The organism is Asprobacillus argus, from assembly GCF_032248395.1.
Lineage (GTDB): Bacteria > Bacteroidota > Bacteroidia > Flavobacteriales > Flavobacteriaceae > Polaribacter > Polaribacter argus.
Genome location: NZ_JAVTTO010000004.1, coordinates 115343 through 173013, shown reverse-complemented (window position 1 = coordinate 173013; position 57671 = coordinate 115343). Strand labels below are relative to the sequence as shown.

The following is a 57671-nucleotide window of genomic DNA, read 5'->3' as shown; positions in this document are numbered from 1 at the left end:
TAATGTTTCTATTCCTGACGGCGTTGAAGTAATTTCTATGCCACGATTAAGTGATACCATGGAAGAAGGAACCGTTGCTTCCTGGTTGAAAAAGGTAGGAGATGCAATTGAAGAGGGAGATATACTTGCCGAAATAGAAACTGACAAAGCTACTATGGAATTTGAATCTTTTTATGAAGGTACATTGCTACATATTGGTGTTGATGAAGGAGGTAGTGCTCCTGTAGATAGCTTGTTAGCTATTGTGGGACCAAAAGGAACAGATGTTTCTGGCCTTGTAGCCGCACATGAAAACGGAACACTATCCTCAGAAAGTAGTTCTGAAGCAATAGTTGAGGAAACTCCTAAAAAGGAAGTTACGGAAGCTCCTGCTTTCGAGAGTAGTTCGACTTCTAATGGAGGAAGAATTTTTGCTTCTCCATTAGCCAAAAAGATTGCCAAAGATAAAGGCATCAATTTAGCAGATTTAAAAGGTTCTGGAGAGAATGGAAGAATTGTAAAGAAGGATGTAGAAAGTTATACGCCAACTGTAATTCAACCGGCTCAAACAGCTTCGCCAACAACAGCCTCTAGTCCAGCTCCAGTTGCAACTTTTGCTCCTGCTGGTGAGGAAGGTTTTGAAGAAGTGAAAAATTCGCAAATGCGTAAAGTGATTGCGAAACGCTTAGGAGAATCTAAGTTTACTGCACCTCATTACTATTTGACTATAGAATTGGACATGAGCAATGCAATGGCTTCTCGTAAGACTATTAATGCCATCCCAGACACCAAGGTATCTTTTAATGATATGGTGGTAAAAGCATGTGCTATGGCGTTAAAAAAGCATCCGCAAGTGAATACGACCTGGAATGGAGATACTACCAGATATAATCAGCATATTCATGTTGGCGTAGCCGTTGCTGTAGAAGATGGATTATTAGTTCCTGTACTAAAGTTTACAGATCAAATGAGCTTAACGCAAATTGGAAGTACTGTAAGAGATTTGGCTGGAAAAGCTAGAAACAAAAAAATCGCTCCGAATGAGATGGAAGGTAGTACATTTACGATCTCTAACTTAGGTATGTTTGGTATTCAAGAGTTTACCTCTATTATCAATCAACCAAATTCTGCAATTTTATCTGTAGGCGCTATTGAAGAAAAACCTGTAGTTAAGGATGGGCAAATTGTGGTTGGAAATACTATGAAAGTCACCTTAGCATGCGACCACAGAACAGTAGATGGTGCTACAGGCGCTCAATTCTTACAAACATTAAGAACATACTTAGAGAATCCAGTTACGATGTTAGCCTAGTTTTTTAAGTTGATCATATAAAAAAAGCCTCGAGAATCTCGAGGCTTTTTTAGTATTGTGCTATACTATCTATATTTTCTTCATAATTGCCTTTGTCGAAATCTTAACTTCAGCTCCACCAGCATTTACATTAACATTAATCTCAGAACTACTAGGAATTCCACTCGCTCTTTCAACAACCACCTTACCTGTAATTTTTCCAGTTCCTAGACCCGAAACATTACCAGTAACATCTATTAATACTTTATCTTTTGTAATCTTACTCACCGTATAAATGGTTTTCATTTTCATTCCTTGATTCTCATTCTCATCAGACCAAGTTGACCCTACCTTTACCTTTTCTTCAGGATACTCTATACTATTGTTCTGATCCTTAAACTGATTTAATGCAGGTGTATTTGGCTTGATTTCAGTATTTGTTACTTTTCCTCTACTACTGGTTGTTGTGTAGATGGTAGCTTTAAAAAACGGTGCAAACTGAGCTTTCATTTGTTTCCCCATCATATCCAACTCGTCATCACTTTTTGTAGAATCGTAACTCATAACGTTACCCCCTTGCAACATATCCATACTTAGGGCTTTAACCTTTGTTTCCGACACATAAGAACCTTTATTTACCTCTCCAATACTTGAGTTAAACTTAAATTTCATATTCATTCCACCAGTCGCTCCCATATCTTGCTTCATGGTCATGGTCAATTGATATTTCTCGCCTTTCTTCATCTTATATCTAAGTAATACAGATTCTTGCGCTACACATATAACATTCGATACTGTCAGGAACGCTATGATCATTAATTTTTTCATTTTCTAGGTTTTATAATTAATTAGTTTACTTTTTTTATGGTAGCTGAGGTTCCCATGCTCATGGTCATACCTTGCATGCTAATACTTGTATCCATTTTCATAGAATCGGTATTTCCTGTTTTTCTACTAAAGGATGCATCTCCAGTAATTTTTCCTGCAACACCCATTACATTGATATTACCAGAAAGCGATGTCTCAACTGATTTAGCTGTAATCTTTGTTACCGTATAGATGATGGTAAGTTTCATTCCTTGGATATCTTGTTCATTGGTCCATGTAGAACCTACTTTTACCGCTTCCTTTGGAAACACACTATAGGTCATTAAACTTTGATTGGAAGCTTGATTTGCTCCTGGAATCTTAGGCTCAACCTTTACACTTAGTATTTTCCCTCGATTGTTAAAGGTAGTATATGAGATAGCCTTTAAAGCCGATGCAAATTGTGCTTTCATCTTTTTACCCTCATCATCTAACTCACTATCTTTCATATCAGAATCGTAGTGCATTGTTTTACCTCCCTGTGATACATCAGCACTTACTTTTTTAATCTTATTTGCTAACTTAAAAGTCTCTTTAGAACTCTCCACAACATTTATATTCGCTTTCATACTTAAATTCATTCCTCCAGCAATTCCCATATTTTGCTTAAAAGACATTTGCATAACATATTTATCTCCTTTCTTATAATTGTACTTTAATACAACCGATTCTTGTCCTGTACACACTACATTCGAGATTACCAAGAATGCTATCATCAATAATTTCTTCATTTTACTCTTTATATTTATTTATACTTTGCGAATATACGCATACATTTTGTCGATACCTTTCTTTAGAAGAAGCCTCTTCTATTATTTGTGGATAAATTAACACGTTCTCTCCCTTTTAATCTTATTTTTTCCACATTAATATCCAATACCTCTTCAATTGGTTTTGTTTCATCTAGTTCTTCACTCGCCGCTTTGTGATAGTAATCCACTAAGATCTCATCACCGTTCTTTTTAAAGCAGATATATGCCAGCTTCCAATCTTTATTGTAACTATTTGAATTTGCATGCGGCTTTGTTTTAAAGAAAAACACCTCAAAGGTTTCTTCTCCTTTTTTAAATTCCTTTCTCTGAAGAAATACCAGGCTATCTTTTAATTTTTTAGTCTCCTTATCCTTAAATAGGATCGCCTTATATATTTCATCTTTGGTTCGATACTTCTTCGGAAATATATCAGTTCTCCCAATCTTATGCAGCTTTTTATAAAGTACACCTCTACTATTTATCTCTGAACAAAGATCTTCGACTATCTTTTTATCATATTTCTCTTTATTCTCTAGTTTAAGCGTTATATATGTACTTTTAACATAGTAGTTATCTGTTAATTTAAGGTTCGATAAAAAGTTTTGTACGTTTTTATCTTTTCTAAACGGGAATAGCAATTTCAAATAGATATTCAGCAAATTACCTTCTGAATAACCATTGTTATTATATCTACTATATCTCGCGGCACTCGCTGTACCGTTCTTTATTTTTTTACTCAATTGTCTTTTTAATTCAATCTTTGCTTCCGTCAAGATTTGTTTTTTAAACCCTGTATATTCTACGGGTTTGATAAGACCTTTCTTTAAAACATCCGACAGCATTTCATAAATCGGCTCTTTGTACTCATCAATCGTTGCATAGGTTAATAGATCCGGAAAAAGGTTTTTAGATAACTCTAAGGAATCTCCTAATTTATTTATCAAGCTAGACACGTCATAATTACTCGAGGTTAGCGGTATATCCGATTCCAATAGACTAAGTAATTTTTGATATGAACTTAGCGTGCGTTTATCTCCTAAGCTTTTTAAAATTGCTAGTTGATTATAAGGATTCTCGAAGGACTTTGTATATAGGTTTTCCAAGAAACTTTGTGCTTTTCTATTCTTAAAACTTCCTAACTTCTTAATCAAATGCTCCTTGATCTTTAACTGGTCATCTTCAAACTCATAGTTACGAATCACTTTCATAATGTCTTTCGCATCATGTTTATCAAAATTCACATAACTGTATCCATCAAGAGCAATACTATCTTTATTTTTTAAAGCTTTAAAAAACGCATCTGTTTTATCCTCAAACAATGAAGTCCCTATTACTGTATCTTTAGGCGTAAAGGTTTCGTAAAAACGCTCTACAAAACTACTCAGGCTCTGTGTTGTGTCAATTAATGTTTTGAGTTCATATATGGCACCGTTAGAGAGTATGTTCTTTACCATCACTGCCTTACTACTCAATGTATCTTTAAGTAAATACGAATAATACTGGAAGCCATTCTTATCTTTCCCTTTCTCTTTGTTGAAGACTTTAAATCCTCTTTTTCCCAAAAAGCTGTATAAACGACTTGGCAATTTTACTTGACTCGATCGATATCTATTATACCATTTTTTATAGGTTACATCACTCCAAAGTGAATCTATATTTGCATAACTCGTGAAATCGTGTTTTTTATTCAGTTTAACAAAAATCTCTTCATTTGCCTTACTTATGTATGATGCTCTTCGCGTAAAAGATTTGTATTTTTTATGCTTTTTCTTGTCATACTTCGTGTAGTAATTTCGAAAAGTAGGTTTTGCCGTAGATCGCACAGAAAAGTACAAGGATGTGTCTTTTTGAATTTGAAAATCCGCTTCTCTATATGTAAACCCTTTTGACTTGAACGAATTGAAGAAACGCATATTCGGTTCTTCATCCATGCTAAGATATCCTAGCAAATAATAATGTCCAGCTTTTGTGTATGTTTTTAGATGTAAATACTGAGCCTCTTTTGTTTTAAGCTTGGCTCTACTCATAAAACTTTTCTTATGGTCACCAAATTTCCCTCCATCATAATCTAGCTCTAAATTCTTGTAAAACCGTTCCTGTATTCTCTCCAATTCAAAACTATCCTCTTCTATATAACTAACATCATTCAGAATAACTTCCTTAACAAAGTAATAGTTCCCGTCCTTGTCTACAGATTGTAGTAATCTGCTCCCATAATTTTCCTTGTTTGTGAACGTATGATATTTCGGAACTTCCACTTCGAATCCTTCATGAGTTGGGCGTACTTTTATCAATTCATAACCAATATTGTTGAATGTTATTGAATCAAAAAACTGAGCACCAAAATCCTTTACAAACTCTTTTTTACCCCCCATTTTAAATATAAGCATTTCTATAGGCGTAAAGAATATTTGATATCTCTGAAAATTTCCGGTCTTCGTTTTGTTTAAAATATCAAGGCCCTTAAAACCTTGCTTTTCTATAGTTTCTTTCGAGATGATTTCTCCGGGAATCGATTCTATCAATATCTTATCAAAATCTATGGCATTCTCTTTTCCTTGATGTAGATGATCAAATGTATTGATCCGGGTTATACTAACAAAAGAACCATTTGCGAGATCAGGACACAAATAAGAGGTATTATTTAAGATCGTAAGCTCATATAGTTTATTAGGCACATTTGCGGTAAAAAAACCGTCTGAAGATGTTTGAGGTAAATATTTTGTATCAATTATTTTTTCTTCAATAGATGTCTTAATAGCTTTCCCTTTTTCCGTTTCTTCAGATAAAAGAGGAGTCACCGTGTATCCTCTTTCTCGTAGCATATTAATCACGCCTTTCTCGCCAGCCAGATGTGCAGCTCCTATGGCAGAGAACAAACTTCCTTTACGAACGATCTTGTCAATATTATCAGCCATTTCTTCATTTCTGATATACAACATGTTCTCTAAGTAGCTTTTGTTGTACATACCAGAGTTCAGGGAATCTAATAAGACGATGTTTCTATCTCGATAGGCATTGTTCATCATCTGATAAAAATTCTCTTCTTTGAACCTTTTTTGTAACCATAAGTCTGGCTTCTCTTTCATCGGGTCACCAGATGCCTTTTTTACTAAATAAGAAGACCTTTTTATATCCTCAAGACTATAGATCTTTTTTCCAAATTTTCTTCCAGTTTGATATATAAACATATCCAAATAGGTCTCTTCTTGAAAATTCTGTTTCATCTGCGTCGTACGATACAAGACTCCGTTCAAAAGTAAGTCATCCCGAGATATAAAAAACATGACCTCTTGTTGCTTCGGTTCCTTCAATTCGAAAGGCGCATTGTAAAAATTATTACCCCTTGTAGAATTGAACATACTAAACTGTCCATAGATTTCATTCTCATCAAAAATATTATCCAACCACAGATCTGGGTCCGATTCTAAGGCAACGAAGTCAGATTTCATTATAGACTCGAAGAAGATATCATCAAGATGAAAGGCTATTTTTTCGCTCACGTGCATGGTTCCAAACAAGTAGGAATCTTTCTGAAGGCCATTTCCAGAAATTTTCCAGAGCAGGCTATTTTTTTCTTGAGCTACAGTAATGCTAATCGCACTTAAAAGTGCAAGTGTAAAAAGTTTCTTAATCATATTAATTTTTTTGGAAAATAAAGATAAGAATTTGAAAAGTAATAATACAAAAAACGCTCGGAAATACCGAGCGCTCTTGTTAATATATGTGTAAAAATTCTAAAAATCCTGGTTTACATCCCAAGCTTCTAATGTTTCTTTCAACGTTTTAATAAACATCCCTCCTAAAGCTCCATTCACTACTCTATGATCATAAGAATGAGAGACAAACATTTTTTGTCTGATACCGATGAAATCTCCTTCAGAAGTTTCAATAACGGCTGGTACTTTTCTAATCGCTCCTAATGCTAAAATAGCCACCTGAGGTTGGTTAATAATTGGAGTTCCCATTACTGAGCCAAAACTTCCTACATTCGTTACCGTGTAGGTACCATCTTGAATCTCGTCTGGCTTTAATTGATTTCCTCTAGCTCTAGTAGCTAAATCATTTACTTGTTTGGTCATCCCCACCAAATTCAATTGATCAGCGTTCTTTATAACAGGAACAATTAAATTTCCATCTGGTAAGGCAGCAGCCATCCCAAGGTTAATGTTCTTTCTCTTTACGATACTATCACCCTGCAACGCAATATTGATCATTGGGAATTTCTTAATGGTCGATGCAACTGCTTGCATAAGAATAGGCGTAAATGTTAATTTCTCACCTTCTCTTGCAAAAAATGCATCCTTTACTTTACCTCTCCATTTTACAATATTCGTAACATCAATTTCTATAAATGATTGAACGTGTGCAGATGTTTGAACAGAATCTACCATATGCTTGGCAATCAATTTACCCATTCTAGACATTTCAATAATCTCGTCTCCTCCATTTACAGATACAGGTGTTGCTTTTGAAACAGGTGCCTTTGGTGCAGGAGCGGCCTTCGGAGTTTCTACTTTGGCAGGTGCTGGAGCTGTACCTCTATTTTCTATGTATGTTAAAATATCGTTCTTTGTAACTCTACCATCTTTTCCTGTTCCTGCAAGAGCGTCTAACTCCTCCATAGAAATTCCTTCTGTTTGCGCTATATTTCTAACTAGAGGCGAAAAGAACTTTCCGGATTCAGAAGTCTTACTTATTGGTGTAGCAACTGTTTCTTTTGCTTCCTCTACTGTTTTTTCAACTGCTATAATTTCTTTTGCAACTTCTTGTTTAGGTGCAGCAGCGCTCGTTGCGACTTCTCCGCCTTCAGTTTCTATTACGGCAATTGTTTGTCCAACTTCAACAACAGCGTCTTTATCGAACAAGATTTCAACAAGTGTTCCCTCTACTTCACTTGGTACTTCAGAGTCAACTTTATCTGTTGCAATTTCTACAACTGCTTCATCCATCTCAATTGTTTCTCCTACTTCCTTTAACCAACTAGTAATGGTTGCTTCTGCAACACTCTCGCCCATTTTAGGCAATTTAAGTTCAAATCTAGCCATTGATTGTATTTTTTATGGACTGCGAAAATACGAAAATATCGCGACTATTCCTGATTTTTTTCATCAGATTTACCTTTGATGAAATCAAATTTTATTGAAGTATTCGTAATAAATCAGGTAATTATTAGATTTACAATTAATTTACACGCGTAATTCGATCTTTTTTTAGCAATTCAACAATTAACTACACCCACTGTCTAGGATTAGCAAGTATGTCTAAAAGCTTCGCTTCCTCCGAGTTTTTTTTAGGATGATGATCATACTTCCACTGAACCGTTGGAGGCAGACTCATTAAGATACTTTCTATCCTGCCATTTGTTTTTAACCCAAATAAGGTTCCTCTATCATGTACTAAATTGAACTCTACATAGCGACCTCTTCGTACTTCCTGCCAATCTTTATGTACTTGCTCATATTCGATGTTTCTTCTCCTTTCAACAATCGGCACATAGCTGTCTAAAAAACTACCTCCAACTTGAGTTACAAAATCATATCGATCTTGTATAGAGAAGCTATTCGTTTCTTTTAAATAATCAAAAAACAAACCTCCCACCCCTCTTGCCTCATTTCTATGTGCATTCCAAAAGTATTGATCGCAGGTTTCTTTAAATGTTGGATAAAATGACGCATTATGTGCGTCACAAGCTTTTTTACATACTTTATGAAAATGAACGGCATCTTCTTCAAACAAATAATAAGGCGTCAAATCCTGACCTCCGCCAAACCATTGTGTAACAATTTCGCCTGCTGTATTATACATTTCAAAGTAGCGCCAGTTTGCATGTACCGTAGGAATAAATGGATTTTTAGGGTGTAAGACCAAACTTAATCCGCAAGCGAAAAAATTGCCTTCTTCCACTCCAAATTGCTTTCGTAAAAGTTCAGGTAGCTCTCCATGTACCGCCGAGATATTAACACCTCCTTTTTCAAAAATAGCGCCATTTTCAATCACTCTGGTCCTTCCACCTCCACCTTCTTTTCGTTTCCAAAGATCCTCTTGAAATTTGGCCACACCATCTACTTCTTCAAGCTTCGTTGTGATAGTATCTTGTAGGTTTAAAATATATTGATAAAACTGCTCTTTCATACCTTTCTATATCATTGTTTTATTACAATAGGAACTCTTTTCAAAATCTCTAATGTTGATCGAAATTATGGGTACATTAGGAAATAACTCGTTTAGCTTTGACACAATCCTTTTTGAAAGTTCAGCCTTTTGTTCTTTGGTTCTTCCTTCCATAATATTGCCAAAGACATGGACAAAATCTGAATCTCCTCCTTGTACGAGTGAATATTTAAAAGGATTTAATCGTACCTTAATATCATTTCGCTCAAAAAGCCCTGTTGAAAAAGCGGTTTCAAAAACTTCTTGGATAACCTTCTTAGGTTCTTGTATTTTTAAGATTGACTCTGTACAATCTAAAATAAAATGTGGCATATTTACTTATATAATTCATACAACTCCATATCTAGAGGTGATTCTCCTGGAGGTGTATATTCGTTCTTTAATGTTCGTTGCCATATAAAATTACATTTCTCTGCAACTCGAACACTTCCTGTATTCTCCTTATGTACAATAATTTGGAGCACTTCCAAATCTAACTGTTGGAATGCATAATTTGACAATGCTCGAACCATTTGAGTTGTAATCCCCTTTCCTTCCCAATTATAATCTACGCAATAGGCAAACTCCCCTTGTTTTTTATCCCAATCTAATTCTTTAATATATACCAACGCTACAATAGATTTACCATCCTTTGGTTTTGCTACAAACAGGTATTCTTCATTATTGGCAAACTCTTTTGATTTTAGCGTTGTAAAACGTCTGGATAGATCTGGCGTTAGGTTTTGCTCTAATGTAATCGGAAAATATCGCTTCATTCGATGTTCATTCGCTACGGCAAAATTACATACTTTCCATGCATCTTCTACTTCCACTGGCAGTATGTCTATCGTTTTTAAGCTAATCATTTTTGCTAACCATATTAGGGTCCAACACTTCTACTGTACTGATCGTAGAAGCCGTTACGGATAAAGGTAACACTAAAATTATTCCTATCACAGGAATCAATAAGAGTAGTAAAAACCCGATTCCATTTCCTATGGCTACACCTCTATTTTTCTGTACAAAACGAACACTATCATTAAACATATAATAGCGTTCTAAGGTATAGTCCATATTACCAAAACCTGCATAATACGCCTGTAATAAAAACAGCAATGCCGCAGAAAAAATGTTAACGCCTGGGATAAATTTTAGGAGCAGCAAAGGTAGTGTCAATAGCAGTTCTTTAATTAGGTTTCTCAAATTAATTCTAATCCCTCGCCAAAGCAATGTTTGAAAAGAGGCTTCGCTTTTTCTCACTGTGGTGGCCCCTCGTAAATGTGCTTCTATTTTTTCTGAAACTGGACTCATAAATGGCGCTGATAAAGCCATAATAATATGTTTATAGAGAATCAAGCCTATTACAAGAATAATCAATCCACCTAAAAACGTTCCAATCGTGATAAATGTTTCTTTACCCCATTCCCATATCCAAATTTTAGCTATGATGGCTCCTACATTATCAGACCATCCATAAGCGGCAAAGGCTACTGCAATTGCTACTACTACACTTATCACAATTGGAATCACAAAATATTTCCAAAGCTTTAATGTTGACAATAAGGTCAATGCTCTTGGGTACGCTTGTAATCCTTTTATGATATTGTTAAACATGGTATTCTTTCACAGCATCAATAAATGCTTTCGCATTATCGGTGGGTATGTTTGGTAAAATTCCGTGACCTAAATTTACAATATATCTATCTTTTCCAAACTCATTGATCATTTGATGCACCATCTTTTTAATCTCTGCTGGCGGAGAAAATAGTCTTGTAGGGTCAAAGTTCCCTTGTAACGTAATATTTCCACCCGATAAATATCTAGCGTTTCGTGGGGAGCATGTCCAATCCACACCTAAAGCAGCAGCATTAGATTTTGACATTTCGTTTAAGGCAAACCAACACCCTTTTCCAAAAGCTATTACAGGGGCATCGTCTTTTAAAGCCTCAATGATCTGATTGATATATTGCCATGAAAACTCCTGATAATCGGTTGGAGACAACATTCCTCCCCAAGAATCAAATACCTGAACGGCATTCACTCCCGCTGCAACTTTTGCTTTTAAATATGCAATTGTTGTATCTGTAATCTTTTGTAATAATTGATGTGCAGCAACCGGATTTGTAAAACAAAACTGTTTCGCTTTGTCGAAGTTTTTTGATCCCTGACCTTGCACACAATAACATAAGATCGTCCAAGGAGAACCCGCAAAGCCAATCAAAGGTATTTCATCATTCAATTTTTCTTTGGTCGCTTTAATAGCTTGATACACATAATCCAATTCTACATGAACATCAGGAACAATTACATTGTCTACTCCTTTTTGATCACGAACAGGATTTGGCAAATAAGGTCCAAAATCTGGTTTCATTTCCACTTCTATATTCATCGCTTGTGGAATGACTAAAATATCTGAGAATAAGATTGCAGCATCCATTCCATATCTACGAATTGGTTGCACCGTAATCTCCGAAGCAAGCTCTGGAGTTCTGCAGCGCGTAAAGAAATCGTACTTCTTTTTAATCTCCATAAATTCAGGCAAATATCTTCCAGCCTGACGCATCATCCACACAGGTGGTCTATCTACTGTTTCCCCTTTTAGGGCTCTTAAAAATAAATCGTTTTTTATCATATCGTTTGTTGTCATTGTAAGGAGCGTTAGTGACGTGACAATCTCATTTAACAGATTCCTTCACTTCGTTCGGAATGACGGTTTTAATTTTTTATTTCTGCAACTTTTTCCATTGCTTTATTCACGGCTTTCTCGATCTTAGCAAGATCTTCCTCTGTGATAGCAGATGACAAGAACCACGCCTCAAACTGAGACGGTGGTAAGAACACCCCGTTTTTTATCATCTCCCAGAAAAACACTCCGAACTTCTCTGTATCAGAACTTTGTGCTTCTTCAAAATTGGTAACCTTTACATTAGTAAAGAATGGATTCAACATGGAACCAAATCTATTTACTGTCAGATCCACATTATATTTTTCAGCTGCTGCTAAAAGTATGGTTTCTATTTGTTTCCCAACTTCTTCAAATTGCTGATAGGGATCTTGCCTCTTTAATTCGGTTAAAGTTGAAATTCCTCCTGCCATGGCAATAGGGTTCCCACTTAACGTTCCCGCTTGATACATTCCTCCTAAAGGTGCCACCATTTCCATAATCTCATTTCTTGCACCATAGGCTCCCACAGGAAAACCACCTCCAATTACTTTACCTAGACACGTAATATCAGCTTCAACATCAAATAACTCTTGAGCTCCTCCAAACTTGGAACGGAACCCGGTCATTACCTCATCCGCAATTAACAATGCGTCTTTCGACTCTAGAAATACCTTTAGCTCTTTTAAGAAATTATTTTGCGGAATAACCACCCCCATATTTCCTCCTACAGGTTCTATAATCACACCCGCAATATCATCGTGCTCTTCAAAATGTCTCTTTACACTATCTAGATCGTTATATGTAGCGATCAATGTATTTTTTACTGCTCCCTCTGGAACTCCCTTACTTCCTGGTAAACTCAAAGTAGCTAGGCCTGAACCTGCAGCCACCAATAAGGCATCTTGATGCCCATGATAACATCCTGAAAACTTAATAATCTTGTCTTTTCCAGTAAATGCACGTGCTAATCGAATTCCGCTTAACACCGCTTCTGTACCAGAATTCACAAATCGTACTTTATCCATACTAGGAAAAGCATCACACACTATTTTAGCCAATTTGATCTCATTCTGAGTAGATGCTCCAAAAGAATAACCATTCTTCAATGCTTTATTAATAGCACGTTGCACTTTTTTATGCCGATGTCCTAAGATCATTGGTCCGTAGGATAATACTAGATCAACATATCTATTATTATCTACATCAATAATTGTTGACCCCTTTGCTCTCTTAATAAACAAAGGATTTCCTCCCACGGAGGCGAACGCTCTTACTGGAGAATTTACTGCTCCTACTAAGTTTTTTAGTCCTTTTGTATATAGCTTTTGAGATTTTTTAAAATTCATTTTTGTATAACAATTAGTTGTTTCTTTTTGATATTGGGTGATCTGATCTTAATTGTAACAGATCCCAAAGATTTCCATATAAGTCTTTAAAAACGGCTACTGTTCCATATTCAGCTTCTTTAGGTGCTCTAACAAATTCAATGTTATTTGCGACCATATTATTATAATCCCTCCAGAAGTCATCGGTATTTAAAAATAGAAATACTCTTCCTCCGGCTTGATTTCCAATGAAGTTCTTTTGCTCTTCTTTTGATGCTTTAGCTAATAAAATAGTCGTCCCAGTTGAATTGGGCGGAGCCACCACCACCCATCTTTTATCTTGTTCTGGTTGATAGGTATCTTCAACTACATCGAAGTTTAATTTTTTAGTATAAAATTCAATAGCCTCATCATAATCTTTCACTACTAATGCGATATGTACGATGGACTGCTTCATTAGTTCGTGTTATTCGATAAGATTCTTGCAACCTCTTTTGCAAAATACGTAATGATGATATCTGCCCCTGCTCTTTTCATAGATAACAAGCTTTCCATCATTACACGTTCTCCATCAATCCAACCTTTCTCTGCTGCTGCTTTGATCATGGCATATTCGCCACTAACATTATAGCAAGCTATCGGTCTATCAAAGCCATTTTTTAGATCGCGAATAATATCTAAATAAGATAATGCTGGTTTTACCATCAATATATCTGCGCCTTCTTGATCATCAAAAGTTGCTTCTCTCATTCCCTCATCTCGGTTTGCTGGATCCATTTGATAAGTTCTTCTATCCCCAAATGTCGGAGCTGAATCAGCCGCATCTCTAAATGGTCCATAAAATGCTGATGCATACTTTACTGAATACGCCATGACGGGTAAATTAACAAACCCTGTATTATCGAGTGCTTCTCTAATTACCTGTATAGTTCCATCCATCATTCCTGATGGCGCCACCATATCTACTCCTGCTTTGGCATGAGATACAACTTGCTTGGCTATATTCATTAATGTAGCATCATTATCTACATCATTGTCATGAATGATTCCACAATGACCGTGAGATGTATATTCACAAAAGCAAACATCAGTAATCACGTATAGATCTGGGTAGTTCTTCTTAATGAATCGAATAGCTTGTTGCATGATCCCTTGATCATTCCAGGTCTCAGTACCTTCATCATCTTTTTTAGATGGTATTCCAAATAGTAATACTGCTGGGATATTTAATTCAACAACCTCATCTAGCTCCTTTGAAATGGTATCTAATGAGTATCTTTTGATTCCAGGCATCGACGGAATTTCAGTTTCAATCTGCGTTCCTTCTTCTATAAACAAAGGGTAGATCAGATCGTCTACAGAAAGCTTTGTTTCCTGCACCAGTCTTCGAATCCCCTGCGATGCTCTTAGTCTTCTTGTTCTATTGTACATAATGAAGATTTACTAATTCTATAACACTTTCCACAGTGGGCACTTGTGCCACTTCAACTTTTTCAAAGTGTTTTCTAGCTTCTCTCGCGGTAGATTCTCCAATACAAAACGCAATCTTATCGGATACATTCTCCTGAATATAACTTTCTACCGTAGACGGACTGTAAAACAGCACTCCATCTACTTTATCAGCAACCGTTGCTGGACTATACATGGTCTTATACGCTTCAATTTCCTTCACTTCTATACCATTTTCTGTTAAAACTGTTGGCAAGGTATCTAACCTTAGATCACTACAAAAATAAGTAACGGATTGCCCCTTAATTTGACCTGACAAGTATTCCGCAAGTTTCTGAGCGTTCTTTTCTGAGTGCTTTACCGTTCCAATTCTTTTCTCTATCAGTTTCTTGGTTCTTCTTCCTACACAATAGATATTTTTAAAATGCAATTCATCTTTCGTAAAACTGTTTAGTATAGATTCTACACCATTTTTACTAGTAATAATTACATTTTCAATCTCATTCTTTACGACTTTCGGGGCGATTCTATTAAAGCGTATTTTAATAAAATCACTGCTCTCAGATGCTATATCTTCATGAAACAGTTTGGTTTGACTTTCTGAAAGTGACTTCGTAGAATACACAGCTGTTTTCTTTTCGACATCACCATCCATATCGTCTAACATCAATTGCTTTCCTCCTCTATTAATAATATAATCAGCACAATCTTTTGCTAAGTATCTGTGTCGGTTTACAGGAGCATTTTTCGCTACTTGAATCTTCTTTGAACCATCTTTACTTAATAAAATTCCCTTGAAATTGATTTCCTCCGTCTTTTCATCGATATAGGCCAGTGCTCCAATTGGTGCTGTACATCCGCCCTCTAAGCGATTTAAAAATTCCCGCTCGATCTTGGTACAAATATCTGTCTCTTTATGATTTAATTGTTCGCATGCATCTTTTACATAATCATCCTCATCTAAAGAAGTTACCATGATAGCACCTTGAGCAGGCGCAGGAATCATCCAAGAAAGATTTACAGCTCCCTTTGGTCGCTTCCCCAATCTTTCTAAGCCAGCAGCTGCAAACACGGCGCCATTCCACTCATTATCTTCTAGTTTTTGCAAACGCGTGTTTACATTACCTCTTAAATCTACAACAGTATGTGTTGGATATCTGTCTAACCACTGTGCTTTTCTGCGTAAACTACCTGTAGCAATGGTCGCTTCTTTTTGCGCAAAAAACTCTTCGGTATCCTTTAACACAAGAATATCGCTGTAATTGGCCCTTCTTAAAACAGCCGCTTGTATAATTCCTTCCGGCAACACTGTGGGCACATCCTTCATAGAGTGCACCGCTATATCAATTTCGTTGTTTAATAAGGCTATGTCTAAATTCCTAGTAAAAACACCTGTGATTCCTATTTCATAAATAGGTTTATTAAGTACTAAATCTCCTGTAGATTTAATAGGTATAATTTCACTCTGGTATTCTAATTCTTCTAATAGCTTTTGAACTTTTCTAGCCTGCCACATCGCTAACTGGCTGTCGCGAGTTCCTATTTTGATGATTTTTTGCATCGATTATTTAGTTAGATCCAAAGACTTTGGACATCACCTGTATACTTTGATTTACAGCTGTTTCTTCTTCCTTTAGATGCTTTACAAATTGTGTAGTTATTTTTTGAATAAACCTCGAAGTTAACAATTCTGCTTGATCTTCATCAAATCCATCGATTTTCTTTTTGTGAAAATTGATTTCATCTTTTTTAATTGCTTCCAAAGATTCTTTTAATGCATTAATTGCTGGAGTTAATTTCCGGTGATTTAACCACTCGTTAAACTCTTGTTTATGCATTTCTATTATGGCTTCAGCCAGTGGAATCTCTTTTTGACGAAGTGCTAAGGTCTCATCAGTGATTTTTGAGAGTTGATCTACATTCACTAGTGTAACACCCTGAAACTCCTTAATGGAAGTATCTACATTTTCTGGCATAGACAAATCCAAAATCAATAATTCTTGATCAGTACTTACATGATCTTTGGTAATGGTTGGTTTATCAGATCCTGTAGAAACGATCAGCACATCCGCTTTTTGAACTTCTTCTTTTAGGTTTTCAATAGTAGATTTACAGATAGATGGGTGCTCTTTTACAAAAGCAGTCGCTTTTTCCTCTGTCCTATTGATCAATGTTACTGATTTGTTCCTGGTATATTCAGCCAAATTCTTGCAGGTATGTTTCCCCATCTTACCCAAACCAAAAACCAAAATGTTTTTGGAATTATAATCTGGCAGATTGTTTACCATATACTGAACTGCAGCATAAGAAACTGACGTTGTACCCGAGCTCAATTTCGTTTGATTCTTTACTTTTTTACTTGCTTGAAAGACCAAGTTCATTAGTCTTTCCAAATATGCATTGGAAGTTTCGACAAGCTTTGCTTGTTTAAATGCTAATTTCAATTGTCCTACAATCTCGTAATCTCCTAAGATCTGGCTTTCTAACCCTGAACTTATTCTAAAAAGATGGTTTACTGCATCTTTATTCTTGTACACATTAGATATTCTGGCAAATTCTTCGACATCTCCATCTGAATATTTACATAACAACTCAATCAACTGATACGGGTGTTGTGCAAAACCAGTAATCTCTGTTCTATTACAAGTAGATAAGACCAATACTCCTTCCAAACCTAAAGACTTTGCTTCTTGTAATAAAGCTACTTGACTATCTTTGGTAAGACTATACTTTCCTCTGGTATGTGCATCAGCTTTTTTATAGCTAACACCTATATTGTATAAATTGAAATGAAAATCTTCTAATGGCATATATTTCCTAAAAGCATGTCAAAAGTAATAACTTAAGCAAGATAAAAATGTCGCTCAAAGTACTTTTTATATCGTTATATGTTTTTTAGATGCATTTTGTTTAAAAAACTTGTAAAAAGCCTTATTTTTGTAGTAGAATCAGGTGTTAAGCTATTTCTTATGTAGAATGATTCTAAATAAAATGTGTTTAAAATAAATTTTGATCTATGTCAAAAAATGTCGCTCAAAGTACTTTTGAAGAAACCAATTTAGAGAATGGCTTCCATGTGCTTCATTTTCAAAATGAAAGCAGTGAAAATCAATTATTTGAAAGAGATATAGATAGCACCTATATTCAACTTCATTTCTGTTTAAAAGGTGCTTCGAAATTTTTATTTAACAATGGTTCCTACACTTTTGACGTTTTAGACAAGCGTTCTATTTTGTTATACAACCCTCAAAGAAAACTACCCATTAATTTAGTCATCAACCCAAAAACAACTTTGGTCTCATTATTAATATCTATAGAGAAGTTTCATTCTCTTTTCTCGAAAGAGGCAGGGTATATTCATTTTTTGAGTGACGATAATATTAATAAAAAGTATTATGACGATCAGGATATTAAACCAACTGTAATGATCGTACTACAACAGATTATCAATGCAAACGTAAACAGTGCCATAAAAGATTTATACATAAAAGGAAAGATCTATGAGCTATTAAGCTTGCACTTTCAAAAGGATGATGCAGGTGTAGGTGAATATTGTCCCTTCTTAGTTGATGAGCAAAACGTATTGAAAATTAGAAAGGCAAAAGATATTATTATTGCACATATGGCCGAGCCTCCAAGTTTGCAGGAATTAGCTAACGAGATTGGCTTAAACATTAAGAAATTAAAGGAAGGGTTCAAGCAAATTTATGGAGACACTGTATACAGCTTTCTATTCGATTACAAAATGGAGCACGCTAGAAGGTTGCTCGAGAGTAATCAGCACAATGTAAATGAGGTGGGGTTAAAGGTTGGATATAGTACCGCAAGTCATTTTATAGCTGCTTTTAAAAAGAAATTCGGCACGACTCCTAAAAAATATGTAATGTCTTTACAATCCAATACATGAAACAATTAAGTCATTCTGAAATAGCAAATAATCGACAGAAATTTCCAATTACTATTGTTTGTGATGCGATAAGGACGCCAGAGAACATTGGTATGTGCTTCCGTATTGCCGAAAGTTTTGGAGTGTCTAAAATCTATTTACATGAGAGTTCTCCATCTATGGAAAATAGAATTGTGAAAAAGACCGCTAGAAATACCATTGATCAAATTTCTTGGGAAAATTATGTAAATTTTCAAACGCTAGTGCAGCAACTAAAATCGGAAGGAAATACTATTATTGGAATAGAGATTACGGATAGAAGCATTGACATTAAAGATTTTGATTTCACAAATTCAAAGAAGATCGTACTACTTTTAGGCAGTGAACGACATGGTATACAAAACATTAATCTGCTAGATGCTTCCGTGAATATTCCCATGTACGGAAGAAATTCTTCCATGAATGTAATTCATAGTTTGGCAATTACCTTGTATGAAACAACAAAACAACTAACAAAATAGAAACACTAAACTGAAATAAACTCAGTATATATAATTAAAAGAATGAAAGGAATTTTACTAGTAAACTTAGGATCTCCAGATAGCACAAGCACTAAGGATGTTCGCAAATATTTAGATGAGTTTTTAATGGACGAACGTGTCATTGATATTCCTTACTGGAAACGATTCTTGTTAATCAAAGGAATCATTTTGAATGTACGCCCTAAAAAATCTGCAGCAGCATATAAAAAGATCTGGTGGGACGAAGGCTCTCCCTTAGTAGTGATCTCTGAACGGTTTGCAAAAAAAGTAGCTACCAAAGTAGACATTCCTGTAGCTTTGGCCATGAGATATGGGTCTATGAGTATAGAAAATGGAATCAAAGAGCTCGCCGATCAAGGTGTCGATGAAGTGCTTTTAGTCCCTTTATATCCACATTATGCTATGTCTTCGTATGAAACTGTAGTGGTAAAAGCGGAGCAGGTCATTGCTAAAAAACACGCACAGATGTCGATGGATGTACTTCCCGTTTTTTATAATGAGAAGAACTATATAAAAGCAATGAGCACTAACATTCAGAATCATTTAAATGGTTTTGAGTATGATCATATCTTATTTTCATACCATGGTATTCCTGAAAGACATATCTTAAAATCTGACACTACGCAAAGTCATTGTAAGATTGACGGTAGTTGTTGTGAAGTTGCTTCAGAAGCTCATAAAACATGTTATAGACATCAGTGTTTTGAGACTACCAAGGAGATTGTAAAAGAACTCGATCTTAAAGAAGGCTCCTATAGTAATTCATTTCAATCACGTTTATTGAAAGATCCATGGCTTAAGCCTTATACAGATTTCGAATTAGAAAAATTCCCAGAAGAGGGAAAGAAAAAAATAGCGGTTATTACTCCAGCCTTTGTTTCAGATTGTCTAGAAACGTTGGAGGAAATTGCTATGGAAGGAAAAGAAGACTTTCTGGAAGCAGGTGGAACTGATTATAAACATGTACCTTGCATGAACGATAATGACGATTGGGTGGACGTAATGGTCACTTGGATCAACAACTGGAATCAAAAAATAAAATAATATGGGTTTCTTATATGTAAAAGCTTTGCACATCATTTTTGTGGTTACCTGGTTTGCTGGACTCTTTTATATTGTACGACTTTTTATCTATCAAACAGAAGCTGAGGGTAAAGACGAGCCCGCTAAAGAAATACTACAAACACAATATAAATTAATGAGTAAGCGCCTTTGGTATATTATTACCTGGCCCTCAGGAATCCTTGCAACTATTTTTGGTCTTTGGATGTTATTCTCTACACCCAGCTATCTCACTTTTGGATGGATGCATGTAAAACTGTCCTTTGTTTTTGCATTGTTTTTCTATCACGGTGCTTGTCATAGGATTTTTCTCCAACTTCAAAACGATGAAGTAAAATATACTTCTTTTAAATTGAGAATATGGAATGAGGTAGCAACCATTATTCTTTTTGCCATCGTCTTTTTAGTGGTTCTTAAAAGTGCAATCTCCTGGGTATGGGGAGTTATCGGAATCATCCTTTTTGGGATACTCTTAATGCTCTCAATTAAATTGTACAAAAATATTCGAGCAAAAAAGGATTGGGAGTCTTCTGAAGGTGAAGAAGGTCATGAAAATGAAGAGGGAGATGAAAACGTCGAAATTTAATTTATATTTGAGAAAATAATTACTAACTATGAAAAAGCTAATGGCAGTTCCTATAAAAAAGAAAACTTCCATGAACGCATATTAAGCTCTAAAGATAGCGGATTTAGCACTAACTTTTTAACGATTGTTCAAACGGAATTCTATTGACAATACTTCTTCCTAAGGTAATTTCATCTGCATACTCTAATTCATCCCCTACAGAAATTCCTCTCGCGATAGTAGAAGTGATCACTTCAAAATTTTCGATCTGCTTGAAAATGTAAAAATTGGTAGTATCACCTTCCATGGTAGAACTTAAGGCAAAAATCAATTCCTTTACTTCTCCTGACTTCACTTTTTCAACCAACGATTCTATTTGTAAATCCTGCGGACCGATTCCTTCTATTGGAGATATCTTACCTCCCAACACATGATATAACCCTTTAAATTGGGCAGTACTCTCGATTGCCATTACATCACGAATGTCTTCTACAACGCAAACAATTTCTTCATTTCTGCTAGGGTTATTGCAAATATCGCACAGTATGGTATCAGAAATATTATGACATTTTTGGCAAGACTTCACATCATTTCGCAAATTCTGTAAAGCTTCAGTCAAGTAGCCTGTGTTTTCGGAGGGTTGCTTTAATAAATGTAACACCAAACGTAAGGCTGTTCTCTTACCTATCCCTGGTAATCTTGAGACTTCATTAACAGCATTTTCTAATAATTTTGATGAAAAATCCATAGCTGCGAAATTACGTAAATAAACTCTATATTAGTAGCTCATTAGACCCAAATATTCATGCAACCCATCCACATTATAGTATTAATTCTCGGTTATTTCGGAGTTCTGATTCTGATATCATATCTCACAGGAAAAAAAGCAAATAATACTACTTTTTTTAAGGCAAATAATTCTTCTCCCTGGTACCTAGTGGCTTTTGGTATGATTGGAGCTTCCTTATCTGGTGTAACCTTTATTTCAGTCCCCGGTTGGGTAGAGGGCAGTAGTATGAGTTATATGCAAATGGTGTTAGGATATGTAGTTGGGTATGCTGTAATTGGGCTAGTACTATTACCATTGTATTACCGATTAACCCTGACCTCTATTTATACATATTTAGGAGATCGCTTCGGCAGATACTCATATAAAACAGGAGCTTCTTTCTTCTTATTGTCCAGAACCATTGGGGCTGCATTTAGACTTTTTCTGGTCGCCAACGTGCTACAATTATTATTGTTTGATGAATTAGGCGTACCTTTTTGGGTAACAGTAACTATTACCATTTTATTGATCTGGCTGTACACTTTTAAAGGTGGAATCAAAACTATTGTTTGGACCGATACACTTCAAACACTCTTTATGCTCGTTGCAGTAGGCGTTTGTATCTATACCATTTCCGATGAAATGCAGATCTCAAACTTATTCAGTTATGTTGCAGATAGTGAGCTTTCTAAAACGTTCTTTTTTGATGATTATAAGGCTGGAAATTATTTCTGGAAACAATTCTTTTCGGGCGCTTTCATTGCGATAGTAATGACAGGACTAGATCAGGATATGATGCAAAAGAATTTAACCTGTAGAAATTTAAAAGATGCACAAAAGAACATGTTTTGGTTTACCATTGTTTTGGTTATTGTAAACTTCTTCTTCTTAGCTTTAGGCGTATTATTAACGGATTATGCGCAACGCAAAGGTATAGATGCACACAAAGACGACCTATTTCCAATTATTGCTATAAAAGGTACTTTAGGTTTAGCAACGGCTATTTTCTTTTTATTAGGGTTAATCGCGGCGGCTTATTCGAGTGCCGATTCTGCACTAACATCTTTAACCACTTCCTTTAGCATCGATATTTTGGAGATTGAAAAGAAAGAGAAGAGTGATCAGGAAAAAATACGAAAGAAAGTACACATTCTTTTCTCACTGGTCTTAATTGCAACCATCTTAATTTTTAGATATCTTATCAAAGATAGCAGTGTTATCGCAGACATTTTTAAGGCTGCGGGATATACCTATGGCCCCCTATTGGGTTTATATGCCTTTGGATTGTTTACCAAATTAAATGTAAAGGACAAAGCTGTACCTTATATATGTATTGTTGCTCCTATCTTGACTTTCCTAACGAACTATGTGACGATCGAATCTTTTGGTTTTGATTTTGGGTTCTTTGTACTGGTAGTGAATGGGACATATACATTTATTGGGTTACTTCTTTTAAAAAGGAAGAAAAAAATGCAATAAAATGAAAAAGACCCGTCTTTATACTTGAAGGCCTCATAAAAAGGCAATTGAATGGCTTCAGAAACAGAAAAGGACAAACAATTAAAAACATTCTTTAATCAAGAATACCATAACCTTAAGGCTTATGTGCACTCGAAAATTGAAGATAGCGCGGATCGAGATGCTGAGGATATAATTCAGGATGTCGCCTTAAAAGTCCTTTCCAGAAAACAAGTATTGCCCGTTAACAATATTGCAGGATTCTTCTATCACTCCATAAAGAATAAAATTATCGACATTATGAGACAGCAAAAGCGAAGTACTCATACAGAAGATGATTTTGAAAGTCAGTTTAGTGATTTTGTAGAACTGTTTTATGGTACATCAGACAACACCTATTCAGAAGAGATGAAAATAGCCTTGAAAAAAGCCATTTTCGCCCTTAAACCACTCTATAGAGATATTATTGTCGCAGTAGATATAGAAGGTTATAGTTACCGAGAAATCTCTGAAGAGACCGGCATTCCCGAAGGAACACTGTTATCGAGACGGCATAGGGCCATTTCAATTTTATTAAAAAAACTAGAACAAAAAAAAGATATTATCAATTAAAAAATATATACCATGAAAAATTATTTTAAACATAAACTACGAAGTAAGAATCCTGCCGTGATTGTTGGAACGGTCATCTTCATCGCCATTTTAGCCGTGCTATTTATTACATTGTTTGGATATGTCCTAATGTATCTATGGAACTGGTTGATGCCATTGATCTTTGGCTTACCGATTATTACTTTTTGGCAAGCGCTAGGATTATGCCTTCTATCAAAGATCCTGTTTGGAGGCTTTGGAAATGACAAGGGCAGTAAAAAAGATCACAAATGTGATTCTAAATCATCAAAGAGGAAATCGTCTTCATCAGATTTTTCCAAATGGAAACATTATGATTCTTTTTGGCAAGAAGAAGGCGAAAAGGCATATGCGAATTATATTCATAAGAAAAATGGACCGGACCTAAGTGAAGATCAGGGTGCTTTGGAATCGCAAAACGATTAGTTATGGAATTGCTCATTTTGAAAACAGATATTAGCTCCAACGAAAAAATAAAACGGTTACTTCCAATTTTTAATAGTCATCCAATTATAAGAAGATGGTCCGTCGACACAGAAGACATAGATAATGTGCTGCGAATAGAAGTTGCTGAAAAACGAAATGACATGGAGATCATTAAAATTGTCAAAGATCAGGGGTTCTATTGCGAATCTTTACCAGACTACTAGTAAGCTCTTCGCATAAAATTAGTACATTGAAGGCTCAATTAAAAAATCAATGAATATGAAATTAGGAGCTTTTTCAATAAGTTTAGCTGTGAAGGATTTGCAAGCCTCTAAAACGTTTTATCAGAATTTAGGTTTTGAGGTGTTTGCAGGTGATGAAGCCAGAAATTACCTGATCTTAAAAAACGGCAATGCCTTGATCGGTATTTTTCAAGGAATGTTTGAAAACAATATACTCACCTTTAATCCTGGCTGGGATGAAAGCGCGAATGCACTATCGGAATATGATGATGTGCGTGACATTCAAAAACACTTAAAGAGCAAGGGAGTATCCTTTTCTTCAGAAGCGGATGAAAGCACTTCTGGCCCAGGAAGTTTTGTTGTATTAGATCCTGATGGGAATGCTGTATTGGTAGATCAACATATCTAAAGACATTAAATTTATGGATGTAAAAGGTAAATGGACCGGTTATTATCAATATGGTGTTGGGTATAATCTTCCTTTTTTTGCTGAACGAGTAAAAATTGATGTTACTTTAGTTACGGATTCATTAGGTAACATTCAAGGAACTATGACTGAAAGACATGATTCATATGCAGTTCCTTTAGAATCTTCAATAAAAGGCTTTATCGATTTCGAATTAATTTCCTTTATTAAATCTTATGATGCTTCTCCTGAAATTAAGGAAGACTACTCTGGGATTGAAATAGGAAAAGGTTCTCTAAATGTTGATTATAGTGGATTAGTAGATCAGAAAAATGGAGCCCTATATGGTGAATGGGTAATTGAAGAAAAATTTGTCAATAATGATGGTCAGAATGATATCGAATTCTTTACCGGAATATGGATGTTAAAGAGACCATAAGTTTATGGTATCATTTTGTTTTTTTATTAATTTTGTTATCTAAATTCTTTAAATGTCCAACGATCTAAGTAATCACCGAAAATCCTACGAAAAGCAAGCACTTTTAGAAAGTAATTGCCCAAAAAATCCTATTGAGTTATTTAGAGATTGGTTTCTAAACGCCGATGAATCGGATATGATCTCAGAAGCCAATGCTATGAATATTGCTTCAATTGGTCTGGACGGTTTTCCGAAGAATAGAATTGTATTATTAAAAAAATACACTTGGGAAGGCTTTATCTTTTACACGAATTATACTTCTGAAAAAGGAAAGGCTATGTTAGCGAATAATCATGTTTGTCTTTCGTTTTTCTGGCCAGCATTGGAACAGCAAATCATTATAAAGGGAAACGCTGAAAAGATTGCCGAAAATTTATCAGATGGTTATTTTGAGTCAAGGCCCGATGGAAGTAAATTAGGAGCCTGGGCATCAGATCAAAGTTCGGTAGTTTCTTCGAGAAATGAACTGGATGAAAAACTAAAAACTTATCAACAAGAATTCGAAGGAAAAGAAATTCCCAGACCATCGCATTGGGGAGGTTTTATCGTAAAGCCTATATCCATTGAGTTTTGGCAAGGGCGACCTAATAGGATGCACGATAGGATCCGCTATACATTGTTAGAAGATTTTTCATGGAAGTTAGAAAGATTAGCGCCTTAATTTTTATATTTACATCAAAACATTAATACCTAATCTGTGAAAACAATTTACATTGTTAGGCATGCTAAATCCTCCTGGAAATACGAAGGTGTTAGCGACATTGACAGACCGTTAAAGCAACGTGGAATTCACGATGCACATCTCATGTCAAAATACTTGGCTAAGAAAATGGATAGACCGGATGTTTTTATCTCGAGTGTAGCCAATAGAGCCTTGCACACTAGCGTCATTTTTTGTCAAAACTTCAATTACCCTTTTTCTAACCTACAAATTAAGAAAGAGCTGTATAGTTTTAGTGATGGCTATCTGGTAAAAACGGTAAAAGCCTTGGACGATAGTTTTAATTCAGCTATTATTTTCAGTCACGATCATGGTATCAATACTTTCGTAAATAAATTTGGAAGTAAGCCTATTGCTCATGTAACTACTTGTGGAGTTATCGGTATTCGTTTTGATGAAAAACACTGGAAAAACATTAAAAAAGGAAAAACCATTTTGGCTGAGTTTCCGAAAAATTTAAAATAGTTCGTACTTGTTAGAAATTAAGAAATATGGAGCGATCGATATTGGTTCAAATGCCATTCGACTACTTGTCTCTAATGTTATCACAAAAGAAGATAAAGAGCCTCAGTTTAAAAAGTCATCATTGGTTCGTGTCCCTATCCGTCTAGGTGCAGACGCCTTTGTCTCTGGGAATATTAGTGAAGACAACATTCTTAGAATGAAAAACGCCATGGAAGCTTTCAAGCTTCTAATGGACGTCCATGGAGTAGAAAAATACAAAGCTTGTGCAACATCGGCCATGCGAGAAGCGGATAACGGTGCTGCTGTGGCTGATCATATTTTAAAAGAAACGGGGATTAAAATTGATATTATTGGCGGCAAAGAAGAAGCTTCTATTATTTCATCGACGGACCTCAACGAGCTGATAAAAAGCCATAGCACCTATTTATATGTTGATGTAGGTGGAGGGAGCACGGAGTTCACCATTTTTTCCGAAGGTAAGATCATTGCCTCAAAATCATTTAGAATGGGTACGGTACGTTTAATAAATAATACGAAAGCTGGAAACAAGGAAGCTTTTAAGAAAGTGGAATCTTGGATCAAGGAAAACACGAAGCAATATAAAAAGATATCTCTTATTGGATCTGGAGGTAACATCAATAAGTTGTTTAAAATGTCTGGAAGATCTGAAGGAAACCCTATTTCTTATATCTACCTAAATGCTCAATATCAATTCTTAAAGAAGATGAGTTACAGCCAACGTATTACGGAGTTAGGCTTAAATCCAGATAGAGCGGATGTGATTATACCTGCTACAAAAATTTATTTATCTGCTATGAAATGGAGTGGTGCCAGAAAGATCTATGTACCAAAGATTGGTCTAGCGGATGGTATTATTAAGAGTTTATACTTCAACAAATTTTAAGATCTCTTTGTCAAATTTGTCGCTATCATTCAAAAATTGAGTTTCAATTTCAATATAGCTCAAACCCTTAATTTGATCTGATAATCGCACGTAGTCTTTTTCAGTAGTCACCATTATTTTTTGAGGGGCCGAAATTGCCTCAAACTTTTTCTGTATAGTATCGATATCTGATGGCGAAAACTGATGATGATCCGGAAATTTCAAGTGCTGATACTTAATTTTCCTAGTACTCAAAAAATCTAACAGTGGTTGCGGAATCGCTATTCCAGTTATAAGTAACACTGTATAATCGGACAGTTCGTCAACAGCTATAGGCATACTTCCTTTGAGCACCTGTCCGTAAGAAATTGCCGTGAAATAAACGTGCTGTCCATGCAAAGGTTTAAGCTTCTTTTTAATACGCTCTTTCTCTTTTAATCCGAGTGTTTCAGGGCACTTTGTAACTAGTATTAGATCCGCTCGCTTAGCTCCTCTCCTACTTTCTCTTAAATTTCCTGTAGGTAAGATAAAATCATCTGAATATAGCTCTCCGTATTTCGTTAAGAGCACATAAAATCCTGCTTTCACCTTTCGATGTTGATATGCGTCATCCAGCAATATAATTTCTGGGTTTACCTCTTTCTTCAACCTTTGAATACCAGCAACTCTGTTAGCATCTACAGCCACAGCTATATTCGGGAATTTCCTAAAAAACTGCAACGGTTCATCTCCAACATCTTCAGAAGAGTGGTTACTATTTAACAATACAAAACCTGAGGTTTTCCTTTTATAACCTCTACTCAACACGGCTACACTCCTTTCTCGTAAAAGTCGGATCAAATACTCAATTTGTGGAGTTTTACCAGTACCTCCAACACTTAAATTACCCACTGCGATAATCGGGATAGTAAAAGAAGTGGATCTAAAATTTCCTTTATCATATAGAAGATTTCGAATTGACGTAATCAAGTCGTAAAGAATGGTAAATGGAAATAGTAAAAAGCGGACTAATTTCATTAGTACGAAAGTACATTAAAAATCTTAACTTTGATTTTTAAATTTTGACATATGACTATTAGAGAAGTTGCCAATTATATTGAAGAAATCGCTCCATTAGCCTATGCTGAAGACTTTGATAATGTAGGCTTATTGGTTGGAAACTATAGCACAAAAGTGAACGGTATACTGGTGACTCTTGACACTTTAGAAGAGACCATTGATGAAGCTATAGCAAAAGATTGTAATCTTATTGTTAGTTTTCATCCTATTATTTTTAGCGGGCTGAAAAAACTAAATGGAAGCAATTATGTAGAAAGAATCATTTTAAAAGCTATTCAAAATAACATTGCAATTTATGCTACGCACACGGCTCTAGATAATAGTAAACAAGGTGTTAGTGCTAAAATGTGTGAAGTTCTAGGATTGCAGAATCCACAAATCTTGGTTCCTAAAAAAAGGATTATACATAAATTAACCGTGCAAGTCCCTGGAGGAAATGTTGAAGAGCTTAAACGTAATTTATTTGCTGTTGGTGCTGGTAATATTGGAAATTATGATAGTTGTAGTTTTTCTAGTGAAGGAATAAGTACACACAGAGGGAATGAAGATTCTAACCCTGCCGTTGGGGAAAAAGGTCGTTTATTTACTGGAAAAGAGGTTGAACTTAGTATCACTTATGATAGTAAGAACGAGCAAGCCATCTTAAAGACATTGCAAGAATCTCATCCTTATGAAGAAATCGCTTATGATGTTGTTATTACAGAAAACGTACATCAAAATATTGGGATGGGGATGGTTGGAGAATTATCTGTTCCTATGGCTGAAAAAGACTTCTTACTCTTTGTAAAAGAAACTATGAAAACGGATTGTATTCGTCATTCTGATTCTATAGGCAGAAACATTAAAAAAGTAGCAGTTCTTGGAGGCTCAGGAAGCTTTGCTATTTCAAATGCAATTAGTTGTGGTGCAGACGCATACATCAGTGCAGATTTTAAATATCACGATTTCTTTAAAGCAGAAGGGAAGATTTTGTTAACCGATGTTGGCCATTATGAAAGCGAACAGTTTACAAAAAACCTTTTGGTTGAGTATCTTACAAAAAAAATCACTAATTTTGCACCTGCCTTACCAGCAGGTAAGGTTATTTTATCAGAAAAAAGTACAAATCCAATTTATTATTTATAAACATGGCAAAGAAGAAAGAAGTAAGTGTAGAAGTTAAGTTAAGAGCTTTATATGATTTACAATTAATCGATTCTAGAATTGATGAAATTAAGAACATGAGAGGGGAATTGCCTTTAGAAGTGGAAGACTTAGAAGATGAAGTTGCGGGATTAAACACTAGACTTTCTAACTTAGGCGAAGATGTTTCTAACTTAGAAACAGACATTAGCAATAAGAAAATTGCAATTGATGAATCGAAATCATTAATGAAAAAATACGACGAACAACAAAAGAAAGTTCGTAACAATAGAGAGTTTGATTCTTTAGCTAAAGAGATCGAATTTCAAGAGTTAGAAATTGAATTGGCTGAAAAAAGAATAAAAGAGTATAAAGCAAAGATTGAGCAAAAAAATGAAGTTATAGCTGCTACGAAAGAGAAGCTTACAAAACAAGAACAACATTTAGATCACAAGAAAGGTGAATTAGATGCTATCTTAAAAGAAACTGAAAAAGAAGAAAAGCTATTACAGAAAAAATCTATAGAGTTTGCTGGTTCAATTGATGATCATTTGTTACAAGCTTATAGCAGAATCAGAAATAAAGTAAAAAATGGATTGGCTGTTGTTTCTATAGAAAGAGGTGCTTCAGGTGGTTCTTTCTTTACAATTCCACCACAGGTGCAATTAGAAATCGCTAACCGTAAAAGAATCACTATCGATGAGCATAGTGGAAGGATCCTGGTAGATGCAGGATTAGCTGCAGAAGAAAAAGAAAAAATAGATCAATTATTTTCTTAATTGATTCTTTATTATAGAAAAAAACTCGGATGATATCATCCGAGTTTTTTGTTTTAATACTCTAGCTTTTTAAGATATGCTAGTTTTTGTTTCCAGACAACAAGATCATTTTTAAATCCTTCTACCCTAGTTCTCACGTTTTGAACTAATGGATTATCGTCTTTTGCATTAGAAAAAAAGCTTAAATTATTCTCTAGTTGCTGTATTTCTCTAACACTCTCGTCTATTTTCTTCCGAACAAAAATTAACTCTGAGTCTAATTTTTTGAAATTATTATTCGCTAGATAACCATCTACTATATTTCTAAATTTCAACATTACTAACTCACTTTTATCAATAGCTAGTGTGCCTAATGCCTTATCTATAATTTTACTGAACTTAGAATCTAGATGCCTTGCACTTCTTGGTAATCTTCCCAAAGCGTTCCATGCATTCATTAATTCCTTAACAGACTCTTTTGTATGTTTGTCAGAGTCTTTCAAATTCTCCATAAAGGATTTCTTAGCATCTACAATCGCTTGTTGTTCCGGGTTTAATGCATTTTTCTGCTCGTGAAATCTATCAAAATAATAATTACATGCGCCTTTAAATTTTTTCCATAAATCATCTGAAAACTTTCTTGGAACATGTCCAATCTTCTTCCAATCAGACTGAATTTTTTTAAACGTTTCAGTCGTTGCTTCCCAATCCTTGCTATCCTTTAGAGATTCAGCTGTTTCTATTAAAGCTAACTTCTTCTGTAAATTTTCTTGTTGATTTGATTTTTCTCCTTTGTAAAATTCATTCTTAACTTGATTGAATTTCTTCGTTGCTGCTTTAAACTGCAGCCAAATATTTTCACTTTTTGAATATGGGAGTTTACCCGCTTCAAAATATTGTTTACGTAAAGCCTCTATCTCCCTTATGCTTTGTTGCCAGTCTTTATGCGTCTTATTCTTAGAAACGTCATATTGATCTATAGTCTCAATCACTTTAAGTTTCTTCTCGATTACATCCTTATGTTTCGACTTTAAAACTCTGTAGTGATCATGTCGTTTATCATGAATTGTTTTGGTAGCAGCACTAAACTTTTTCCAAACTTCTTCTCTCATTTCTTTAGCAACCGGACCTACTTCTTCCTTCCATTGTTTGTGAAGTTTCTGAAGCTCTCTGAAAGCATAACCGCTATCATCGGAGTCAGCTAACTCCTGTGCTTTCTGGATTAAAATAAGTTTTTGCTCTAAATTATTCTTAAAATCTATATCTCTAAAATCATTGCTCAGATGGAGTAGATCGTAAAATCTCTCTACATGATGCTGATACGTTCTCCAGGTATCATTATATTTTGTTTTTGGTACACCGCCAATACCTCTCCAAGTATTTTGCAGTTCTCTAAACTGCTTATACATGGTCTTCGTATCAGCTTCCTGAATTAACGCTTTCAAGTCTTCTATGACTTGTAATCTTTTCGCCAAATTCTCTTTAAGTTGCTTCTCTAGATCACCGTAATACCTATCTCTTTTTTTCCGATAGTCAGAAAGTAGTCCATTATATTTTTGTTTAACGGGGCTACTAAATTGAAAATCTATTGCATTACCTCCTTCAGCCAAAAAAGCCTCTTTCTTTTCTGCTAAAAGAGTTCCAAATTTTTTATTAAATGCATTTTTGATTGCCTCAGCTTGTGTTCTAATTTGCTGAATAGGATAATTATTAATAAGCTTTTCTAACTCCGAATTAAGCGCCCCAAGATCCAACACCTCGTAGTCTATCTCTGGTATTTGCTCTTTTCTCTCGTCTTTTTCTGAGTCTTTTGCTACTTCTTTTTCCACCTCAACAACAGCTTCTTCTGTCGATATTTCCTCGTTAGAAGGCTCTTTCTTTTCGGTAGGAATTTCCTCAGATTCATCTACTGCATTGACTTCTTCTTCTTTTTCGCTAGGCGGTTTTTCCTGATTTTCATTTTTATCTTTCAATACAGAAGAATCTAAGATCTCTTTTTCTTCGTTTGGCTCTAACATATATACAATGTTTACGGTTCCCTAATTTAGTCTATAAATATACGCACTACTTACATGAAAGAAAAAAGAATCTTACATAAGTTGGCAAAATTAAGAGTTAAATCTATCCTGTTTATGTGTTCGAATCAAGAATTCCAGATTTCCCAAGAAGCTTCAGCTTGTATTTCTAGCATCTCATACCCATTTTTAATGGACGCTCCTTGTAACTTTCCTTTTGTGAGAAAAAGTGTTTCCTTTGGATTGTATACGAGATCATAAAACAAATGTTTCTCTGTTATATGCTGATACGGTATTTTCGGACATTTATCCGTTTCTGGAAAAGTTCCCACAGGGCTGCAATTAACAATAATACCGTACTCATTCAAGACCTCTTCGTTAATATCGGCATAGGAAATTTGCTTTTTCTTTTTTGGTTTTCTAGAAACAAATTTAAAATCGATGTTCATTTTTTTGAAGACATACGCTACAGCCTTAGACGCTCCCCCCGATCCCAAAATCAATGCTTTGGTATGATGTTCTTTAAGCATGGGCGCAATAGAATTTCTAAAACCAATAACATCTGTATTATATCCTTTTAATTTTCCCTTCTTAGTGATCTTAATAGTATTAACCGCTCCAACCTTTCTTGCTACTTTATGCACTTTGTCCAGATATAAAAAAACATCTTGCTTGTATGGTATAGTTACATTCATTCCTTTTAGCTTAAACTTATTTGAATGAATTACCTCGGGAAAAAAAGTTATTTTTTCAATATCAAAGTTGACATATTTATGATGCGTAAGATTCAGCTCTGCAAACTTCTTAGAAAAATATTCTTTTGAAAAAGAATACGAAATTCTCTTGCCTACAAGCCCAAACAACACATCTTTATCTTGACTTTCTCTTTCTTCCATAAAAATCAATAATTAAAATAAGTGCAATTCCTAATACGGTATAAAAAATAGAAATCCATGTTTCACTATCCGATACGTCAGGTAAATAACGTCGATAGTTCTCTATAATACCGTCACCATTTTGATCGACCAGTACCTGACCATTTTCCTTTCTAAAAACCTTTTCTTTCCAAGGCCAAACAATTCCCAAAGATCCTGTTATAAAACCAATAATTACAGCAGTTACTATTTGATGATATCGTTTGAGCACATATCCCAAAACATGTGAAATGGATACTAGTCCAAATGCCGAACCTGCTGTAAATACTCCAATAATCTTAAGGTATCTAACCTTAGCCGCATCCTTAAAAGCAGAGAAATCTCCAGAAAACATGTTCGTAATTACATCGAACAATACATTTACCGAATCTACTAATAGTAATACATAATTACCTAACAAAATTAAGATGAACGACCCCGATAAACCAGGTAATGTCATTCCAGAAACCCCTATGATTCCACATAAAAAGACAAACCATAAATTATCGTTCTCTCCTGCGGGAGTTAAAAAACTAATCCCAATTCCTACTGTAGCTCCAATAAAAAGTGACACGCCATTTTTTAAATTCCAATCTCCAAAATCCTTTCCTATATAGTAGATGGAACCTATGATCATTCCAAAAAACCAGCTCCAAACGTAGTTTTCATAATGTACTAAAAAGTAGTCTAAAACCAGAGATACACTAAAATAGCTGAAGATACTCCCGGCCATAATTAAAGCGAGAAACTGGGCATTTATATATCTAAAAAAACTTCTAAAACGTCCATTCAAAAGCAATTTCAAAGACTTCAGGTTTATTCTTCTAAACGAGAATATCAATTCTTCATAAAAGCCTAATACAAAAGAAACAGTTCCTCCGGAAACACCCGGTACTTTATTCGCAGCACCCATAGCCAAACCTTTTATAAAAAGGTTTACTTTTTGGAAGAATGTTCTTTCTTGGCTCATTTAATCCTTGTTTACGGCTAGTTTTTCCAGTAACATGATCAACCCAAAACCTACTATTGCTAAAATAATTGCCAGTATTAGTTGATGCTCCCCTGAATAGGAAAATGGAGAAACGCTTTCCTGTTTTAAAGGAACTTCTATTCCATGGGAATTCAGCCTAAAAGAAAGTGTATGTTTCCATGGCCAAATCTTATTTAAAGATCCAATAATAAATCCAGTAAGTGCAGCAAGTGTATAATTTTTGTAGTGCTTAAATAACCATTTTAACACTCTTGAAAACGATAACAATCCAACAATTGCTCCCAGTCCTATTAACGCGATTATTTTATAATCCCTATCATTAACTGCTGCCAAAACTGGTTGATACGCACCCAATAAAACTAAAATGAATGCTCCTGAAATTCCAGGTAGAATCATTGCACAAATGGCAATAGCACCTGCTAAAAACAAAAACCAAGATGATGAATTCCCAGAAACAAGGGGGTCTAAAGTTGTAATATAATACGCCAAAACAGCTCCAATAATCAAAATGAGGAAAGTAACTACACTCCATTTTGTAAGTTGCTTTGCAATATAAATAACACTTGCTAAGACTAAGCCAAAGAAAAAAGACCACAACAAGATAGGTTCATTTTCTAATAAATACTTGAGCACTTTTGCCAATGATAAGACACTCACAAAAATCCCTATCAAAAGTGCTAGCAAGAAATTCCCATTTAGTTGTGCCCAGGCTTTTTTAAAACCTTCATTTTTCAATGTTTTAAAAAGGTCGAGATTTATATTGCTTATCGAGTTTAACAGTTCTTCGTAAATTCCTGATATAAAAGCAATGGTTCCACCAGAAACACCAGGAACAACATCTGCAGCTCCCATAGCCACTCCTTTGAGAGAAATAACTAAATAATCTTTTAACGTTCTTTTCATGTAGTGATTTCGTTAGTTTTGGAGTTACGAATATAACGCAATTTGACGAGGTCTATTGAATTATTTAATCTTGGTCTTATTATATTTGCCCGACAGCTTGTGTTGCAATGCTTAAGCAGGATTTTAAATTTCTAACCTACTTTATTATGAATACATCTCTTCTAGAATTAAAACTAAAAAGGTTAAAAATCTCCTTTAAAAAAGAAGGTAATAAAATAATTATTGGGAAGGCTAAAACAGACGTGTCTCAACTATTTTTTTTGATACTAACGCCTCTTATTTTATCAATATTCATTGTTTCATATTCACTAATCAAGGGATGGACATTAGGTAAAGCTTATATTTTTGCCTTGCTGTTGTTTCTTTTCGCCATATTTAATTTAAAAAGAATAGGCATTAAAAAAGAAGCCAACAACCATGTCAAAACACTTGTAAATAACACTTTAAAGCTTGTGATTGGAAAGGATGTAAAAACATTTGACTCCCATTCTATAAACAGGTTTACCTTTACAGTAAAAGAAATTCATAATGACATGTATGAAGGGAAACTTTTTTTACTCGATAAAGACGACAATTCCCATCTAATACTTGGCTTTGATGATGATAGTGAACAACTTGTCCAAAACGACCTTGTTTGGTTCATGGATTTCTTGAAACTATACTTAAAAATGAAGTAACATTTATTCCATCGCCTTTTTAAAGGCAGCAAGTAATTTTTGAACTCTTGGGTGTTCAAAAACAGCTGGATAGAGTTCTTTTATAATAGAGTGATACTCAAAGTCTATTGCCAGCCCATTTTTTAAATGAGCAATTCCATGATTCTCTTTATTTAGTACAAAGAATAGCCCTGCCAATCTATATTCAATTTCAGCAAAGTTTTTATAAATTTTTTGTGAGGTAAAAAGAATCGATAATGCATCATTATATTCTCCTATAAAAGACAAAACATCGGCAAGCGCTATAAAAACTTCTATATCTTCATCTTTGAGCATTATGCATTTTTGGAATGCATTGACTGCCTCTTCAAAAAAATCTAGCCTAACGTTAATCTCTGCATATTTTCTCCAGTACAACGCATTATCTTCATCAATCTTCAAGGCCTTATTTATATAGTATAATGCCTTTTGATAGTCTTCTTGAATATAATAAGATTGCGTAAGCAATACCCATCCTTTATCTAGCAAAGGGTCTTCATGTACGGCTTTTTTATAATAACCTATCGCAGTATCAAGTGCATCCAATTTATCGTAGCACTCTCCTATTCTTACGTAGGCAAATGCTGTAGGGTCATCTAACTCAAGCGTAATTAGGTAATTTTCAATAGCTTCATCATAACGCTCCAATTGTTCCAACGTCTTTGCTTTCTCAAGATATCCGCCTATAAAAGACTCGTCAATCAAAACAGCATAATCAAAAGAAGTAAGTGCCTCTTTAAACATATTTAAAATAAAATACTGTCTACCTAGCTGATGCCAAGCTACTTCGCAATAAGGATTCTTATTAATGTATGCATTCAGATATTTTATGGCTTGTTCATGATCTTTCTCCATATCGAAACAATACACCACATTATATAATGCCGAATAATCTTCAAAGTCCACATCTATACATTTGGCAAAATTCAACCGTGCATTTTCAAAATCATCCAAGTATAGATATTCCATTCCCATCAATGACCAAACATCTACTTTATCATTTGTATGAGTCAATGCTATTTTTAAATTTTCTATAGCTTCTTTATGAGCACCTCCTTTAGACAATATGGTTGCTTTTTGAATATAAACCTCATCGTTATTTGGGTCTATTGCTTCTATTTTTTTAACCAGCTTCGCTGCTAATTCTAACTTATTGTCAAAAATGAGAATCTCTACCTCCAACAATTTAAGGTCTACAGATGTAGGGTGCTGTTCCAAACCTAGCTTCACAGCTTTCTTAGCTAAGGAGTGCTTTCCGGTATCTAAATAATGGAGGATAATCTCTTCAAACTCAACCAAATCGAAAAAATAAACGCTATTGGTTTTTAACATGGATTCAAACTTTGTCAAAGGCATAGGCAACATATTTTGAATTACTTATTAAATGTACTACAACTCTTATACCACTTTTACATCTCCTTTTTTTGTTTTCAACAATTTAATTAACAACATCGTTCTTTCTTTTGGTCTCTAAATTTTGCTTGTATTCTTTTTTACACTAGCTTTGCTCAACTTTTAGTGTTATGCTAAACTGATAACATTTCTCATGAGCAAAAAAGTACTGTTAAACTCAAAAGAAATTGAAATTATCTTACATCGATTGGCTTGCCAGTTAATCGAAAATCACAATGATTTTTCCGATACAGTTTTAATTGGTTTACAACCAAGAGGTATTTTTTTAGCTAAAAGGTTAGCTGCACTTTTAGAAACTGAATATAAGGTAACCAACCTTTCGCTTGGTTTTTTGGATATCACTTTTTATAGAGACGACTTCAGAAGACGCGATGCGCCTCTAGAAGCAGCAAATACCAATATCGATTTTTTAATTGAAGGAAAGAAAGTTGTCATTATAGATGATGTATTATATTCCGGAAGAAGTGTTAGAGCAGCTTTAACCGCTTTACAGTCTTATGGACGACCTGAAAATATTGAGTTATTGGTACTTATTGATAGACGCTTTAGTCGTCATTTACCTATTCAACCTAATTATAAAGGGAGACAAGTAGATGCCATTAATGAAGAAAAAGTGCTGGTACACTGGAAAGAATCTCATAAAAAAGATGCAGTATATATAGATATTAAATAACATGAAGCAGTTAAGTGTAGAACATTTATTAGGAATAAAATATCTGAACAGAAATGATATTGATCTCATTTTTGAAACTGCCAATCATTTTAAGGAAGTTATCAATAGACCTATAAAAAAGGTTCCATCTTTAAGAGATATTACGATTGCCAATTTATTTTTTGAGAATAGTACGAGAACTAAATTATCCTTTGAACTGGCCGAAAAAAGGCTTTCTGCTGACGTAATTAATTTTTCTGCGAGTCAATCTTCGGTAAAAAAAGGAGAAACCTTAATAGATACCGTTAACAATATCCTATCTATGAAGGTAGATATTGTAGTAATGCGCCACCCAAATGTCGGTGCGGGTGTTTTTCTCTCAAAACATGTAGACGCTAAGATCATTAACGCCGGCGATGGCACGCATGAACATCCTACGCAAGCATTATTAGATTCTTATTCAATAAAAGAAACACTGGGAACAGTAAAAGGGAAAAAAGTCGTTATCGTTGGAGATATTTTACATTCCCGAGTAGCGCTCTCAAATATTTTTGCCTTAAAACTTCAAGGCGCTGAGGTAAAAGTATGCGGTCCTACGACCCTTATTCCAAAATATATTTCTAGTCTGGGAGTTACTGTTGAAACAGATATTAAAAAGGCACTGGAATGGTGTGATGTGGCGAATGTTTTGCGCGTTCAGCACGAACGCATGGATATCAAATACTTTCCTTCAACTAGAGAATACACACAGTTATTTGGAATTAACAAACATATACTAGATAATTTAGGAAAGAAAATTGTCATTATGCATCCCGGCCCTATTAATAGAGGTGTTGAAATAACTAGTGATGTAGCAGATGCCGATCAGTCCATTATCTTAAATCAGGTTGAAAATGGTGTGGCAGTAAGAATGGCTGTAATTTACTTATTGGCGCAACAAATAAAAAGGTAGTCATGATCATTACTCAAAAAGAAAACTATACATCAGTAGTTTCAGATGAAGCTGCTTTTCAAGAATTTTATACGTCCTTCTCTTCAAAACTTGAAACATTAAAAGAGCATCATTTAATTGTACAAGTTTCTGAAAATCTTAACACTTCAGAACAAGATATCTCCTTATTTTTGAACGTGGCTGAAGCACAAAAAGAAAATGGCATGTCATTTGTGGTGGTTTGTGCAGCGATTGACAATGATATTTTTCCGGAACATTTCAATATTGTTCCTACCTTTGTAGAAGCGGAAGATATCATTCAGATGGAAGCCATTGAAAGAGATTTAGGTTTTTAACGACCAAATTATAGTAAGAACGAGAGGTATATGATAAAAAAACTACTTTTTTTCATTTTATTGGTGTGTAGCGTAGCGGTTTATTCTCAGAAGAAAATAACTAAGCTTACGGCTTCACCAAACCCTTTTGTGAATTCTACAACCATTACGTTTCATTCCGAAGCTGATCAAAATATAACATTTAGTGTTAGGAATGTCATCGGAAAAACCGTTTTAACCAGGAAAATTAAAGTAAAAAAAGGTAATAACAAGATTCCTTTTTCTAAAAATAATTTAAAATCAGGAATGTATCTATATTCCATCCGTTCCGAAGTTAAAGTAACTTCCAAAAGATTTGTTATTCGATGAATCTTAAGCTAACCATTTTAGGTTGTCATTCTGCTACACCTAGAGTTAACGCTCATCCCACTGCACAATATTTAGAAATAAATAATCGTCATTTTTTAATTGATTGTGGAGAAGGAACGCAGCGTCAAATGCGTAAACACAAGGTTGGATTCTCCAAAATAAACCATATTTTTATTTCACATTTACACGGAGATCATTTCTTTGGATTGATTGGACTTATCAGCACTTTGGGTATTCTAAATAGAGAAAGAGATCTACACATTTATGGCCCAGAAGGAATAGAAGAGGTTACGAATCTTCAATTGAAAGTTTCCAAAACCTATTCTAACTTCAGTCTTGTTTTCCACGAGCTTTCTTCTAAAGAGAGTGAACTGATCTATGAAGACGAGAAAGTTTTTGTACGAACAATTCCTCTAAACCACAGGGTATATACCAACGGTTTTTTATTCACTGAAAAAGAAAATCAACGAAACTTAAATATGAAGGCTATTGCAAAATTGGATGAGATTGAAACTTGTGATTATCGTTCTCTAAAAATTGGCAAAGATTTTGTTTTATCAAATGGAAAAACTATTCCTAATTCAGAGCTTACGTTTGATCCTCCTAAACCCAAAACATACGCATTTTGTAGCGATACGTCTTACAAACCAGATATCGTTCCTATTATTGAAAATGCCGATCTATTATATCATGAAGCTACATTTTTATCCGATCGAGAAGATTTGGCAAAGAAAACAAAACATTCTACGGCCAGACAAGCTGCTGAAATAGCAAAAATGGCAGATGTTAAATCTTTGGTGATTGGACATTATTCTAGTCGCTATAAAGAACTTGAATCTTTTAGAGAAGAGGCACGCATTATTTTCGACCCAGTTCATTTAGCAGAAGAAGGCAAAGAGTTTATTGTATAGTGTCTTTAGTACTCAAAGTATCTATTTTTACTTTGTCCATCGAGTGATCCATCTTGCTCTCAATAGGAACATCTTCAACTTTTTCTATAAAAAAAGTCAGATATACCAGAAGTCCCACTATAACAATTACCAGTAGTTTTACACTTTCTTTTTTCATTGTTTAATATTGATTAATAGATAATAAAACAAGCGTGCATGCTACCTCTGCTATAATACCGTTTTCAACTAATAATTGTTGAAATTCATTATTTTCAGTTCCAGGATTAAAAATAACACGTCTAGGCTGCAAATTTAATATGTAACTATAGTATTCTTTTTGTCTTTTCGGGTTTAAATATAGCGTAACAGTATCAATATCATCATAATGTACAAGTTCAGTGTCAATTTCCACATCTGCCACCACTCCTTCTCTTAAACCATACGCCATAACCTTTAACTCCTTATCTCTAAGCCTATTAATAGCAATGTTCGAATACCTATCTTCTTTTAAGGAAGCCCCAAAAACCAGTGTTACATTTTTCATTTGTTAATAATACGTTAAACAGTGTTAAAGAAAGTAACAAAGATACACAAAGCATCGTCTATAAGTCATTGAAAAAAATCAACCAAAAATTAACATAATGAAAAAATTATTATTGTTTTGTATGCTAAGTGTAACTATAAATTCCTTTGCACAATTAGCTAAAAACAAAATCTCAAAACCTGGCGTTATTTCAGGAAAAGTAGTAGATGACGCTAGTAAAGAACCGCTTCCATATGTGAATATTGTAGTCAGAGATATGGCTAAAAAAGTAATTACTGGAGGTATTACCAAAGATGATGGTACTTTTAAAATTAAAGACATCCCAGAAGGAAACAGTCTTGTTGAAGTACAATTTATAGGTTATAAATTATACAGTAAGCAAATTAGTGTTTCTAATAAGAATAGAAAATTAGACCTAGGAACTATTTCTTTAAAAGAAGATAGCGCTCAACTAGATGAAGTGGTCGTAAGAGCAGAGACCTCAACCGTTGTTCAAAAAGTTGACAGAAAAGTAATTAATGTTGGTAAAGATTTAACGTCTGCTGGAGCTACGGCTGCTGAACTGTTAAACAATGTACAGTCGGTAAGTGTAGATAGTCAAACTGGAAACATCAGTTTACGTGGAAATCAAAATGTACGCGTCTTAGTTGACGGTAAACCAACAAATATTCCTGCTGCTCAATTATTGAGGCAAATTCCATCGACATCAATTAAAACAGTAGAGTTAATCACCAATCCATCTGCGAAGTACAATCCAGAAGGGATGAGTGGAATTATCAATATTGTGTTGAACAAAAATGCGAATATGGGATTCAATGGTTCATTAAATACAGGAGTTGAAGTTGGGCATTATGTGCGTTATAATGGATCAACAAACATGAACTATAAGACTGGTAAAGTAAATTTCTTTACGAATTATGGCTACAACTCAGGTGATCGTTACAACTTCGGATTTGTAAATAGAACAGGTGTTAATTTTCAAGATTTTATCTTTAAAAATGATAATACTTCTCACTTATGGAAATTTGGTGCAGATATTTATTTAGACGAGAAAAATACGTTGTCTTTCTACACAACACAAAACTGGTTTGATAGTAGAGCAGATGGTCGAACATTAGTATTTGATGCAACCAATACTATCGTCAGTAACGCTCCAAATACGCAAGCATCTGATAGTAAAAATCAGGTCTATAACATGAACTACAAACATGATTTTGATAAAAAGGGTCAAAACATAGAACTTGAAGCTACTTTTTCTAAAAATGATGCACCGTCAAGATTAGACAATCAAGATTTATTATTAGCTCCTACGGATCAAGCGTATAAACTGTTAAACTATTTTAATGACATTACTGTTGATAGAAACAATACATTAATCAACCTTGATTATACAGATCCTATTTCTAAAAACGGAAAGCTAGAGTTAGGATTAGAGTATAGAGTTAACAAAACTGATAATGGTAATATTACTGACCAAGAAAGATACACCTATCTTAGAAACGCGAATGGAGATTTAATCTTAGATATAAACGGAAATCCACAAATAACGGGAACTACTCGTATTGGGAATTCTTCTTTCACTTATGATAGAAACATTTACTCAGGATATGTAAACTACGGTCACAAGTTTGGGAAAGTAACGATGCAATTAGGTGCACGTATTGAACAATATGAGATTGAAGGAAATTTCAACCAAGAAACTCAGGCTTCAATAAAAGTAACTGACGAAATATTTACAGTATACCCATCTGCATTTTTCACGTATAACCCATCCGATAAGAATCAATTTCAATTTAGTTATAGTCGTAGAGTAGATAGACCTAGCATTCAGCAAGTAAATCCAATCAGGGAATGGAGTACTCCATTAATCACATCTATTGGTAATGAGAACTTAGTACCTCAATTTACCAACTCTTTTGAAGTAAACTATACTAGAAGAATTAAAGGAGGATCTATAACATTTGGAACGTTTTACAGGAAAGTTAATGATGCAATCAATAGAATTACCTATAGCGATCCAACAGATGCAAGTAATGTAAGACAAATCTTAACATTTGCAAACTTTGAAGATACAAATGCTTATGGTTTAGAATTTTCAACAAACTATAAAATTGCAAAATGGTGGAGAGCAAATGCAAGTATGGATTTTTATTCTCAAAAACAATTTGGTACAGCTGACTTGACGAATCCAAATGCAGCACGAAGAGAAGTTCAAAATGAGGCATTTAACGCAAGAATCAGCAATAGCTTCAGAGTAAACAAAAACTTAAGACTGCAGTTATTTGCAATGTACAGAGGAGCAAACAGAAACATCCAGTGGGATGTAGATCCAATGTCTATGGTAAACATAGGCGCAAATTACAGTGTACTAAAAGGGAAGGGTAGCATTAGCTTTAGAGTAAATGATATCTTTAACACCATGAGATTTAAATTTAACTCAACCAATCCATTTGCACAGGATGGTAGATTTAAGTGGGAAAGTAGAACAACTTACTTAGGATTCAATTATAGATTTGGTGGTGGTAAAAACAGAGCTAAATCTCGTAGAAGAAGAGATAATAATGAGAAACAAGGAGGCGGAGGCTTCTTTTAGACCATAGATTAGTTAGTTAGTAAAAAAGCCGAGGTATCTACCTCGGCTTTTTTATATTATTTTCTTAATATCTACCATCTAATAATAACACTTCCCCATGTAAACCCACTACCAAAAGCAGCCAATACAACCAGATCGCCATCATTGATCTTTCCTTTCTCCCATGCTTCCGTTAATGCAATAATTACGGATGCAGCAGTTGTATTTCCATACTTCATGATGTTATTATACACCTGATCATCTCTTAACTGAAATTTTCTCTGAATAAATTGCGCAATCCGTAAATTCGCTTGATGTGGAATTAACATGTCAATGTCTTCTTTCTGTAAGTTGTTTGCTTGCAAACCTTCTACAATTGCTTCTGAAAAACGAACCACCGCATGTTTAAATACAAATTGTCCATTCATGTATGGGTAATAAGATACATCATCTGGATTGTTTTCAGCCAGAATTTCAGGCACCCATCGTCCTGTGGATGGGCCTTCCAATGCTAATTCCTTAGCATGCTTCCCTTCTGAGTGTAAATGAGAAGACAACACTCCTTTGTCCTCTTCTTCAGATCTGGACAAAACAGCTGCCCCTGCTCCATCTCCAAAAATAACTGTTACATTACGACCACGTGTAGAACGTTCTAAACCACCTGAATGATTTTCAGATCCGATAACTAACACATTCTTATACATTCCTGTTTTTATAAACTGATCGGCTACGGACATAGAGTAGATGAACCCTGAACATTGATTACGCACATCTAATGCACCTACCGTAGGCATATCTAACATATCTTGCACTCGCACACCTCCACCAGGAAAGTACATGTCTGGACTCAATGTGGCAAAAATGATGAAATCTATATCATCTTTGGTTAATCCCGCTCTTTCTATCGCAATTTTAGCAGCTTTTACTGCCATGGTAGATGTGGTTTCTCCTGTAGCAGGATCTATCCATCTTCGTTCTTGTATTCCTGTTCTTTCCTGGATCCATTCATCGCTCGTCTCCATCCATTGTTTCAAGTCGTCATTCGTAACCACATTTTCTGGCACGAAATATCCTAATCCAGTAATCTTCGAATTGTACATATATAAGTCAATTTGTTGTTTGTTCTCGCTAAAGATAGCAAAAATACACATTTCTCATTTCTCAATGGAATTATGTCATCTTGTCATAAATTGGTCTTTGGTATTTTTTTTGACTACTTAATGAATATAAATTCAAAATAAACAAAAACATATATTATGAGTAAAGGAAATATTAATGTATCGGTAGAAAATATTTTTCCGTTAATTAAAAAGTTCTTGTATTCTGATCACGAAATATTCTTACGTGAATTGATTTCTAATGCCACAGATGCGACTACAAAGTTGAAACATCTAATCTCTATTGGCGAGGCAAAAGTCGAATTGGGAGATGCTAAAATTGAGATTAATATTGATAAAGATGCTAAAACTTTAACAATTAAAGATCAAGGATTAGGAATGACCGCTGAAGAAGTGGAAAAATACATTAACCAGATTGCATTTTCCGGTGCGGAAGAGTTCTTAGAGAAGTACAAGGATGACAAAAATGAAACTGGAGTAATTGGTCATTTTGGACTAGGTTTCTATTCAGCTTTCATGGTAGCAGATAAGGTAGAAATTATTACTAAATCTTTTAAAGGTGATAAAGCTGCACATTGGACGTGTGATGGTTCTCCTGAATATACCTTGGTTGAGCATGACAAAGAAGGTAGAGGAACTGAAATCATTTTGCATATTGCCGAAGATTCAACCGAGTTTTTAGAAGATGGAAAGATTTCTGGGTTATTAACCAAGTACAACCGTTTCAATCAAGTGCCAATTAAGTTCGGCACAAAAGAAGAAACACTTCCATTACCAGAAGGTGCTGCAGAGGATGTGACTCCAGAAAAAGTAACCGTTGATAACATTATCAATAACACGAACCCTGCCTGGACTAAAAAACCAGCAGATCTTGAAGATGAGGATTATACCAATTTCTACCGAGAATTGTATCCAATGCAGTTTGAAGAGTCTTTGTTCCACATACATTTAAATGTAGATTATCCTTTCAATTTAACGGGTATTCTGTATTTTCCAAAATTAAGTCAGAACATGGATATGCAAAAAGATCGTATCCAATTATATCAAAACCAGGTTTTTGTTACGGACAATGTAGAAGGAATCGTTCCAGATTTCTTACAAATGCTAAAAGGAGTTATTGATTCTCCAGATATCCCATTAAACGTTTCTCGTTCGTATTTGCAAGCAGATGGAGCCGTAAAAAAGATCTCTGGATACATCACAAAGAAAGTAGCAGATAAATTAAGTTCTTTATTCAAAAATAACCGTGAGGATTTCGAAGCTAAATGGAATGATATTAAGGTGATTATTGAGTATGGAATGCTATCAGAAGAGAAGTTCTTCGATAAAGCAAAGAAGTTTGCATTATACCCTACGGTAGATGATACGTATTTTACATTTGACGAGCTTTTAGAAAAAACAAAAGACGCTCAAACTGATAAGGATGGTAATCATATTGTTCTATATGCTGCAAATAAAGATGCGCAGCATGGATATATTCAAGATGCCAAAGAAAAAGGGTATGAAATATTATTACTGGACTCTCCTATTGTGTCGCATTTGATGCAAAAATTAGAAACTAGTAATGATAAAGTGAAGTTTACACGTGTCGATGCAGATCATATAGACAATTTGATTAAAAAGGACGATACAGTTATCTCCAAACTATCAGATGAAGAAAAAGAAACATTAAAACCTATGATCGAAGCTAGTGTTCCTAAAGAAACATACACAGTTCAATTAGAAGCAATGGACTCTAATGCATCTCCATTCTTAATTACGGTGCCAGAATTCATGAGACGTATGAAAGAGATGAACGCTACTGGTGGTGGTATGATGGGTATGGGTAATTTACCAGAAATGTACAATCTGGTAGTGAACACCAATCATGAACTTGTAGGAGAAATTCTAAACACAAAAACAGAGAAGAAAAGAAACAGGTTAATCAATCAAGCATTTGATCTTGCAAAGTTGTCTCAGAATCTATTACATGGAGAAGAGCTAACGAATTTTATCAAACGTAGTTATGATTTGATTAAATAGTGGCTTTTATCACAAACAAAAAGTAAATCCTCTCTGCTTTCGCAAAGAGGATTTTTTTATTATGTATATTTATCCTGTTAGATTCACTGATCAACTTTAAAAATATATGAGCACCTTCAAAGAGTTTGAAAAACAACTCGAGCCAAAACAAACCAACTACAAAAAATGGAGCTGTAAAGTTCTTGTTTATACCGTAGCATTGAACATACTTGTTGGTTTTATGGTGTATAGAGGTAACTATAGACCTATAGCAATTGTAATATGCCAATGGCTAGCAAATATCATGCTCCTAATCAGTACAATTTTGATCATATTAAGCATCCAAAATAAGGAGCCAAAAAATTATGAATATTATGTTTCCATAATAGGAAATGCCATTTTGATACTTCTTACTATAATTTCAGTAATCTTTGTGTTCATCAATTAATTTCAACCATGAAAAAACTATCTTTCCTATTCATTTTTACCAGTATTTTTACGTTCGCTCAATCCAATACTGAAGTGTTCTTATTTGATCTGTCAAAAAGTGGAAAATTGTCCAATCAAAGAAACATTTCTAAAAACCCCGGCTATGATAGCCAACCTAGTTTTTATGCAAAAGACAAACTTTTATTTACAGCCACCAGAAATGGACAAACAGATATAGTACTATACGATATCAGCACAAATAAGAAGATCGATTTTTTGAGTAATACTCCGAAAGGGGGTGAATACTCTCCCCAAAGAATTCCTAAATCCAAGAATGTATCTGCGGTCCGTTTAGACAATGACGGTTTACAGCGCTTTTATAGTTATGATTATACAACCAAAGAGTCCAAAGAAGTAATTCCAGAATTGAAAGTGGCCTACCCAATGTGGTACAATAAAAACACGGTAGTTTCATCTGTGATTGTCGGAAATGACCTCGATTTGATTATCAGCGATATTAAATCAGGAGAAAATTATACGGTTCAAAAAAAAGCTGGTAGATCTTTCCATCATATTCCCAATTCTAAGTTGATTAGTTATATCAGTAAAGCAAATAGACAATGGGAGATCCGGTCCTTGAATGTAAAAACTAAAAAAACACAGAAAATTGTAAATACTAGTGGAGATTATGAAGACATTTGTTGGCTACCAGATGGAACCTTATTACAAGCAAAAGGAGATAAAATCTTGAAATTCAATCCTAAAACGGATACGGATTGGTCTCTGTTTCACTCGTTTAAAAACAGTAGTATCCATAAGATATCTCGAATTAGAGTAAGCAAAGACGGAACAAAGATCGCTATTGTTGCGCAAGAAGACCCTGTCTTTTTTGTAGAGCAACAATTAAAGGCATATAACAACAGAGATATTGAGGCATTCGTAAAAGCATTTGCTGAAGATGTGAAAGTTTATAACTTTCCAAACACATTAAATTACGAAGGCAGAGAAAATATGCGAAAAGGTTATGCTGATTTCTTTGCAAGAACAAAGGATTTACACTGCAAAATCGTAAAGCGTATCGTAAAAGGTAATATAGTGATCGATGAAGAGTTAGTAACGGCCAATGGAAGAACTTTTGACGCAGTCGCTATTTACGAAATCGAAAATGGAACAATTACTAAGGTTACTTTTTTATAAACCAGAAGCTCTTTTACTAAAGTATCCTTTAATATAAAATACTTGAATACTGATCATAACAGCAAACAATAAGAAGCCATAGAAAGTAGTCGACGAAACATTCATCCCTTCAAATAGGTTTAGACTCGGTAAACTAACTTTATCCAAAAAAGAGAAGTCCAGACTCACTTTTTCTAACAAACCACCTTCTTGTTTTTGAAAAGGTATCAAAACAATAGCTAAAATAGCTGCTACTGATAGTATCCAAACTTTTTTTGGAATTAATGGTTTGTAAACAAAAGTATTTTTAGTTTCTAATGCTGAAATGGAATCCATTATGGATTTTGTAAACCCTTTTGACGGAGTTTCCAATTCTAAATTTTTGATCTGCTTCTTTGCAAACCTATCTAACTTTTTATCTGTATTATCTTCCATAATGATTAATTAATTCAGGTTCTACTCTGGCTTTTACGATGGCTAAAAGTCTTTTTCTAGCTCTATGTAATTTTACTTTGATGTTAGATTCCGAGTAGGAAGTTACATCTTTTATTTCTTTTAAACTCAATTCTTCAAAATAAAACAACCATAAAATAGTTCTTTCATCTTCAGGTAAAGCATCCATACATTCCTTGATCATTTCTGCCCGCTCCCCTCTTTCTATCACTTGTAAGGTATCTTCAATCGCCTTGATCTTATTTTCATTTACCTCGTCTATAGTATCTGTATTGTGTGTTCTGGCAATTTTCTTTACCCGATCAATACAATTATTATAAGTAATCTTATACAGCCATGTAGAAAATTTAGAATCTCCCTTAAAATGTTGCAATGACTTAAACGCCTTAATAAAACTGTCCTGAGCTACCTCTTCTGCTTCTTCTTTTCTCTTCGTGATTTTTAACGCCAGAGAAAATACCATATCTCTATACTTATCTACCAAGAAAGCAAAAGCATTCGTGTCTCCATTTAAGACTTTATCTATATATTGTTGGTCGTTGTTAATAGTCATTATATATAATGACAGTAAATTAGGGATGAAGGTTACAGATTTATGCGAAAAAATATTTTTTTACATTTTTTGTAACCTTTTTTTAAAGCACCCTGTCATATGCTACAAACACATTAAAATTAATCATAAAAAATAAATAACATGGAAGTAGCAGTTTTAGCAATAATATTCGGATCGGTTTTTGGCATATTCTACTTGTTCTTTTCAACTAGAAACAAAGAAAGATTAGCCTTGATTGAAAAAGGAATAGAAGCAAAAATCTTTTCGCGTGGAGATAAAGGAAGCCCGGCTCCATTCTGGAAAGTATTTATCTTGAACCTGGCAGTTTTATTAATGGGTGTAGGAGTAGGCATCTTTATTGCTTCAATTTTATATTATAGCTTTGGAATCGAAGAAGAAGTTGCATATCCAGGAACAATTTTCTTAATGGCTGGTATTGCTCTTTTTGTAGGCTTTACACTAACTAAAAAATTAGACAGAGAATAAGTAGTTAATAGCCATCAACCAACCAAAAAAACCACCTCTCCTAGGGTGGTTTTTTTGTTTTTAAAAAGTCATTACCTTTAAGCAATCCTTTTTTTATGAGTAAAGATTACAAGAGTTCCGTTTTCAAAGACCTGTTAGATAAGCTTCAACAAGAAAGTTGGCAATTAGAGTTACTAATCTCTGGTTTTGCCATTTTTGGTTTATTCTCTTCATTAGGTACTATACAATTAAATTTAGAAACCGCTAATTATGATAGTCGGATATACGAAATATTGATCTGGTTCTCTATAAAGATTTGTTGCTGGATATTAATTATTAGTTTGCTAATCCATGTAACTTTAAGAGGGCTTTGGATTGGTGCGCTGGGCCTTCGTTATGTCTCTGGCGATATAGATTATGATGAATTAAAGTACTCTCCAAAATTTACCAATTTCTTAAGTAACAAAATTGGCTCATTTGATAAGTATATTGCATCGTTAGAAAACTATTGCAGTATCCTATTTGCCATTTCTTTTCTACTCATTTTTTACTTTCTGGCTGTTATTATGTTCCTTGTTACCATTATGGTAATTGTTTTCATTTTTTTAGATAATGATGCCGAAGGAGTATGGGAAACCATTCTTTCTATAACTGGAATAGTTATTATACTTTTTCTTTTTTTAGGAATGTTCCTAACCTTTATTGATTTTATCACCCAAGGTTTTTTAAAAAGGAAAAAATGGACTTCCAAGTTTTACTTTCCACTATACAGAGTATTTAGCATTGTATCATTGTCTTTCTTATATCGTCCTTTAGTTTATAATTTTTTGGACAATAAATTTGGAAGACGCTTGAGTTTTGTATTGTTACCTGTCTTTGTTGCGATCTTTATATTTTCTAGCTATAGTTATAGAACTTCAAATTACTTAAATATTGATCGTTCCTCGTCAGAAAATTATGCCAATCCTAATAACTATGAAGATCTATTAGAAAAAAACAAAGACTTCGTGAAAATAGCTTCGATTCCTTCTAAAGTAATTACTGATCCTTACTTAAAAGTATTTGTAATCTTCAATGAGCATGTAGAAAATCGACTATTCGATTACAATGAAAATCTAAAACCTTTAATTGATATCAGAGGACTCGAATCTGAAATATCACTCACAGGGAATAATTGGACAAGAGCGGAGAGGCGCAAAAGAGATAGTTTACGTTTAGTGTACTATAAGACTTTTAACAAAGTCTATTCTGTATATGTAGATAACGTAAAATATCCTTCAGATTTTATAGCTACCACCAATGTGAACAAGAAATTAGGTTTTGAAACCTATTTGAACATCAAAAATTTAACAGAAGGAAAACATCTGTTAAAAATTGCTAGACTTAGGAAAAGAAAGAAAGATACCACTAACTTTATAGCCGTCACCATTCCTTTTTGGCATTTTAAAAACAACTAATCATGAAGAATTTTATAACCTTAGTAACCTTAATTTTAACAACGGTAACGACTGCTCAAACCGACAAAAGAGTATATGATATAGTTAACGAAGTATCAGCAGAAAGAATTAAAGAAGACATTACAACACTTGCCAATTTTGGAACCCGGCATACTTTAAGCGACACTATTTCACAAACAAGAGGTATTGGTGCGGCCAGACGCTGGATAAAATCAGAATTCGATAAAATATCTTCAAATTGCAATAACTGTTTAAATGTTTTCTATCAAAAAGATCTGGTAAAAAAAGATAATAGACGTATTGTGCATGATGTGATGGTAGTGAATGTAGTAGCCGTTCAAAAAGGCACAAAATATCCGAATAGATATATTATCATGAGTGGAGATATCGATTCTCGTGTTTCTAAGTCAAATGATTTTACTTCGGATTCACCAGGTGCCAATGATAATGCTTCTGGAATGGCAGGAGCTATTGAAGCAGCAAGAGTACTATCGAAGTATACTTTCGAAAATAGTATTATATATGTGGGATTGTCTGGAGAAGAACAAGGTTTGTTTGGCGGAAGAGGATTAGCGGCTTATGCCAAAGAAAAAGGTTGGGAAATCATTGGTATTTTAAACAATGATATGATCGGAAACATCAAAGGGGTTGATGGTGTTATTGACAATAGAACCTTCAGAATTTTCTCAGAACCAACGACCTATGATAATCATACAGAAAGACAAAGACGTATGCGACGTTTTTATGGCGGTGAAGTGGATGGTATTTCGCGTCAGTTAGCACGTTTTATTTATAAGAGTACCAAAACTTATATGCCTGAAATGAATCCAAAGATGATTTACCGTTTAGATCGTTTTGGACGTGGCGGACACCACAGGCCTTTTAACGATGCTGGGTTTGCTGGAGTTCGAATTATGGAAATGCATGAAAATTACACGCAGCAACATCAAGATATCAGAACTGAAAACGGAATTGAATATGGAGATAAGATCAAGTTTGTTAATTTCGACTATGCTAAGAAACTAACGGCAGTTAATGCGATCAATTTAGCCACTATAGCATGGGCACCACCAGCACCTAAAAATGTAAAAATAGGAGGTGCTGTACAACCAGCAGTTAAACTAAGTTGGGATAAAGTCGATGGTGCCAAAGGTTATAAAATTTATTGGAGAGATACTACCTCGCCTACCTGGGATCACTATAAATATGTGGAAAACGTAAATGCATTTACGCTGGATGGAATTGTGGTAGATAACTTCTTCTTTGGTGTTGCAGCAGTAGGAAAAGATGGTCACGAGAGTTTGGTAACATTTCCATCAGGATTAATTCGAAGATAGATACATCAACTTTCTTATAGCCGATGAATGGTAAGTCCTATATACTAACATTACTAATGATCTCGCTGTTTTTTGCCTGTACAACTGAACATACTCGTAATACAGTCGAAAAAAGCAAAGGTGTTATAACTGTTGACGGTATTGCCAGCGAAAAAATATGGCAAAGTGTTCCCTGGCTTCCTATAGATCAAGTTTGGTTAGGTAATCCGGTTTCGCCAGATGACTTTTCCGGAAAATATAAACTATCATGGTCAGAAGATGCTTTATATGTCTTAGTAGAAGTAAAAGATGATGTGCTGTTAGATAGATTTGAAAATCCATTGGAACGTTGGTGGGACGAAGATTGTGTAGAAATATTTATTGACGAAGATAATAGTGGTGGTGATCATCAATTCAATCATAATGCGTTCGCATATCATATTGATCTTAAAGGAAATGTTGTAGACATAATTGCTAAAGACACTCCGAAACTATTTAATGATCATATAGCATCTAAAAGAATAACTTCTGGTAATACGTCCATCTGGGAGTTCAAAATCTCTTTATTCTCTGACACTTTTATATACGGACAACCTGCCCAAAGCATCTCTCTATATGATGGAAAGAAAATTGGATTCGCTATTGCTTATTGCGATAATGATTCTAGTGACCAAAGAGAAAACTTTATTGGCTCTGTCGTTGTGGAAGGAGAAGATAAAGACAGAGGTTGGAAGGATGCTGGTATTTTTGAAACTATTCAACTAAAAAAATAATGACCAAACCCGAATTATATTTTAAAGACGACGCGGAATGGAGAACATGGTTAGCTACTAATTATGATAACTCTGATGGTGTTTATCTCATATTTTATAAAGTAGAAATACAAAAACCGTCCATGCGTTGGGAAGAGGCCGTAAAAGTTGCCCTGTGTTATGGTTGGATAGATTCTACAGTAAAAAGTTTGGGTGGTGGTAAGAGAAGACAGTACTTCTGCCCTAGAAAGAAGAAAAGTGTATGGAGCGCTTTAAATAAAAAATACATCAAAGAATTAGTTGCCAATAACCTTATGCATGAAAGTGGATTCTCAAAAATCAACGCAGCGAAAAAAGATGGTTCTTGGACTGCCCTAGACGATGTTGAGAATCTAATTGTTCCTGAAGACCTTCAAAAGGCCTTTGATGATAATAAAATCGCTTTTTCAAACTATACAAATTTTGCTCGTTCGTACAAAAAAAGTTATTTGTATTGGCTCAATCAAGCCAAAAGGGAAGAAACCCGATTAAAAAGAATAACGGAGATTATACAACTCTGTGAAGCCAATAAGAAAACCAAATAGCTCCTTCTTTTTCTTTTCCACAGTAGGCTAAAACTAAAAATATTCATCTTAAAAGCAGATGAAAATGTAGTTATTTTATTAAAATTTATATTTTGTTTAATCTTTTTGTATATTTGTTAAACAAATTAATTTCATCATGAAAATACTAGCTCTTAAATTCGCTCTAATAATTTTAATCGTCGGTACCTCCACAAACTCATATTCTCAAGGGTTTCAAGGCAAGGCAATTTACCTTACCAAGTCAAAAATGAGGCTCGGAAACTGGGGAGCCAGATTAAGTGCTGGGCAGAAAAAACAAATTGAAGCAAGACTAAAAAATAGGTTGGAAAAAAAATATGTCCTCACCTTTAATAATCAAGAGTCTATGTTCTTAGAAGAAGAAAAAATTGATGCTATTTCTGGCGCTACAGATTCTTGGGGCGGGTATTTCTCAAGAGGAAATCAATATAAAAACACGAAAAAAAACACTTTGGTACAGAGTCAAGAATTCTATGGAAAACGTTTTCTAGTAAAGGATCAACTGTATCGCATAGATTGGCAAATGAGCTCCGAAACCAAACAAATAGGTCAGTATACCTGTTACAAAGCCACCGCTACAGTTCCTACTTCAGAAATCGCTTGGTATAATTTTTCCTGGGGTGACCTAAGACCTGCTAAAAAGGATTCTGGCTCTGAAGAAGTTAAAGTAAAGACAACTACCATTGAAGCATGGTACTCGCTTCAAATTCCTGTGTCACATGGACCTGGTGAATTTTATGGACTCCCTGGTCTTATTTTAGAAGTTAGTGCTGGTGACACCGTTATGTTGTGTTCTGAACTCATCATGAATCCAAAAGAAAAGATCAAGATCAAAGCTCCAAATAAAGGTCAAGAGATTACTAAAAAAGAGTATGCAGCTACTATTCGTAAGAAAATGAGCGAAATGAGAGATATGCGCATGGGAAGACGAAGAAGCCGTTAATCTTGACATCCCCTTTTCATTTTTCCTATATAATCTACCACTTCCACAGAGAGCATCAAATTTCCATATGCTGACACTCGCAACGTCCTTAATTACCGCCTGCAAAACAAGAGGTATTATGTTTTTTATCAGAATTTCTTTGATGATGTAACCTTTTTTGAAAAAACTAGTATATTTATAGGATAACTTTATAATATTCTTAACAAAATATCAAGCAGGTAAAAGTTATCTTGCTTGTCAATCTAAAAATCAACTTTTATATTATGAAAACAACGAGTTCTAGAACCCTTCGAATTCTTTGGTCTCTTTTCTTAATGCTTGCGATTGTAGGTATTCAGGATACTGAGGCGCAAAGAAGAAAAAAGAAGAAGAAAAAAGGTAAAACGGAAATGGCCGCTAAGCCAAAACCGAAACCAAAAAAGCCTAAAAAATCGATTGCTACTTTAACAAAGAAAAGCAAAAAAATGGACGGTTTATTTACAATATATCAAGATACTGTAACTGGCGCCGTTAAAATGTTAATTACAAAAGATCAATTAGATAAAGATTATATTTATTTCTCTCAAATTGCTGATGGTGTTACTGAAGCAGGCAGTTTTAGAGGAGCCTATAGAGGGTCTAATGTTTTTCATATAAAGAAATATTTCAATAAAATTGACTTTTACGCACCAAATACATCTTTCTATTTTGATGATGGTAATGCCATTTCTAAAGCAGCAAAAGCAAACATTAGTGATGCGAGAGTTGCGAGTACTAAAGTGTTATTTGCTGATGAGAAAAAAGGTGAATATTTGATCGACGCTACTGGTTTATTTTTGTCAGAGACGCTTACTAGAGTGAAGCCTCCAAGATTTCCAGGAAGATCTCCTTTTGCTTTTAGTCTAGGTCGTTTTGATAAAAACAAATCTAAAATTGAGGCAATTAAGAATTATCCAGAAAACACAAACATAAAAACGGAGTACGTATATAGTAATCCTAGTGTTTTAAATGGTGGTTCTAATGCTGTAACGGATGGTAGAAATGTGTCTATTAAAGTATTCCATACATTCATGAACATGCCGGATGATGGATACGAAACTAGAATGGACGATCCAAGAGTAGGTTATTTCCTAACTCAAACAAATGATATGACCTCTACTGGTACAGTAAATTATAGAGATTTAGTACACAGATGGAGATTAGTTAAAAAGAATCCTAATGCAGCAATGTCAGAACCAGTAACTCCAATTACTTGGTGGATTGAAAACACAACTCCAGTAGAATGGAGAGAAACGATTAAAGAAGGTGTTTTAGCATGGAATGAAGCTTTTGAAAAAGCTGGATTCAATAATGCGGTGGTTGTAAAAATACAGCCAGACGATGCTGAATGGGATGCAGGTGATGTTCGTTACAACGTATTACGTTGGACTTCTTCTCCGAATCCTCCTTTTGGTGGTTATGGACCTAGCTTCGTAAACCCAAGAACAGGAGAGATCTTAGGAGCAGATATCATGCTAGAATATGTACACTTTACGAATAGAGTATTCGCTGACAGATTATATACAGATGCTGCTGCTTATATGCACTTAGAAACTGAAGAAGAATTAGAGATTCAAAAGTTAAAGAATAAAAACAACCAAGGACATATGTACTGCTCTATGGGGCATTTAATGCATGAGAACAACATGTTTGGAACGGCAGTATTAGAAGCAACTGGAGCTTCTGATCTTGAGATGGAAACCTTGAAAAAAGAAGGGATGAAGTCTTTAATTATGCACGAGGTTGGGCATACATTAGGATTAAATCATAATATGAAAGCTAGTCAGATTTATACGCCTGCTCAATTAGCCGATGCAAACTTTATTAAAGGAAAAGCATTGACTGGTTCTGTAATGGATTATGCTGGTATCAACGTAACAAATGATAGAACTAAGCAAGGTCAGTACTATGATATGGCAGTTGGTCCTTACGATATTTGGGCAATCCAATTCGGATACCAGCCATTTAAAAGTAAAGGAGAAATGACTGCTTTATTAAATCAATCTACAAAACCAGAATTAATCTTTGGTAATGATGCTGATGATATGCGTTCTCCTGGAAAAGCAATTGATCCAAGAGTAATGACTGGTGACCTTTCTGGTGATCAAATTACCTATTCAATCAATAGATTTAAGTTAGTAAACGATATGTTGAAAAACGTGAAAACTCGTTTTGCTAAAAAAGATGGAACCTATGTAGATTTAGTTAGAGCATACTACTCTTTAAATGGACAAGCTGCAAGAGCTGGAGATGTAATCTCAAGATTCATTGGTGGAGTTTATGTTGATAGAGCTATGGTAGGACAAACTGGTGGAACCATGCCATATACGCCTGTTAGCTTAGTAGATCAAAAAAGAGCTTTCAATGCATTGAAGAAATATGTATTTGCTCCTAATGCATTCAGCGCTCCAAAAGAAGTATACAACTATTTAGCTTGGCAACGTAGAGGATATAACTTCTTCGGCGGACCTGAAGATCCAAAGATTCACAGACAAGTTTTAGGATATCAAGCTAGGGTATTAGCACATATCATGCATCCAAATACATTACAAAGATTAGGTGATTCTGAATTATACGGTAACAAATACAGGTTATCTACTTTCATGACTGATTTAAACAACGCAATGTTTAAACCAGATGTATATGGAAGCATCAACTCTTTCCGTCAAAATCTACAGATTACATATGTAAAGAGATTAGTAAATATGGTTACAGGAAGAACTGCTAGAAGATTCTCACCTGCATCTCAATCTATGGCTTTATTAAACTTAAAGAATATTAAGACATGGGTAAGCAACGGTACAGGTAATACAGCTACCCGAGCACACAAGAACCATATCAAAACATTAATCACGAATGTGATGAAAGAAATTAAATAAGTTTAACTTTCTTTTAAATTAGGAAAAACCGCAATCAAATGATTGCGGTTTTTTTTATCTTTACTATATATGGCAAAAGTCTTACTTACTGGAGGAACCGGGCTAATAGGAACTCAACTTTCTTCCCTATTAAAACGAAAAGGATATGAGGTAAGTATTCTTACAAGAACACCAAAAAAAGAAGATGAGTACGCTTGGGATGTTCATAACAATTATATTGATGACAAGGCATTAGATGACATAGGTTATGTAATACATCTAGCGGGTGCAGGAATAGCTGATAAAAAGTGGACATCAGAAAGAAAACAAGAGATTATAGATAGTAGAGTTAA

At 34.6% G+C, this 57671-nt stretch carries 59 protein-coding genes (2 of these 59 running past the window's edge); 33 read left to right on the top strand and 26 right to left on the bottom strand.

Annotation, left to right across the window (positions count from 1 at the left end):
- Positions 1–1291, top strand: the 3' portion of a protein-coding gene (locus tag RQM59_RS11065) for a pyruvate dehydrogenase complex dihydrolipoamide acetyltransferase (protein WP_349242174.1). The gene continues 332 nt to the left of window position 1, outside the view; the window shows 1291 of its 1623 coding nt (coding positions 333–1623); its start codon lies off the left edge, out of view; the stop codon is at positions 1289–1291.
- 69 nt (positions 1292–1360) lie between these two features.
- On the opposite strand, the gene RQM59_RS11060 is transcribed toward RQM59_RS11065, so the two are convergent.
- The 14 genes from RQM59_RS11060 to hemA all read right to left on the bottom strand — a co-directional run bounded on the left by RQM59_RS11060 (position 1361) and on the right by hemA (position 17291).
- Complete coding sequence (locus RQM59_RS11060; RefSeq protein WP_349242173.1) at positions 1361–2098, bottom strand: DUF6263 family protein; 738 nt, start codon at positions 2096–2098, stop codon at positions 1361–1363.
- A gap of 20 nt (positions 2099–2118) precedes the next feature.
- The gene (locus RQM59_RS11055; protein WP_349242172.1) at positions 2119–2868 is read right to left on the bottom strand and encodes a hypothetical protein; all 750 of its coding nucleotides are present in this window, start codon (positions 2866–2868) and stop codon (positions 2119–2121) included.
- Between the two features lie 62 nt (positions 2869–2930).
- A complete protein-coding gene (locus RQM59_RS11050) occupies positions 2931–6527 on the bottom strand; it encodes a TraB/GumN family protein (RefSeq protein ID WP_349242171.1) in 3597 nt (1198 codons plus the stop codon).
- 99 nt (positions 6528–6626) lie between these two features.
- Positions 6627–7937 carry a dihydrolipoamide acetyltransferase family protein gene (locus tag RQM59_RS11045; RefSeq protein ID WP_349242170.1) on the bottom strand — a complete coding sequence of 437 codons (1311 nt, stop codon included), beginning with the start codon at positions 7935–7937 and terminating at the stop codon, positions 6627–6629.
- A gap of 184 nt (positions 7938–8121) precedes the next feature.
- Complete coding sequence (gene hemF / locus RQM59_RS11040; protein WP_349242169.1) at positions 8122–9024, bottom strand: oxygen-dependent coproporphyrinogen oxidase; 903 nt, start codon at positions 9022–9024, stop codon at positions 8122–8124.
- Positions 9025–9030: 6 nt separating this feature from the next.
- Positions 9031–9375: a 5-carboxymethyl-2-hydroxymuconate Delta-isomerase gene (locus RQM59_RS11035; protein ID WP_349242168.1), complete on the bottom strand. Its 345-nt coding sequence runs from the start codon at positions 9373–9375 to the stop codon at positions 9031–9033.
- A gap of 2 nt (positions 9376–9377) precedes the next feature.
- The gene (locus RQM59_RS11030) at positions 9378–9908 is read right to left on the bottom strand and encodes a GNAT family N-acetyltransferase (RefSeq protein ID WP_349242167.1); all 531 of its coding nucleotides are present in this window, start codon (positions 9906–9908) and stop codon (positions 9378–9380) included.
- Positions 9901–10656, bottom strand: a complete 756-nt coding sequence (locus RQM59_RS11025; RefSeq protein ID WP_349242166.1) for an EI24 domain-containing protein — start codon at positions 10654–10656, stop codon at positions 9901–9903. Before RQM59_RS11025 ends, RQM59_RS11030 begins: the two co-directional genes overlap by 8 nt.
- Entirely contained in the window at positions 10649–11674 is a 1026-nt protein-coding gene (gene hemE, locus RQM59_RS11020) for a uroporphyrinogen decarboxylase (RefSeq protein ID WP_349242165.1), read from the bottom strand. Before hemE ends, RQM59_RS11025 begins: the two co-directional genes overlap by 8 nt.
- 83 nt (positions 11675–11757) lie before the next feature.
- A complete protein-coding gene (gene hemL, locus RQM59_RS11015; protein WP_349242164.1) occupies positions 11758–13053 on the bottom strand; it encodes a glutamate-1-semialdehyde 2,1-aminomutase in 1296 nt (431 codons plus the stop codon).
- A gap of 13 nt (positions 13054–13066) precedes the next feature.
- Positions 13067–13489 carry a VOC family protein gene (locus RQM59_RS11010; RefSeq protein ID WP_349242163.1) on the bottom strand — a complete coding sequence of 141 codons (423 nt, stop codon included), beginning with the start codon at positions 13487–13489 and terminating at the stop codon, positions 13067–13069.
- Complete coding sequence (gene hemB / locus RQM59_RS11005; protein WP_349242162.1) at positions 13489–14463, bottom strand: porphobilinogen synthase; 975 nt, start codon at positions 14461–14463, stop codon at positions 13489–13491. The genes RQM59_RS11010 and hemB overlap by 1 nt, the downstream gene beginning before the upstream one ends.
- Positions 14453–16042 carry a hydroxymethylbilane synthase gene (hemC, locus tag RQM59_RS11000; protein ID WP_349242161.1) on the bottom strand — a complete coding sequence of 530 codons (1590 nt, stop codon included), beginning with the start codon at positions 16040–16042 and terminating at the stop codon, positions 14453–14455. The genes hemB and hemC overlap by 11 nt, the downstream gene beginning before the upstream one ends.
- A gap of 7 nt (positions 16043–16049) precedes the next feature.
- On the bottom strand, positions 16050–17291 hold the full coding sequence (hemA, locus tag RQM59_RS10995) for a glutamyl-tRNA reductase (protein WP_349242160.1): 1242 nt from the start codon (positions 17289–17291) through the stop codon (positions 16050–16052).
- A gap of 206 nt (positions 17292–17497) precedes the next feature.
- Here hemA and RQM59_RS10990 point away from each other — a divergent pair, with 206 nt between their 5' ends.
- Genes RQM59_RS10990 through RQM59_RS10975 form a run of 4 tightly spaced genes read left to right on the top strand, consistent with a single transcriptional unit; the run spans position 17498 to position 20557 of the window.
- Positions 17498–18388, top strand: a complete 891-nt coding sequence (locus tag RQM59_RS10990) for a helix-turn-helix transcriptional regulator (RefSeq protein WP_349242159.1) — start codon at positions 17498–17500, stop codon at positions 18386–18388.
- The gene (locus RQM59_RS10985) at positions 18385–18888 is read left to right on the top strand and encodes a TrmH family RNA methyltransferase (RefSeq protein WP_349242158.1); all 504 of its coding nucleotides are present in this window, start codon (positions 18385–18387) and stop codon (positions 18886–18888) included. The genes RQM59_RS10990 and RQM59_RS10985 overlap by 4 nt, the downstream gene beginning before the upstream one ends.
- Positions 18889–18930: 42 nt before the next feature.
- A complete protein-coding gene (gene hemH / locus RQM59_RS10980; RefSeq protein ID WP_349242157.1) occupies positions 18931–19953 on the top strand; it encodes a ferrochelatase in 1023 nt (340 codons plus the stop codon).
- Between the two features lies 1 nt (position 19954).
- A complete protein-coding gene (locus RQM59_RS10975; protein ID WP_349242156.1) occupies positions 19955–20557 on the top strand; it encodes a CopD family protein in 603 nt (200 codons plus the stop codon).
- Positions 20558–20666: 109 nt separating this feature from the next.
- On the opposite strand, the gene recR is transcribed toward RQM59_RS10975, so the two are convergent.
- Positions 20667–21284, bottom strand: coding sequence for a recombination mediator RecR (gene recR / locus RQM59_RS10970; RefSeq protein ID WP_349242155.1), 618 nt, complete (start codon positions 21282–21284; stop codon positions 20667–20669).
- A 57-nt stretch (positions 21285–21341) separates the two neighbouring features.
- Here recR and RQM59_RS10965 point away from each other — a divergent pair, with 57 nt between their 5' ends.
- Genes RQM59_RS10965 through RQM59_RS10925 form a run of 9 tightly spaced genes read left to right on the top strand, consistent with a single transcriptional unit; the run spans position 21342 to position 27035 of the window.
- Positions 21342–22784, top strand: coding sequence for a sodium:solute symporter (locus RQM59_RS10965; RefSeq protein ID WP_349242154.1), 1443 nt, complete (start codon positions 21342–21344; stop codon positions 22782–22784).
- A gap of 51 nt (positions 22785–22835) precedes the next feature.
- Entirely contained in the window at positions 22836–23375 is a 540-nt protein-coding gene (locus RQM59_RS10960) for an RNA polymerase sigma factor (RefSeq protein WP_349242153.1), read from the top strand.
- A gap of 12 nt (positions 23376–23387) precedes the next feature.
- On the top strand, positions 23388–23819 hold the full coding sequence (locus RQM59_RS10955; RefSeq protein ID WP_349242152.1) for a hypothetical protein: 432 nt from the start codon (positions 23388–23390) through the stop codon (positions 23817–23819).
- A gap of 2 nt (positions 23820–23821) precedes the next feature.
- The gene (locus tag RQM59_RS10950) at positions 23822–24043 is read left to right on the top strand and encodes a hypothetical protein (RefSeq protein WP_349242151.1); all 222 of its coding nucleotides are present in this window, start codon (positions 23822–23824) and stop codon (positions 24041–24043) included.
- A gap of 55 nt (positions 24044–24098) precedes the next feature.
- The gene (locus RQM59_RS10945; RefSeq protein ID WP_349242483.1) at positions 24099–24470 is read left to right on the top strand and encodes a VOC family protein; all 372 of its coding nucleotides are present in this window, start codon (positions 24099–24101) and stop codon (positions 24468–24470) included.
- 13 nt (positions 24471–24483) lie between these two features.
- Positions 24484–24906, top strand: a complete 423-nt coding sequence (locus RQM59_RS10940) for a hypothetical protein (RefSeq protein ID WP_349242150.1) — start codon at positions 24484–24486, stop codon at positions 24904–24906.
- A 52-nt stretch (positions 24907–24958) separates the two neighbouring features.
- Positions 24959–25606 (top strand): pyridoxamine 5'-phosphate oxidase, encoded by a 648-nt coding sequence (gene pdxH / locus RQM59_RS10935; RefSeq protein ID WP_349242149.1) that lies wholly within the window; start codon positions 24959–24961, stop codon positions 25604–25606.
- 36 nt (positions 25607–25642) lie between these two features.
- A complete protein-coding gene (locus RQM59_RS10930; RefSeq protein ID WP_349242148.1) occupies positions 25643–26131 on the top strand; it encodes a SixA phosphatase family protein in 489 nt (162 codons plus the stop codon).
- 7 nt (positions 26132–26138) lie between these two features.
- A complete protein-coding gene (locus RQM59_RS10925; protein ID WP_349242147.1) occupies positions 26139–27035 on the top strand; it encodes a Ppx/GppA phosphatase family protein in 897 nt (298 codons plus the stop codon).
- Here RQM59_RS10925 and lpxK read toward each other — a convergent pair.
- On the bottom strand, positions 27015–28031 hold the full coding sequence (lpxK, locus tag RQM59_RS10920; RefSeq protein ID WP_349242146.1) for a tetraacyldisaccharide 4'-kinase: 1017 nt from the start codon (positions 28029–28031) through the stop codon (positions 27015–27017). The two genes, RQM59_RS10925 and lpxK, sit on opposite strands and share 21 nt — an antisense overlap.
- A gap of 51 nt (positions 28032–28082) precedes the next feature.
- Here lpxK and RQM59_RS10915 point away from each other — a divergent pair, with 51 nt between their 5' ends.
- Both RQM59_RS10915 and RQM59_RS10910 read left to right on the top strand, forming a co-directional pair.
- The gene (locus RQM59_RS10915; protein WP_349242145.1) at positions 28083–29198 is read left to right on the top strand and encodes a Nif3-like dinuclear metal center hexameric protein; all 1116 of its coding nucleotides are present in this window, start codon (positions 28083–28085) and stop codon (positions 29196–29198) included.
- 2 nt (positions 29199–29200) lie between these two features.
- Positions 29201–29974, top strand: a complete 774-nt coding sequence (locus tag RQM59_RS10910) for a zinc ribbon domain-containing protein (RefSeq protein WP_349242144.1) — start codon at positions 29201–29203, stop codon at positions 29972–29974.
- Positions 29975–30027: 53 nt separating this feature from the next.
- On the opposite strand, the gene RQM59_RS10905 is transcribed toward RQM59_RS10910, so the two are convergent.
- From RQM59_RS10905 to RQM59_RS10890, 4 genes are all read right to left on the bottom strand, one after another.
- On the bottom strand, positions 30028–31971 hold the full coding sequence (locus RQM59_RS10905) for a DUF349 domain-containing protein (RefSeq protein ID WP_349242143.1): 1944 nt from the start codon (positions 31969–31971) through the stop codon (positions 30028–30030).
- A gap of 125 nt (positions 31972–32096) precedes the next feature.
- On the bottom strand, positions 32097–32864 hold the full coding sequence (locus tag RQM59_RS10900) for a shikimate dehydrogenase family protein (protein ID WP_349242142.1): 768 nt from the start codon (positions 32862–32864) through the stop codon (positions 32097–32099).
- Complete coding sequence (locus RQM59_RS10895) at positions 32839–33852, bottom strand: DUF368 domain-containing protein (RefSeq protein WP_349242141.1); 1014 nt, start codon at positions 33850–33852, stop codon at positions 32839–32841. The genes RQM59_RS10900 and RQM59_RS10895 overlap by 26 nt, the downstream gene beginning before the upstream one ends.
- Positions 33853–34776 (bottom strand): polyprenyl-phosphate transporter, encoded by a 924-nt coding sequence (locus tag RQM59_RS10890; protein WP_349242140.1) that lies wholly within the window; start codon positions 34774–34776, stop codon positions 33853–33855. It lies immediately after the preceding gene.
- Between the two features lie 146 nt (positions 34777–34922).
- Here RQM59_RS10890 and RQM59_RS10885 point away from each other — a divergent pair, with 146 nt between their 5' ends.
- Positions 34923–35453, top strand: a complete 531-nt coding sequence (locus tag RQM59_RS10885) for a hypothetical protein (protein ID WP_349242139.1) — start codon at positions 34923–34925, stop codon at positions 35451–35453.
- Positions 35454–35456: 3 nt separating this feature from the next.
- On the opposite strand, the gene RQM59_RS10880 is transcribed toward RQM59_RS10885, so the two are convergent.
- Positions 35457–36827 (bottom strand): tetratricopeptide repeat protein, encoded by a 1371-nt coding sequence (locus RQM59_RS10880; protein WP_349242138.1) that lies wholly within the window; start codon positions 36825–36827, stop codon positions 35457–35459.
- A gap of 190 nt (positions 36828–37017) precedes the next feature.
- On the opposite strand from RQM59_RS10880, the gene pyrR reads away from it, so the two are divergent.
- Genes pyrR through RQM59_RS10855 form a run of 5 tightly spaced genes read left to right on the top strand, consistent with a single transcriptional unit; the run spans position 37018 to position 40082 of the window.
- Positions 37018–37557, top strand: a complete 540-nt coding sequence (gene pyrR / locus RQM59_RS10875) for a bifunctional pyr operon transcriptional regulator/uracil phosphoribosyltransferase PyrR (protein ID WP_349242137.1) — start codon at positions 37018–37020, stop codon at positions 37555–37557.
- Position 37558: 1 nt separating this feature from the next.
- On the top strand, positions 37559–38488 hold the full coding sequence (locus RQM59_RS10870; RefSeq protein ID WP_349242136.1) for an aspartate carbamoyltransferase catalytic subunit: 930 nt from the start codon (positions 37559–37561) through the stop codon (positions 38486–38488).
- 2 nt (positions 38489–38490) lie between these two features.
- Positions 38491–38823, top strand: coding sequence for a hypothetical protein (locus RQM59_RS10865; protein ID WP_349242135.1), 333 nt, complete (start codon positions 38491–38493; stop codon positions 38821–38823).
- Positions 38824–38853: 30 nt separating this feature from the next.
- Positions 38854–39171, top strand: a complete 318-nt coding sequence (locus RQM59_RS10860; RefSeq protein ID WP_349242134.1) for a T9SS type A sorting domain-containing protein — start codon at positions 38854–38856, stop codon at positions 39169–39171.
- Positions 39168–40082, top strand: coding sequence for a ribonuclease Z (locus RQM59_RS10855; protein WP_349242133.1), 915 nt, complete (start codon positions 39168–39170; stop codon positions 40080–40082). The genes RQM59_RS10860 and RQM59_RS10855 overlap by 4 nt, the downstream gene beginning before the upstream one ends.
- Here the strand turns inward: RQM59_RS10855 and RQM59_RS10850 are convergent.
- Together RQM59_RS10850 and RQM59_RS10845 are read right to left on the bottom strand one after the other, a co-directional pair.
- The gene (locus tag RQM59_RS10850; RefSeq protein WP_349242132.1) at positions 40072–40239 is read right to left on the bottom strand and encodes a hypothetical protein; all 168 of its coding nucleotides are present in this window, start codon (positions 40237–40239) and stop codon (positions 40072–40074) included. The genes RQM59_RS10855 and RQM59_RS10850 overlap by 11 nt on opposite strands.
- Positions 40240–40242: 3 nt before the next feature.
- Positions 40243–40605 carry a CoA-binding protein gene (locus RQM59_RS10845; RefSeq protein WP_349242131.1) on the bottom strand — a complete coding sequence of 121 codons (363 nt, stop codon included), beginning with the start codon at positions 40603–40605 and terminating at the stop codon, positions 40243–40245.
- 97 nt (positions 40606–40702) lie between these two features.
- Between RQM59_RS10845 and RQM59_RS10840 the strand changes: the two genes are divergently transcribed.
- Entirely contained in the window at positions 40703–43198 is a 2496-nt protein-coding gene (locus tag RQM59_RS10840; RefSeq protein WP_349242130.1) for a TonB-dependent receptor, read from the top strand.
- Positions 43199–43269: 71 nt separating this feature from the next.
- Here the strand turns inward: RQM59_RS10840 and RQM59_RS10835 are convergent, their stop codons facing one another.
- Positions 43270–44277, bottom strand: a complete 1008-nt coding sequence (locus tag RQM59_RS10835; protein WP_349242129.1) for a 3-oxoacyl-ACP synthase III family protein — start codon at positions 44275–44277, stop codon at positions 43270–43272.
- 156 nt (positions 44278–44433) lie between these two features.
- Between RQM59_RS10835 and htpG the strand changes: the two genes are divergently transcribed.
- On the top strand, positions 44434–46317 hold the full coding sequence (gene htpG / locus RQM59_RS10830; protein WP_349242128.1) for a molecular chaperone HtpG: 1884 nt from the start codon (positions 44434–44436) through the stop codon (positions 46315–46317).
- A 435-nt stretch (positions 46318–46752) separates the two neighbouring features.
- Positions 46753–47922 (top strand): nuclear transport factor 2 family protein, encoded by a 1170-nt coding sequence (locus tag RQM59_RS10825; RefSeq protein WP_349242127.1) that lies wholly within the window; start codon positions 46753–46755, stop codon positions 47920–47922.
- On the opposite strand, the gene RQM59_RS10820 is transcribed toward RQM59_RS10825, so the two are convergent.
- Positions 47917–48336: a hypothetical protein gene (locus tag RQM59_RS10820; protein ID WP_349242126.1), complete on the bottom strand. Its 420-nt coding sequence runs from the start codon at positions 48334–48336 to the stop codon at positions 47917–47919. The two genes, RQM59_RS10825 and RQM59_RS10820, sit on opposite strands and share 6 nt — an antisense overlap.
- A complete protein-coding gene (locus RQM59_RS10815; protein WP_349242125.1) occupies positions 48326–48907 on the bottom strand; it encodes an RNA polymerase sigma factor in 582 nt (193 codons plus the stop codon). Before RQM59_RS10815 ends, RQM59_RS10820 begins: the two co-directional genes overlap by 11 nt.
- Before the next feature lie 141 nt (positions 48908–49048).
- On the opposite strand from RQM59_RS10815, the gene RQM59_RS10810 reads away from it, so the two are divergent.
- The 8 genes from RQM59_RS10810 to RQM59_RS10775 all read left to right on the top strand — a co-directional run.
- Positions 49049–49393 (top strand): DUF6249 domain-containing protein, encoded by a 345-nt coding sequence (locus RQM59_RS10810; RefSeq protein ID WP_349242124.1) that lies wholly within the window; start codon positions 49049–49051, stop codon positions 49391–49393.
- Between the two features lie 95 nt (positions 49394–49488).
- Positions 49489–50829: a hypothetical protein gene (locus tag RQM59_RS10805; protein ID WP_349242123.1), complete on the top strand. Its 1341-nt coding sequence runs from the start codon at positions 49489–49491 to the stop codon at positions 50827–50829.
- A 2-nt stretch (positions 50830–50831) separates the two neighbouring features.
- The gene (locus RQM59_RS10800; protein WP_349242122.1) at positions 50832–52166 is read left to right on the top strand and encodes a M28 family peptidase; all 1335 of its coding nucleotides are present in this window, start codon (positions 50832–50834) and stop codon (positions 52164–52166) included.
- Positions 52167–52189: 23 nt separating this feature from the next.
- Complete coding sequence (locus RQM59_RS10795) at positions 52190–52918, top strand: sugar-binding protein (protein WP_349242121.1); 729 nt, start codon at positions 52190–52192, stop codon at positions 52916–52918.
- Complete coding sequence (locus tag RQM59_RS10790; protein WP_349242120.1) at positions 52918–53481, top strand: YdeI/OmpD-associated family protein; 564 nt, start codon at positions 52918–52920, stop codon at positions 53479–53481. Before RQM59_RS10795 ends, RQM59_RS10790 begins: the two co-directional genes overlap by 1 nt.
- Before the next feature lie 136 nt (positions 53482–53617).
- Positions 53618–54442: a GLPGLI family protein gene (locus RQM59_RS10785; RefSeq protein ID WP_349242119.1), complete on the top strand. Its 825-nt coding sequence runs from the start codon at positions 53618–53620 to the stop codon at positions 54440–54442.
- A gap of 263 nt (positions 54443–54705) precedes the next feature.
- On the top strand, positions 54706–57339 hold the full coding sequence (locus tag RQM59_RS10780; RefSeq protein ID WP_349242118.1) for a zinc-dependent metalloprotease: 2634 nt from the start codon (positions 54706–54708) through the stop codon (positions 57337–57339).
- A gap of 69 nt (positions 57340–57408) precedes the next feature.
- A protein-coding gene (locus RQM59_RS10775; RefSeq protein ID WP_349242117.1) for a TIGR01777 family oxidoreductase crosses the window boundary here: on the top strand, positions 57409–57671 show its start. It continues 619 nt past the right edge of the window; only the first 263 of its 882 coding nucleotides appear in the window; it begins with the start codon at positions 57409–57411; the stop codon falls past the right edge of the window.

Excerpts from the sequence above, each read along its gene's own strand:
- RQM59_RS10900 (WP_349242142.1), bottom strand. The coding sequence starts at position 32,864 with ATGGAAGAAAGAGAAAGTCAAGATAAAGATGTGTTGTTTGGGCTTGTA.
- RQM59_RS10945 (WP_349242483.1), top strand. The coding sequence starts at position 24,099 with ATGAAATTAGGAGCTTTTTCAATAAGTTTAGCTGTGAAGGATTTGCAA.
- RQM59_RS11035 (WP_349242168.1), bottom strand. The coding sequence starts at position 9,375 with ATGCCACATTTTATTTTAGATTGTACAGAGTCAATCTTAAAAATACAA.
- pdxH (WP_349242149.1), top strand. The coding sequence starts at position 24,959 with ATGTCCAACGATCTAAGTAATCACCGAAAATCCTACGAAAAGCAAGCA.
- RQM59_RS10990 (WP_349242159.1), top strand. The coding sequence starts at position 17,498 with ATGTCAAAAAATGTCGCTCAAAGTACTTTTGAAGAAACCAATTTAGAG.
- hemH (WP_349242157.1), top strand. The coding sequence starts at position 18,931 with ATGAAAGGAATTTTACTAGTAAACTTAGGATCTCCAGATAGCACAAGC.
- RQM59_RS10840 (WP_349242130.1), top strand. The coding sequence starts at position 40,703 with ATGAAAAAATTATTATTGTTTTGTATGCTAAGTGTAACTATAAATTCC.
- RQM59_RS11055 (WP_349242172.1), bottom strand. The coding sequence starts at position 2,868 with ATGAAGAAATTATTGATGATAGCATTCTTGGTAATCTCGAATGTAGTG.
- pyrR (WP_349242137.1), top strand. The coding sequence starts at position 37,018 with ATGAGCAAAAAAGTACTGTTAAACTCAAAAGAAATTGAAATTATCTTA.
- hemB (WP_349242162.1), bottom strand. The coding sequence starts at position 14,463 with ATGTACAATAGAACAAGAAGACTAAGAGCATCGCAGGGGATTCGAAGA.
- RQM59_RS10835 (WP_349242129.1), bottom strand. The coding sequence starts at position 44,277 with ATGTACAATTCGAAGATTACTGGATTAGGATATTTCGTGCCAGAAAAT.
- RQM59_RS11050 (WP_349242171.1), bottom strand. The coding sequence starts at position 6,527 with ATGATTAAGAAACTTTTTACACTTGCACTTTTAAGTGCGATTAGCATT.
- hemL (WP_349242164.1), bottom strand. The coding sequence starts at position 13,053 with ATGAATTTTAAAAAATCTCAAAAGCTATATACAAAAGGACTAAAAAAC.
- RQM59_RS11030 (WP_349242167.1), bottom strand. The coding sequence starts at position 9,908 with ATGATTAGCTTAAAAACGATAGACATACTGCCAGTGGAAGTAGAAGAT.
- RQM59_RS10950 (WP_349242151.1), top strand. The coding sequence starts at position 23,822 with ATGGAATTGCTCATTTTGAAAACAGATATTAGCTCCAACGAAAAAATA.
- RQM59_RS10845 (WP_349242131.1), bottom strand. The coding sequence starts at position 40,605 with ATGAAAAATGTAACACTGGTTTTTGGGGCTTCCTTAAAAGAAGATAGG.
- RQM59_RS10795 (WP_349242121.1), top strand. The coding sequence starts at position 52,190 with ATGAATGGTAAGTCCTATATACTAACATTACTAATGATCTCGCTGTTT.
- RQM59_RS11060 (WP_349242173.1), bottom strand. The coding sequence starts at position 2,098 with ATGAAAAAATTAATGATCATAGCGTTCCTGACAGTATCGAATGTTATA.
- RQM59_RS10975 (WP_349242156.1), top strand. The coding sequence starts at position 19,955 with ATGGGTTTCTTATATGTAAAAGCTTTGCACATCATTTTTGTGGTTACC.
- RQM59_RS10865 (WP_349242135.1), top strand. The coding sequence starts at position 38,491 with ATGATCATTACTCAAAAAGAAAACTATACATCAGTAGTTTCAGATGAA.
- RQM59_RS10790 (WP_349242120.1), top strand. The coding sequence starts at position 52,918 with ATGACCAAACCCGAATTATATTTTAAAGACGACGCGGAATGGAGAACA.
- RQM59_RS10860 (WP_349242134.1), top strand. The coding sequence starts at position 38,854 with ATGATAAAAAAACTACTTTTTTTCATTTTATTGGTGTGTAGCGTAGCG.
- htpG (WP_349242128.1), top strand. The coding sequence starts at position 44,434 with ATGAGTAAAGGAAATATTAATGTATCGGTAGAAAATATTTTTCCGTTA.
- RQM59_RS10985 (WP_349242158.1), top strand. The coding sequence starts at position 18,385 with ATGAAACAATTAAGTCATTCTGAAATAGCAAATAATCGACAGAAATTT.
- recR (WP_349242155.1), bottom strand. The coding sequence starts at position 21,284 with ATGGATTTTTCATCAAAATTATTAGAAAATGCTGTTAATGAAGTCTCA.
- RQM59_RS10905 (WP_349242143.1), bottom strand. The coding sequence starts at position 31,971 with ATGTTAGAGCCAAACGAAGAAAAAGAGATCTTAGATTCTTCTGTATTG.
- hemC (WP_349242161.1), bottom strand. The coding sequence starts at position 16,042 with ATGCAAAAAATCATCAAAATAGGAACTCGCGACAGCCAGTTAGCGATG.
- RQM59_RS10910 (WP_349242144.1), top strand. The coding sequence starts at position 29,201 with ATGGCAAAGAAGAAAGAAGTAAGTGTAGAAGTTAAGTTAAGAGCTTTA.
- lpxK (WP_349242146.1), bottom strand. The coding sequence starts at position 28,031 with ATGAAATTAGTCCGCTTTTTACTATTTCCATTTACCATTCTTTACGAC.
- RQM59_RS10965 (WP_349242154.1), top strand. The coding sequence starts at position 21,342 with ATGCAACCCATCCACATTATAGTATTAATTCTCGGTTATTTCGGAGTT.
- RQM59_RS10780 (WP_349242118.1), top strand. The coding sequence starts at position 54,706 with ATGAAAACAACGAGTTCTAGAACCCTTCGAATTCTTTGGTCTCTTTTC.
- RQM59_RS10940 (WP_349242150.1), top strand. The coding sequence starts at position 24,484 with ATGGATGTAAAAGGTAAATGGACCGGTTATTATCAATATGGTGTTGGG.
- hemA (WP_349242160.1), bottom strand. The coding sequence starts at position 17,291 with ATGCCATTAGAAGATTTTCATTTCAATTTATACAATATAGGTGTTAGC.
- hemE (WP_349242165.1), bottom strand. The coding sequence starts at position 11,674 with ATGATAAAAAACGATTTATTTTTAAGAGCCCTAAAAGGGGAAACAGTA.
- RQM59_RS10825 (WP_349242127.1), top strand. The coding sequence starts at position 46,753 with ATGAAAAAACTATCTTTCCTATTCATTTTTACCAGTATTTTTACGTTC.
- hemF (WP_349242169.1), bottom strand. The coding sequence starts at position 9,024 with ATGAAAGAGCAGTTTTATCAATATATTTTAAACCTACAAGATACTATC.
- RQM59_RS10955 (WP_349242152.1), top strand. The coding sequence starts at position 23,388 with ATGAAAAATTATTTTAAACATAAACTACGAAGTAAGAATCCTGCCGTG.
- RQM59_RS10785 (WP_349242119.1), top strand. The coding sequence starts at position 53,618 with ATGAAAATACTAGCTCTTAAATTCGCTCTAATAATTTTAATCGTCGGT.
- RQM59_RS10890 (WP_349242140.1), bottom strand. The coding sequence starts at position 34,776 with ATGAAAAGAACGTTAAAAGATTATTTAGTTATTTCTCTCAAAGGAGTG.
- RQM59_RS10915 (WP_349242145.1), top strand. The coding sequence starts at position 28,083 with ATGACTATTAGAGAAGTTGCCAATTATATTGAAGAAATCGCTCCATTA.
- RQM59_RS11045 (WP_349242170.1), bottom strand. The coding sequence starts at position 7,937 with ATGGCTAGATTTGAACTTAAATTGCCTAAAATGGGCGAGAGTGTTGCA.
- RQM59_RS10850 (WP_349242132.1), bottom strand. The coding sequence starts at position 40,239 with ATGAAAAAAGAAAGTGTAAAACTACTGGTAATTGTTATAGTGGGACTT.
- RQM59_RS10815 (WP_349242125.1), bottom strand. The coding sequence starts at position 48,907 with ATGACTATTAACAACGACCAACAATATATAGATAAAGTCTTAAATGGA.
- RQM59_RS10800 (WP_349242122.1), top strand. The coding sequence starts at position 50,832 with ATGAAGAATTTTATAACCTTAGTAACCTTAATTTTAACAACGGTAACG.
- RQM59_RS10810 (WP_349242124.1), top strand. The coding sequence starts at position 49,049 with ATGGAAGTAGCAGTTTTAGCAATAATATTCGGATCGGTTTTTGGCATA.
- RQM59_RS11025 (WP_349242166.1), bottom strand. The coding sequence starts at position 10,656 with ATGTTTAACAATATCATAAAAGGATTACAAGCGTACCCAAGAGCATTG.
- RQM59_RS10805 (WP_349242123.1), top strand. The coding sequence starts at position 49,489 with ATGAGTAAAGATTACAAGAGTTCCGTTTTCAAAGACCTGTTAGATAAG.
- RQM59_RS11010 (WP_349242163.1), bottom strand. The coding sequence starts at position 13,489 with ATGAAGCAGTCCATCGTACATATCGCATTAGTAGTGAAAGATTATGAT.
- RQM59_RS10855 (WP_349242133.1), top strand. The coding sequence starts at position 39,168 with ATGAATCTTAAGCTAACCATTTTAGGTTGTCATTCTGCTACACCTAGA.
- RQM59_RS10820 (WP_349242126.1), bottom strand. The coding sequence starts at position 48,336 with ATGGAAGATAATACAGATAAAAAGTTAGATAGGTTTGCAAAGAAGCAG.
- RQM59_RS10895 (WP_349242141.1), bottom strand. The coding sequence starts at position 33,852 with ATGAGCCAAGAAAGAACATTCTTCCAAAAAGTAAACCTTTTTATAAAA.
- RQM59_RS10880 (WP_349242138.1), bottom strand. The coding sequence starts at position 36,827 with ATGCCTTTGACAAAGTTTGAATCCATGTTAAAAACCAATAGCGTTTAT.
- RQM59_RS10960 (WP_349242153.1), top strand. The coding sequence starts at position 22,836 with ATGGCTTCAGAAACAGAAAAGGACAAACAATTAAAAACATTCTTTAAT.
- RQM59_RS10885 (WP_349242139.1), top strand. The coding sequence starts at position 34,923 with ATGAATACATCTCTTCTAGAATTAAAACTAAAAAGGTTAAAAATCTCC.
- RQM59_RS10870 (WP_349242136.1), top strand. The coding sequence starts at position 37,559 with ATGAAGCAGTTAAGTGTAGAACATTTATTAGGAATAAAATATCTGAAC.